Source organism: Pseudoalteromonas luteoviolacea, from assembly GCF_001750165.1.
Classification (GTDB): Bacteria; Pseudomonadota; Gammaproteobacteria; order Enterobacterales; family Alteromonadaceae; genus Pseudoalteromonas; species Pseudoalteromonas luteoviolacea_G.
The window spans coordinates 2,461,789-2,518,928 of sequence record NZ_CP015411.1 but is presented as its reverse complement, the minus strand read 5'-3'; the positions used below and the strand labels follow the sequence as shown (position 1 = coordinate 2,518,928).

The window sequence follows — 57,140 nt, the reverse complement described above, 5'->3', positions numbered from 1 at the left end:
ATTATTGTTTAAAAACTCAGCCATTGCAGGGTATTCACTTTGCAAGGTCTCGTCATCTAAATGCGCAATAAGATATCTGAGTTGTTTTAATGTATCGACTAACGGCGTCATATATTGTTGATCCAAGCGGTATGTTTGTATCAAATTATATGTATATTTATTCAGTATTGTCTAGCACAGATTGTACCTGGCTAATTCGTTGATTTTTATAGCGTGTTGATTGCCAGCAGAGTAAAGAGCCAACCGTTACTGAAACCACGCCTAACCAAAAGCTCTGTTGTAAACTTACACCTAGAATAAGCGCTGCAAATACCCCAGAGAACACGGGTGTGAAATAAGAAATCGCTGCGAGTAAAATCATATTACCGCCGATAATTGCCTTGTTCCATAGGCCATAGCCAAGCGCCATACCTCCACCCGCAAGTGCAAGTAAAAATACGCTTGAAAATGAAAACCCCGAGTTGAAACCGGCATCTAGAAAGCACCATTTAAGCCAAAGCGTACCTGCAGTAAAAATAAAGAATAATGAAATGGTATTATGTCCACCGGACATATATTTGGTTAAGTTGCAGTAGATTGCCCAAATTATTGCGCCACTAAATGCAAGTAAAAATGCCAATGGGTTACTAATTATGTTGCTTAACATTCCCTCTAACAGGCTTGAGTCACCTGAAACAACCAAACACACACCAACAAATGCTAAAACACTGCCAGGTAGCAATAATATAGAGTTAGCCTGAGTGTTTTTGCATATTACGGCCCCTAAGATGGTAAATAGAGGCCAAAGGTAGTTGACTATCAATACTTGAGCTGACTGCTCTCGAGAGTTCGCAAAGCCTAAAGATAGGGACAAACAGAGTTCATATGCAACGAAAAGAGTCCCCCCAATGACCACATAACGTTTGGGGTACGTTTTAATATTTGGTATGCCTGAGAAGGCGACCAAAAACAATGCTGAATAGGTATAAACAAGTGCTGCACCACCGATAGCACCAAAGTCTTCACTCACGATACGTACGATATGTAAAACGGCGCTCCACAATAGCACGGCTAGTACGCCAAATAGTGTAAACTTGTATCGAGATAGCAAACTTAAGAGCCCCATTAAAAATGCTTGATTATATAGGTTTTGAATTTTCCTGCACCTGTTTTAGTTATTTTTTAAGGCTCCCTATGAATAAATTATCTTACACATTGATATGCTCAGTACGAAGCATTTGGTGTGTTTTGTGGCAAATCATAAAAATAGTATTTAATGCTATTTCAGTGAGCAGATTATGAGAAATAAACTTGGACTAGGCGGAAGTTGTTACTGGTGTACTGAGGCGATATTTAGCTCTATCATCGGTGTTGAGACCGTGGAGCAAGGTTGGCTTAATAGTTTTGATGACTATAGCTCATTCTCTGAAGGTATTCTTTTAGAATATGATCCAGACACAATTACACTAAGAGATCTTATTGAAATCCATTTATTGACACACAGCTCAACGTCAAACCATTCACGCCGCGATAAATATCGCAGTGCCGTATATTGCCAGAATATAGAACAACAAAAAGAAGTGATGAATGTTATTTCAACGCTTCAAGGGGACTTCGAGCAACCTATCATTACCTTAACACTGTTGATCAACGAATTTAATTTGTCTCCTGAACATTATCAGGATTACTTTTATACTGCACCGGAAAGACCATTTTGTCAGAATATCATCGTTCCTAAGTTGGTTAAATTAATGAAAAAGTTTAAGAATAAAGTGAACTCTGAGAAGGTGAATAAAGCGATTAAATGACTGTTCATTCTTTAAAATAGAATTTGTTTTTGTCTAATATCGGGATTTCATCATAAGTACATTCTGTATAATAGAATTTATTGGCCATTTTGTTATAGCTTTTCTTACATGTTATCTTTGTGCACTAGAGTTACGCGATATGCTTAACCTGTGCTTCGTTATTACCTATCAGAGCCAGTGGCGTTATATTTTATAATTAGCTCAGCTAAATGCTGAGTGTCAGTTAACCATGGTTTTCATGGAAATGCTCTCCATGTTGGTGGTGCCAATGCCCATCATGATTATACTCAATGCGGCCTTGTTCAATTCGGCGCTTATGGCCGCAATCTAAGCTATGACCATGTTTGTGCTTTTCATGAACCTTAACTTTCGCTTCGTGAACTTCACCTGCGTGATTATGATGGTCATGACCGCTGTGATTATAATCAAAGTGATCAACATGCCACTCGGCGGCATGACCGCAATTATATCCATGCTTATGTTCATGTTTATCGTGAGATATGTGATCAGCTGCAACAGCAACACCCGTTGCCCCCATTGACAACGCTAAAATAATTTCCTTCATAGAGTTTCTTCGATTGTGAGTATCAGTTCTAAAATAGGATTGTTTTAACATTTTGGCAACCTATGTTGGCTGGTAAATGCGTTGAAAATTTATTGAGTACCAGCACGATAGGGCTATCGGGTTTTTAAATATCCCCTTGTTTGTCTGCGTATTATTGTATGCTATGTCGTTTTTGCTGTTTAACCATAATCAAGATCACAAAAGTAAGGCTTTTTCATGCATACGCATCCACTGCCAACATGCCTGCTTTGACTTGATAATCAAGTGGTAAAGAGCGATTAAAATCGAGAATTTTATTAAAAATATCGGCATCTGAAGCCCCTTCATTTTTCATTTTGTTATATATTTCTATTCGTCGCTCTGTGACTACAGCGGCTTCTTTATCGAATTCATCAGATTTACTTGCCCATTTTTTAAAAGCTGCAGGGTCAGTTAGAGGTGGTGCCTCGTTCAGGTTTACTAACATTTTATCAGGAATAAAGGACACGGCTTCTGCCATCTCTGCAGCAAATGAAGGGTCTGATTCTACTTGTTCTTTGAAAACATCCCAATTGAGTTTTCGCTCCGATGCGCTAATAGCCTGTTCTGGTTCATCCATTTTTGTTGCAGGTGACGCTGCGGCTGTTTTATTGGCTGCTTGCGTTGTTTGATACTGTGAGGCCGCACTCGTTACTTGGTATGGGTTCGAGCTCAAAATCATGACTTATCTCCTTATGCTCAGTAACGAGCATGATGCAAGCAGTAAGCCAATTTAAGTAATAGAAAATGTATATGAAATACATGTAGTAATGAATATTTCAGTCAAAAGTGGATTAATTTTGCCGTTTGGTAATGATAGAAAACAAAAAATGTTGCCGCTTAACTTAAAGAACAGGGGGCTTTAGAGACATCAGCTTGCTTAACATTGTACCTAGACTAAATTTATACAGGGTTTATTTAAGAAGGAATAAATTAATGTCTTGCTCACAATCTTACAAGCATATCAATCACACTCATGATTCAAACTGTGGCCACACAGCAATTCGTCATGGAGATCATATCGATTACCTTGTTGACGGGAAACTGCACCATCCGCATGGAGATCACTGCGATGAACATACTATCGAGGTAAATAGTACAAATCCTGATGTCTGCAATCAAGCTGTTGCAGTCACAGATCATGTACATGGGCCTAATTGTGGCCACGAAGCGATACAACATGGCGATCATATTGATTACATTGTAGATGGTCGACTTCATCATCAACATGGAGACCATTGTGACGACCATGGTCCAATTGAGCTGCTCTAATCTACAGGCCTTTTAATGTATATTAAGAGGCCCAACTTCAGAAACTTTGGCTAGCTCCTAGAAGGTTTATGTGTAAAAACGCTGTAATAGGAAAAGTGCTGACTATTCACTAAGCTAAAATATTCATCTATCTAATTCATGTATATTCGAGGAAGAGTTCATGAAGCAACAAGTACGGATTTACCCTAGCAATACTACTACTCCTACACTGAACAATTCAGATTCAAAAAAAATAAATCTCGGATTTTGTTTTTCTGGCGGCGGCTCCCGCGCACTCACTTGCGCATGGGGACAAATGTTAGGATTACACACGCTTAAACTACTCGAAAAGGCTAGGTATATTTCCTCTGTTTCTGGCGGAACTTGGGCATCGTCAATCTTTTCATTTTTACCATCACAATACACTGACGAACAGCTACTTGGTCAATACGTTGAGCCTCAAAATTTATCCGTTACAGCTAAACCAGGGAAATTTGATATCAATAAACTCGGTGAACATAGTTTTGGAAATGTGCCTGCCGACACGGGGATTGATAATTTATTGGTTACAGCTGCCACATTTATTGCCAAAAATAAAAGTAAAGATCATCAATGGCTTTGGACAGATATTATTGCTACACACATACTGTCTCATTTCGATTTAAGAGCTGAAGGTGAACATTCTTGGACATCAACAAAGTCCTTCTCTTTATCGCAACACTATGCGCAAAGTACATTTCCGTCAATGCAGCCATCACCGAGTACTTTTTTTTACTTGCGTGAAGGGCGACCATTTCTCATTATGAACAATAACATAATGCACCCAGTTAATTCAGTCGACAATACTAAGACAAATATTGTGCAATTACCGAACCAAGCGACGGCTGTTTCTGCTGGCGCAAGAGGGAAGGTTCCTAACTGTGAATCTTTAGGTGGTGGTCAGGTTGAGTCTTTTGCTTATGCATCTACTTTAGAGCAGAAAGGTGCAAACATTTCACCGGTGCAAGTCAACCTCACCCAACCGTATGCACTCGTTGATATTGTAAGTACATCTAGCTCATTTTTTGCTGACGCTCTAGCAACTATGTTTACAGCAAAAATTAATGACCCTATGAGTCTTTCGCAAATATTAGATCAAGTAATGCCTTTGTTAACTGATTCAGACAAAAAGACCTTGCTGGCTGAATTAAAAAGCAATGTTGAAAAAGACGCCGTCTCTAATCTATCAACTGCATTGGTGAATAGATTTAAAAACTTCATAAATAAAAATAAGCTCAATGAGATTGCTGATTTTATACCGAGGAATAATTACTGGCCGATTGGCGAAACTAGCCAAAACTATCCTGATACTTTATACACCGATGGCGGAACATTGGATAATACAGGGGTTATAGGGATACTGTCTCAAACAGACAATGGTCAAGCTCAGCAAGAGGCAATTAAATTAGTGATATTTGATAACACGAGTACGCCTTTAGTTAAAAAATCAAATATTATCGCAGCTGGGCAAGCAGCTCCATTATTTGGTATTGATTACGATAATACAACTGGAACTTATCAGCCATTTAATGACAGTCAAAAAGACCCCACACATCCTGCGTTTCGTGCAACCAGTTTGATACAAGTGTTCGACAATACTAAGAAGAACACAGCAACGCCTTTTGAACGGCTCGTTATAGGGTTGTACAACAGTAGTTCAGGACCAAATCGCATTAATAACTCGCAACCTGCATTTTGTCGTATGGAATTAACAACTGTAGAGAACCAATTAGCCAATATTAGTGCAGGTAGAACTGTTGAAGTTTTATATATTCAGAATGCCAAAATGCTTGATTGGCAAAATAGCCTTACTGACGAAAGTTTAAAGTCACAAATTATTGCAGGGCAGCAAGCGCAAAGTAGTTTTGATTCAAGTATGGAAGATGCTGAGTTATTTGTTGAGGCTCGTTACAGCTTATCATGGGATAGTGATAAGGCACTGGAGGATAAAACATTGTCATTGTTGAAAAATCCAGCGAAGCCTTTTGCTAACTTTCCATATTACAGTACATTTTTCAAAATTGGTTTGGAGCCGAAAGAGTCCAACGCGCTGTCACAAATGTGGGCGTGGGCAATTGCCGATGATGCTAGCTCCTTAAAAGAGCAAATTGAGGCATTCATTGAAAAGGGATAATCACCATTAATTCCATATTAAATAGGTGTACCTTCGACAGCCAACAGCAACAATTATAAGCTGGCTGTCGAAAAGATGTATACAAGCGAATCAAATTTATTTACTTGTGATGCTGGTTCTGACATTCATTATCAAGCAGTTGATTAATCTTATTTTTTAGATTAGTAAAGTGGCTGTTTCAGTAATACACTGGTATTAACTGAAACCAAGCAAGTAAATAACTATGAATCATATTGAGCATTTTAAAATAATGGCTTTGTATAATCAGCGTATGAATTGCCAGTTAGTAACTGCGGCAAAAACGCTTAACAATAGTCAACTGATAGAAGACAAAGGCGCGTTTTTTGGTTCTATACTAGGCACGTTCAATCATTTAATTATAGGTGATATGATCTGGTTGCTTAGGTTTGCGAAACACTCCAATCGTTATCAAGCACTTATACAGCTCAGCGAGTTGCCATACCCAACCAGCTTAGACGACATATTGTATGACCAATTAGAGCCGTTGATCAAAGTCAGAAAGCAATTAGACCAGGCAATTTTGGACTGGGTAAAGTATGAAGCACAAGAAGCAGATTTTCATCGCACTCTGACTTATAGCAATACAAAAAGCGAAGTCAGTGAAAGGGAGTTTAGTGAGTTGGTATCTCACATGTTTAATCATCAGACGCATCATCGAGGCCAAGTATCAACGCTATTCAGCCAGTTAGGGGTTGATATTGGCAGTACAGACTATCTGTTAGATATACCAGACGAAAAAAGTGCTGGTTAAATTATTTAGAAATGACTGATGAAAGTTCAATGATTAGCTTATTTCATTGAGGATGAGCCATTAATAACTACACTCTTATCATACCAATTAAAATTTAATAGGGAGTGCTAAGTGGAGAAAAAATCTAGCAAAGCGTTAAATACATTACGTTTGAACTTTTCTCTTGTGATTTTAATTGGTTTGGGCCTTACGCTTGCTTCTTTATTTTTTTACCACAAAGTTGAAACGCAATGGCGATACTACTCAACTAATATATATGAAGTTTACTATTTGCATGATGATTTAGTACAACACCTTGGCTATGGTGGCTTCATTCATAATTTTAAAAACTTAGTGCTAAGAAAAGATAGAGCGCGTTATGAGCCTGAGTTAAGAAAATCAATAGTTGAAATTAAGGAAATAATTTCTACATTAGAGCGCTTTGAACAATACGATAACCAATCCTTAAAAATAATAAAAAGAGTCGTAATCGAGTACGAAGATAATTTGTCACTTGCTATACAGCTAATTGACAAAGGTGTTTCAAGTGAAGAAATAGATAAGGCTGTTCAGGTAGATGATACGCGTGCGTTGGCAGCATTAGCCAAGTTTCACTTAGATAGCCGAGCCAGGATCAATAAAGAAGAAGAAGAGCTAAGCAATAACTTTGCCATAGCGCATACTGTGAACGTCATTAGTGTGATGATTTTTATCGCTGTACTGGTTATTTATTTTTTCAGGCTGAAAAATGCCTTCGAAAAAGAGCATATTCTAAAGTTAGAAGCTCAAAAAGCATCACAAGCAAAGTCAGATTTTTTGGCCAATATGAGTCACGAAGTCAGGACGCCGCTAAATGGAGTAATGGGCTCATTGCAACAACTGCATTCGGATCTAACAAGAGAAAAAGACATTGAAACTGTGTCAGTCGCACTTTACTCATGCAGAAGCTTACTCAAAATTATCAATGACATACTTGATTTTTCAAAAGTAGAAGCCAACCAATTATCGCTAGACAACGTTGAGTTTTCATTGGACAACATGATAGATAGCCTTAACTCTGATTTTACTTTGCGGGCCAAAAAGAAGTCTATTTCATTCACGATAAGTGTAAATAAAGAACTAAGAAGTAGTCTGTGGATGGGTGATCCCGTTAGAGTTAAACAAGTCTTAAATAATCTAGTGTCAAATGCGATTAAATTTACAGATAACGGGGGAGTTAACGTCGAAATTTACACAGATGACACGCAGGACTCGGCTGTGCTTGTGTTAAGAATTTGCGATTCCGGTATAGGTATGTCTAAAGAAGGTCTCAGTAATTTGTTTAATCGTTTCCAGCAAGCCGATAACTCTATCACTCGTCGGTTTGGTGGCACAGGGCTTGGTATGGCGATTACTGACAACCTTATCGAGCTTATGGGTGGTGAAATTGTCGTTAATAGCCAAGAGGGGAAAGGAACGGATGTTGTCGTCAGGCTACCTTTGAAAAAGCTAAAAGAGAGTACAAAAGAGCATGTCAACAAAGTTGTAAAAAAGGTAGTCGCACCAAATTTATCCGAAAAGCTCATCCTAGTAGCTGAGGATGATCCGATAAACATCCGCGTCATAACTGCTATGCTAGAAAAAACAAGTGCTCGATTATCCATAGCAAAAAATGGTATTGAAGCAGTCGAGGCCTTTAGGAGCAATGTACCTGACTTAGTTCTTATGGATATTCAAATGCCAAAAATGAGTGGTATTCAAGCTTGTGAATTAATACGGCTAGAAAACAGGGTCTTACCTGTAATTGCGCTGACTGCAAATGTGATGAAAAACGACATTGAGCAATATGAACAAAGCGGCTTTACTGATCATGTCGGCAAGCCAATAGACCAAACCTTGTTTTATAGAAAATTGAGTGAATATATAAAATGAACTGAGTAAAGGTGGTGTTGGAGCACGGTGGCGCCAACACGATAAAATAATGTCTAGTCTCCCAATAGGCATTTATAAACAGATGCAACTAAAGGGTTGGACTCACCAATTTTTTTTGTAAAATATATTGTCATTTGCGTAACAACAACTGCGAAGCATAGAGAAGTCACTTCTAAAATAGTTAAAGGAGAAAACAACATTAGCAGTGCGACATTGCCCCAACATAAAACACAAAACAGCCATGCAGCAATTAGTTTTTTTTCATTCGTTTGTATCGATTTCATGATTGTTGCCTCGTATTGATTAATCTTTCAGGCCACGTTGACCAGTTAATTTATTTTTAATTGCACTAACAATGGCTTTTCTTCCATCGACAACAGCGACGCCAAGCACTGCTGCGGTACACCACACTGCCAATTCTGTAGCGATGGCAGCAATGGTGACAGCGGTAATGTGCATACTTTTTCCGTCAGTGGTGAAAAGTACAGCAAACATGGCAAGCCAGCTTAATGCAACGACAAACCATACTGTGCTCAATACACGTTTTTTATTTAATTGTTGTAACTTTTTAAAAGCTTGCATTTTTTATCCTTAGATAATTGAGTAGTTTGATCTGATTAGTCGTACTAAAAAAAAATTCATTACAAACTTTTTCTACTTTTTTTCATCCGTTATACAATCAGCAACAATACATAGCCAAGGCGGCTTAAATTTATTTGAAATTTTTTGTAATAATCTCGTTTCTTTAACGACTAATAATAAAAACAACTTTGAGGCAAATCTCGTTGGTAAATATCACCAAGGACAAAGATAAAGAAGAGGTCATCGCGCAATTTTGGCCACAAATAAGCCGCGCAGCATCTGGGTATGAAAGTAGACCAGCTTTATCAGATGAACTAGCGCAAGAAATGGCACTATCAGTTTGGCGGTCTTTAGAAGGGTTCAATGACCAATGTTCACTGAATACCTATATTTACCGTGTGATCCACAATACAGCCATTGATCACATAAGGCGACATAGTAGAATTTCTGAAGATGAATTAGATGAAGCAGCACTTTGTGAATCTCCAACACCAGAAAAAAGTGCTTTACAAGCGCAAAGGCAGCAACAATTGATCATTGCAGTTAATAAGCTGCCGCTCAGCTTAAGGCAAGTTATGTTACTCAAGTTAGAGGACTTAAATAACGTAGAAATGAGCGAAGTCTTAGGGATAAGCGAGGCAAATGTCGGTGTTAGGTTACACCGAGCAAAAGAGCAATTATCGACGTTACTAGCAGGTATGAATTGATGGATAATAACGAATTTGAACAACTGTCGTCACTTTGGCAATCAACGGAAAAAAAGCCTCAGCCACATATGGATAAGTTGCTTAAACGGCATAAGCGGCAGAGTGCAATTTTAAAGTTTAATGTGTGTTTTGAAGCGGTAGCAATTTTAAGTGTCTGTTACTTATTGGCGGATGCATTTATAGATGGTAAGGAGTTGTTTAAGTTAAGCTGGATTGGGTTTGTCACTTTATGGGCAATTGTTATTTTTATTTTGACTGGTAAGAGTCGTTTAGATAGCTTGAGCCAACTTAAAAGTGAGAATATAAACACCTCACTTGAGGTTCACAAAAACTTATTACGAAATGAAGTTTATAGATGGACTCTATATGCTAAAGGAACCTGGGTGTTTATTTTAGGGTTTGGTTTATTCAATTTAGGGCGTTGTTATTCAGTTACGTGTGAAGTAAAAGATTTAACCCTTGAAGGGGGGCTGTTATTGGGACTGCTTTTTTCTATAGTGTTTTATAAGTATAAAAACGAAAAAGCCAAAGAGGTTTTACAAACATTAGAACAGTAGGGCGGTCTGGTCTAAATGGGTGAAAGCATTAATACGATGTGTGCTTTCACACTATTGATTTTATTTACAAGTCTCAGCCACTTATAATTCTTGATTAAACATGATAACTACAAAGTCATCAACAAAAAACTCTGGTAAACCAATCATATCTTATTTTAATACCTGAACCTTTTCTTACTCCACTTTAAAAAAGAGAGACTAATTTGGTAACTTGAATGAGTGCGACAAATCCACCACATATTATTAAAAGGTTTGCTCGGTTTTTTAGCTTTTCAACTTCATCTTTTGGCTTTTCAGCTAAATTTGATTTGAGTACTTTACCTTGAAAAGCCATACCGGCAGAAACTAAAAGGATTATGATTGTGATAATTAAATCAGACATTGATTCAGGGGACATATGGCATACCTATTAACGTAAATACATAACTCATTGTGCCAAATTTAACTTTTGGACTAAGCATTACTATAAAAAACGATGATACTAAAACAATGTTGATAACAAATAAAGCTTATGATTAAGCTTACGAGAACAATAAACTTTAAAATTGTATAAAAACATCACGGTTGCTGCCATTTTAAGCGAAAGCTTGGTGGTAGTGCGAATATAAGTGTTATGTTAAATTGATTTCTATTTTAATTTTACAGAGTAATTCCTCAGTATAAAATAAAGAAATAGGGGCCATGATTTTGATGACTAAAACAATAGTGAGACTACCAAAATAATCTAAAGTTAAGTTCCAAGTTTCAGACAAATTTAAGTTACAGCATCTAAGTTTAAACAATCCAATAAATAACGGCGTGTTGGATATCAAAACATAAGTAATACAGTGTACCTACAATTTCCCATTCTCTAATTATATTTCAACTGATTTGTCAGCATCGGTTTTTGTGCCTTGAACCAATGACGTCCAGATTACCAATCAATTGCTGAGTTATAAGCAATGAAGCGTAATGTACTGTAACAAAGGGTAATGAAGTGTAATACAAATGTTTCAAGATGAGTCTTAACATAAATAATACATTAAAGCTTGAGACTGTCGATATGATAAAGAATAACCACCTCTTGATATTTATACTTTTTGTAATATCACTTCAAAGCTATGCCGGTCCACTATCTGCCACAAAGCGTGTTGATGCGGATATCCATATTATGTATCTAGAGAAAAATGGAGCTTCTTTATTAAATTCTCCTTTTTATACAGGTAAAGCTAAGCAGGAAAGCAAGACGATCCAACAAATGGTTGTAAGTAGATATAACAGTCATGTATCAGAAATTAAGTTTATCAATGCGAAGGCCAGCGCTGGTCTTGGTGCCAATTGGGTATATAGCATTGCTTTGTTCAATAATTTCACTGGGTGGACGCAATTAGAAACTGACTTGAATGAGCAAGCTTACATAACAAATTACTATCAAGGTAACGAGCAATTAGCTGCTCCTAAGCTCTTAAATTCAAGAAACGAGATCATTCAAGGTAAGGCAAATGAATATTGGATAGAGTCACAATCGAATACTCAAAACTTAGTCCAATCGGATTTTAACCCAACTACAAATTTACCAGTTGCAATTCATAACAAGGTGGATTGCTTTACAATTCAATAAAACTTTAAATTAAGGAAAAACCAATGGAAAATCAAACTAACTTTACTGACTTTCTGTTTGATAGTGCGTCAGAACGCTATGAAAAAGAACATCCAAGTTACGACCATCAAGTAGCTTTTCTTAAGGCATCAACTTCGTTAGAAGAATTTTTGCTAGAAGATCATGATCAATATGTTCCTGGTGGAAACAATGTAGAAAATACGTCTTCTGATTCAAAGACGAATGTACAAAAAGGAACTGACGCAGTAGAAAAATTTCAAGCAAAATCGTCTCCATCTGAAGAGGAGATTAATGAGCTTGCTGATGCTTTCATCAAGCACCCAAGTTCTGCTGTTTCAACTTTGTTAAATGCGGCTCGTTCTGCAGCCGGTTGGAACCCTGTAAGTGGGGATACTAAAGAAAGTGCACTTGGATTTAAAAAGTACACAGACATAATCAGCAGAATTACACTTCTAACTATCTCAGAAGCGTCAAGTGAGGAGCTGAGATACGAAGAAAGTAACTATAATCAATTGATTGATATGATAACGGATACTCTTTCGGGGATTTTTGAAGGTAGTACTAAAAAAATTAAATCTTCTCTAGTAGACCTAGCAAAAGCATGCACCAGTCAGTCTAATACTGAGAATACGGCCACAGTATTTTCTCAAAACGAAGTTACAACAGAGAATAGCGGAAAGAAAGTATCTTACTCAATAGCCTATACCTTTATGAAAATGGAGTTGAGTCATCAGAGTGGTAAAAGCGCTCCGGCAGACAAGTTTAAGGAGGAAACACTTACCGTGGGGGCAAAATTCGATTTTGATGTAGATACATTTACAAATGCTCAGGCCAAAAAATTAGCTCGGCTTAAGCTTGGAGTAAGTACCTTGGAGCAGTTTGTAGAGGCCACAACGACACCCGAAGCTCCAAAACCTATAAAGTTTTGCCTTGATTCTGTCGAAGGTGAACCTGCATAAATAATAAATATGTAGATGAATTATTGAAATACAGGGAAAAGAGGTAACCCTTGAGCTTTCAAAGTTCGTAATGATAGGCGATCAAACGATCGCCTTTGCTGCGTCTTGAAGTGCCTGTGAATAGTAGATTGCCACTGGCTCCATAAATAAAGTTTTCCATCTGGGTATGCTGGAATATTATTGGTTGTATCTCTATTTCAGTTTTACATTGGTTAAGTTAATATGGAATTAGACAAGCACCATCTATTGCGTTATCTGCGACCCTGAGAGGAAAAGGAAAATATCGTCAGACGCACAGTACAGCTATGCACCAATAAAGGAAGATATGTTTGAAACTCTTTGCCTCATTTTAGGTATCTTTTCATTGTTAACTTTGATATGAAAATACTTGGAATATCGCCATGAGTGTGATTTAGAAAACTTAAACTGAGTATGGCCAAGTGGTAACTTGCACCCGCAAAGTTACCACCCAATCTCGAAACAAACCTTTAGTCCAGATTTAAACCAACTTTTAACAAGTCATCCTAAATAAAAAAGCGCCATACTGGAGCTTTTTTATTAACACTGGTAATTTGGTGATTTTATTTTACTTACCTAAGCATCATGCACGTGATAGAGTGGTTTCAATTTCACAAAAGGAGATTAAGAAAGTGAATAATAATAAAAAAGTTAAAGACCTAAAACTGGTTGTGGCAGGTACTAACAGCGGTGGCGATCGTGGTGGCCCACCTACCGAGTGCTTCCTTACAAATAAAGAACTACAGAAAGTTGCAGGTGGAGGCAATTGTCACCAAGGTGGTCCTCCTCATAACCATCAATAGACTCAAAACAGGGACTCTGGTAACTTTCACACGCAAAGTTACCGCCCAAACCCAAAACAAGCTTTTAGTCCAAACTAAGATAGTGTTTAGAAGGTGTTTAATAGCCTCTCAGATTGTTTAACCCTGTTTAATACACTTCCATAAAATTTCATTTATACGCTTAGAGCTGCTTACAAAAAGTTTATGGATATCTTTGGTAATTCCTAGTATGAATTTTACTTATCTGAGCATAATGAGCGTGATACATTAGATTCAATTTCACAAAGGGAGATTGTAGAAAGTGCATCAAAATATAGAAATTAAAGACCTAAAACTGGTTGTCGTAGTCAGTAACAGCGGTGGCAATCCTGGTAGCCCTCCAGCTAACACTCTGATAATCAAAGACCGAGAAAAAGTAGCAGGGTGAACTGGTGGGGGAGATATCAGTGGCCCGCCGCTCTCAATTAAATGAATCTATCTGTCATTAAAAAGGAAAGCAGTATGATCGAATTAATCCCTACTAAAGAATTGAAAAAAATAGTTGGTGGTGTGACTGGCGGCGGAAACCAAGGTGGTCCACCTCATTCAAACAAATAATTATATTAGCCGCTTTTAGCGGCTTTTTAATTCATATGAGAAGAGTGAAGCGACTATCCTTGGGGATCGATAATACTGCCAGCGTTGGAAGTATAGTATTTCTTGGTGGTCATCCCTTGTTTGTAGTAGTCATTTAGCAGCTTAACAAAGTATTTAACGTCTTTGCTGTTACTCAGAATTATTTTACCATCTTCGGTAATTTCAAAGCTTTCTCCTTCAAGCTTTTGAAGTATTTCGTTCATTGCTGTGATTTCAAATTTTGTCAGAGACTTGTCATTACCTTTTTGCTTTATACTCGAGAGCGTTTTTCTAATTGTTGATTTTTGAAGTAGCTCTTTTTCAACTAAGTCTAGGCCTTCAACTAAATCAAACCCCTTAATTGCTTCAACTGTTTCTTGAGCTGTTTTAGTAAACTCCTCATCAAGCCCCAATATTTGTTCAAAACCTGATTTGTGGAACACATAAAACTGTTCATCAATACATAAACAATCAATTTTATCGTCAAAGCTGATAACAGAGCCGTCAAACTCTTGTAGCTCAGCTTCACTTTTGTCAAACATTGCTGATAGCTTTTTACCAAGAGTATCAGGGGTATTCGTAGTAATTTTTCCTTTCGCCACTTTTCGGAAAGAGTAAGTGTATTTGTCGCCACTTTTAACTTTGATGCAATAGGCCCAAAGGTCATTTTTTATGTCATTCAAACAGTTAATAGTAGGAGTATTGTCGGCTCTCGCTTGCTCGGTTATTACTTTTGAGAAGGATAACGCGTTATTAAGTGCATATGAATAAACTTGAGGGAGATCATCTCCAATAACAGTATATGGTTTAACCTCAATGTCATCTTTTGAGGCTTGGGTTTTAATTTGATTGATTAGCACACTTTTAAAGTACTGGCTTATCTCTTCAGAGAGGGCGACTTTATTTAAAATAAAATCGAACTTGTCTAATACCTTGGCTGAGGCTTTCATACCAGGCTTTAGTTTTCTCGTAACAAACATTAAGCTAACTTTGACATTATCATCATTCTCTAGCTTTTCGGCATACTCTAGTAGGTCTTCAAGTTGCAGCATTATCATCCTCGATTAATTGTGCATAAAATAGCTTATGCCCTACATCTTCCATTTCTATCTTGTCGCCTTCTTCAAGAAAGTTACATTTAGTTATGATCATGCCTTTACGAGAATTGCCACTTTCATGGTCCTTGTAAGTAACTTGGTAAAGCGTATATCTCATACTGATAGTTGGATTGATTAGTATCATTCCTGAATTTACATAGATCATGAAAGTAACAATCAATAGAACAGCGATAGAAACTACATTAGTAAAAGAGGAAAGGTCTTGAAACACGAAAGGAATGAGGTAAGTGAACAAGTAGGTAATAGACTCACTATTTTTGTTTTCTATCTCCTGAACAACAGCTTCACGCCCGCCTTGAACACAACGTCTTTTAACATTTTTGAGCAACATCAGTAGCCCTAATATACCAACAATAGACACAACTCCAATAACAGCCACGGCACCAAAATATTTAAAAAAGTTACTTATAGCGACTAAGTTTATGCCACCCCAATTTAAATATTGTTTGTACTGGTATAACTGAGTGAAGCTCATGATAAAAAACAGTGGAAGATATGACACTATAAACAGTGAAAACCTAGCACCGAATTTAAGCCTATTTTGTCTCATCGTTGAAAACTCACTCTATCCATAAAATATCAAGTTTTACTCCTAGCACTTACTTAAAGCTAATCTCATATACGATTTAAATTCGTGAACGGAAAGATTGCAGGGACAAATTTAGTGTCATTAAAAGGTAACTAAAAAGTTACCAGATAAATTTACAAATGAAAACTTTCATTTATCTTATATCTTAAATAGATTAGTTTAGGTCACTGAGAGTGATTAGGAATTTAATTCTTCTCGGTAGCCTAGGTAAATTGTAGAGCATTTTACATAGGCTATAAAAAGCCGCATGACGCGGCTTCATTATCATCAAATCCTCTCGATAATCGGGAATACCATACTAATCGTGGAACCCGCTTTTGAAGATCTAATATTGAGCTTAGTTTTGTATACTTTTGCTATTTGTCTCATGTTATAAAATCCAGAGCCAAAATTTAGCTTGAGCGGGGCACCTCAGTTCAAGGTTTAGTAAGACACTATAGGTTGACAAGACAAATGATTAACTTAATAGTGTCATCCGATGCCAATGGCGCACCGATTACCGAGCATTGACCTCGGTTTGGATTATAATCCTGGTCTTGAATGGTTAGGTGAAGGTAAGGCAACAGGTCAAAAGGAAAACCAGAGTCAGGCACAAATTTAGCAATAGGGCACTTGCATCCAAAATTATTCAAATCAGTTTTAGATGTTGCACCTGATACCAAAAGTACACTTATTATTATTGTAACGCGCGTTTTGAAATTAGAAAAAAATACGCTTGAAATTAGACTGAATTAAATTATGTTAAATTCATTGAATTCAAGCTATTTCACCCATCCTAACGCTTCTTTTATTTGTGCAGTGCCAACTTTTACTGTTTTGCCATTACTATCAATTACAGTACTTTGTCCGTTAACTAAATTGATTTGACCATCATCACCCCAGTCAGCACCGTTGTGATGTAACTCTCTATATGCGTAGTTTATAAAAGCTTGGCTGTTTTCAACCGAGAACACCGGTACAATTTTACAGCCAGTCGATCCATTTACACCGCTCGTTGAAACTGGATTATGTTTAATGGAACCCCATAAGCATCCGAGCTCTGGTCTCATAGTAAAAGAGGTTAATGTTTCTGTGTGATAAATGTCATCACCATCAAGGTTGGGGCGTTTACCAATTAAATCGTGACACAACAGCGCTCCAAAATTAGAGTGTGGTGACGCCCCCATTGTCATATTGTTTACAGCAAAGCCACCTCCGTATAACTCTGTAGTATAATTCGCATTGGCAACTGAGCTTGCTTTTGTGTTATAGCATAGCAAAGCGATATTTTTGGGGTCCCAATCATCTGTTGTATTTGTATTAAAATCATAACCTTGGGAGCCAGCTGACCATGTTGTGCCATTAGAGAAGATAATTTGTATATTATTTACATTACCAATAACAGGTTTTGATAACTGTTTTCTGCTTATAGATAAATCCGAGATCCAACTTCCAATCCATCCACCTTTCAAACCTGAAAATTGCATGATGTCTGCTGGTATGCCCATCACATCAATATGTAGATATTCTCCTGCCACTGATATGTCTAACGCTGTTGATGTGTGCAAGGATGAGATATCTAGCGTATTCAGGCTTTCAATACCACGCATACTTAATACTATATCACCAACACGTGGCTGATATCCGCCGTTGCACCTACCTACTGTTTTGCTGTCATATGTTGTGCCATAATTATTAGCAAAACACGCATCATAACTTGTTGTTCGTTCGATTACTTTATCTGCAACATTATAAATAAACAAACTTTGTGCATGACCAAAAGGCTTTGTCCCATCACCTAATCCACCATCTTTTTGTGCACCATTGTAAAAAGGGTGCTCTCTGTCAATGCGAAATAACGTATAATTTGAATCGGGTGATATAATTTCTATTATCTTACTAAATGCAGTTAAACGCATTTTCTCCGCACCGTGATATTCACCTGCTTTAACACTTAAATCTGCGGCAGCAAAATCCTTCAAACTAACTCCATTAGCGGAGTAACGAATATCACGACACACGCCGCCTTGCCCGCTAGCATAGATTGCATCGTAAAAACGCCCATCAGGTCTACCACTTTTATTGCTTGCTATACTCCCAGAACCAGACAAGATTTTTTGTGTGTCAAAGCAATCAGCAGTGGTTGTCAATGAGACTCCTGTCTCGCTAAAAGTCTTACCATCAGCCGCTAAAGCCGCCCCAAATGGGTTCAATGAAATATGATAAACACCAGAATTTAGTCGATTTATCGTGCCACAGACTATGAAATAGCACTCGCTAAATGAATTCGTATTATCAAACGCAGAGTAGACGCCTCTTATCATTGGTGATTTGTCGTGAAAACTATCAAATAACTCAGCAGCATAGAGACCTACATTGTTATTTGTAAACGCCGCACCAGAATCACTATTCGAGCCTTGGGCAGTTATCATTGATTTGCTGGATCTAAACCCAATAAAGCCATTGTAATTTGCAACATCTAGGCACTCCCAATCGCCATTTCCTATCCCTGAAAACGAGCGACCGCGCACACACCACTGATAAAATTTGCTAGTAGCATCATCGAAATAGATGTTGTTTTCTGGGTCATTTGCAATTCTAATACGTTGTGATTCGCTAGCAGCTTGCCAGTTTACACCGCGACCTCGACTTGTTTCATCACCTTTAAACCAAGCAAAATAAGATGCAGGTCTCACCATATCATCTGCGGTTGCCACGCTATTAATATCAGGCGCATGACTTTGAATTAAACCATGTTTATAAACAAATGGATCTTCGTCGTTTATCTCACGCAAGAAAGACTCAAAACCCCATACATCAGCTCGGTTTGCAATCACTTTGTTTGTTTCAGTTTCACTCGCAAATGCAATTGTTTGTGATGAGTGCGTTACAGAAACACCTGTTGCTGTATCGTATGTGCGTGCTCCATGCTCTGCCTCTGCAAATTTAAAAATTGCTTGTTCGGCGTTCGCCGATGATAGATTTGCAATTTTCGTAATCACTCCAGCAATATGAATGACTGGTGCTTTTGAGTTGGATTTTCCGTGAGATATTCCATAATCAGAAGGTCCGGAAACTAAAATATTTGGGAGCGTTAAATCTGTCCACAACCCTTCATTAGTTTTGTTATAAAATGGAGGGGAGTGATAGTGACTACCAAAACTCACAAACCCACTTGCTGCATACTTTTCAAGATTTAGCTGCCGTAGTGCTTCAAACTCGACTTTCCGCATCGCCCAAGCGTGCGGATTTACGGCATCTATTTCACTTTGCATTTGTCGTAGCGTTTTGACTGTTTGTATGTTCTCATCCAAATCGTTGAACTGTACCGACCCTGTTTTAGTTTGCCAATCCAACATGGCTTTGTAGTTGTCATTGACTATTTTCGATGCGTTGTTGAGTGCTGAAACTGCTGTATTAAAGTCTCCAGATGTCGGTAAAACAACGCACGGCACTTGGCTTTGTGTCGCATTTGGCCAAGGTTTGATTAGTTCGACGAATGTGCCATGGGTTGTCACATATGCTTTGGATATTTCGACAGGGGCAAATGCCCCCAAGACTAATGCATCGCTTGTACGTATGTTTGCAACGCTCTGATTATCATTGATCTTGATGATGTTACTGCCGTTTGTTGCATTTGCATTTGTAGAGTTAAACCATGTCATTTTTTATTATCCTCGTAAGTAGATGACTGCGATTTTTTTAATTTGCGTTGATGATGTGAATGTCACTGAATGCCGAGCTTGGGCGATAGTGAAGGGGCGCTCAAAGTCTTGCTCTGCTTGACGCATCGCTTTTCCACGAATGTCACTTGAACAGAGATAGTCACCGGCTTCAATATCGCCGCCTTGGCCACACACATTGAGTACACCTTCACCGAGAGCATTGAACTCGATGATGTCGTGACTATGCTTATATTCTATAAACTTTTGAAAACCTCTAAACCCTGAAAGCCCAGCGGGTAGTTGGGTCGTTATTGGGCGACTTGATACAAATACTCCGCGAACTGAGCGTTGTGCTGCTTGATTAGATACGCCCATTTCGCATATAGCATTTGAAATATCGGACATATTGACTAAGGCGACATCACACACTAAATCGCCAGTCTCTATATTGGCACCTTTGGCAATTAGCCCATCATGAGCACCTGTAAAAGGTCCTATGGCTCCACGCTGTGCATAAACAGCATAAGGGCCTGCAGAATAAGCAGTGATGGCATTGCCAAAGGTGTTATGAGTGTTAGTGACAGATAACGTACCCGAGGAGCCGCTATTGCCATTGAATTTAAATAAGCTAGGCCAGCTTGACTGGTGGTCTGTATTCCAAGCAAACCCATTGCCTGTCATCGCGTGGGCAGTGAGGCCATCATTATTAATCTTGATTTTTCTTCCACTTGCGGTTAATTCATCAATGGTGCCTGTCGCGGCAACAAGTCCGTCAGCAATGATGGTACCTTCCACAAGCTGACTACCGTGCACATGCAGTGCGAAGCTTTCCCATCTACTTCCTGAAAAACGCTTGGTAGTCTGTACTTTTGGGTCGCTGCTTTTGTATATTGTGACAACATCGTTTATGACTGCATAACCACCTGAGCATGCGGCTCGCGCCACTGAGTCAGACCAATTTCCTGCTGTTGTAGATGTAATAAATCGCCCAGCCCCACGAGCCCCTGAAGTGCCTGAGCTACCTTTATCCCCTTTGTCTCCTTTATCGCCTGGGACGCCTTGTGCGCCCTTAAACTTTGCCCATAAATACTCAGCAGGGTTTGTAGATTCAGTCGCTGTAATTTTGTTGTTAGCGATACCTATGTATTCAGTCGATCCTCTTGGGATTTGATACATGTTCGCGCCATTGGCGCTATCGCTGTAAGCTATCCACGTATATAGGGTTTGGCCATCTTCTCCCTTGTCACCAGGCACACCATCGGTCCCATCTGCGCCTTTGATTTTCGACCAATGGTAGTCGGCAGGGTTTGTCGACTCAGTCGCCGTTGTTTTGTTGTTTGCGATCCCAATGTACTCAGTTGAATCTCTTGGTGTTTGGTACATATTTGCGCCATTGACATTGTCGCTGTACGCAACCCACGTATATAGCGTTTTACCATCTTCCCCTTTGTCGCCTGGGATGCCTTGATTGCCTTGCTCGCCTTTGATTTTTGACCAGGAGTAGTCGCTTGGGTCGTTTGATTCGATATGCGTAAATTGATTGTGGGCAAGGCCAATATAGTCTTTGCCTTCTGGGCTATCACTTAAGCCATTCCCGTGTAAATCGTCAGCATATTTAATCCAGGTATATTTAGTTTGTCCTGGCGGGCCTGGTAGCCCATCTTTCCCGTCGAGCCCGCGAATACTATCCTCCGATTCAACTACAAAATCGCCGAGTTCTAATCGACCTCGAAATACGTGAACTGGATTTTGCGGGTCACGGTTATCAATAAATGACGTAGGGATAAAGGTTTCGCCAACTTGCACACCTTGACGAATGACATCGCCGACTAAATCGAGATTTCCGATTTGCCCATCGTTTAAACCGACTACGCCAGTAGCACGACCCTGGTTGTTTATCAAAAACCCGCCACGGGCGATAAGTCGGCCATCTTGTGTTTCAAATGCTTGACGAATATCAGAAATGCTGACTTTGTCACCGCTGGCGTTTTCAATTTGTAGCTTGCGAATAAACTCAGCGAGTGGCCCGTCAACCCAACTATTGCCTGCATCAACACAGAGGGTGGCATCTGTTTCGTTCGTGATATTCCCTTGTGCATCGATGCAATAACCCACAGCAGCGCGTGTATAAATTATTGCGTTTGCTAAAGTTGACGTGTCGCCTTGCTCGATTTTGGCAACCAAGTCTTGGCGTTGCGTGGCCATCGCTGAATCAAGGTTGGAAATAAGATGAGTCGTTTCTTGAAATGCAGTCTCTGTGTTTGCAGCAAATGCCGTGAATACTTGGTCGCGTACAAGGTTTGCGTGGTCTATGTCAGCAACGGCTTCGGTTACGTCACTAAACGCAGCTTGTGTTGATTGGGTGAAAGCCGCAAAGCGTTCATCACGCAAGACACTGGCTTGGCGTTCGTTGGCAAATGCTTTAGCGACGGATGTGATAATTGCATTGTTTTGCTGATGTATGGCACCTAGCTCTAGTGTAAAACTGGCCACGCTTTCAAGTTCACTAGTAGTGGCTTTTAGTTGGTCTTGGGCCAAGGCAAGTTTGATATCTAATTGCTGCAGCTCGTTGTTTTGAAGTAATGCGTTATACGCCGTGATAACTTCATCGAGACTTTTCGCATCCGCTCCCAGTTGCAGGCCTTGCACTTGCACGATATTACGGTTTATCTCGCCTTGAATGGCATCGAGTGTGCTCGATACGTTTGCGAACTGCTCATCAACACCACCCTCTTGCGCATTAAACACCGTGATTTGGTCTTTGATGTAACCGGCAGCACCCGCGATAAAACGCTCTGCGGCATTGGCTTTTTCAAGTGTGCCATTGTCGTAAAATGACTGTAGCGCTGTAGTGACTCCGTAAGCCGCATCAAAAGTGCTAATCGCCTGGTTGACTTGGCTAGATGTTTGATAGCCTCGGCCATCGACCATCAGCGTTGCCAAGTTCATTGAGCGCTCGACGACGGGACCATCTACCCACGTGTGGCCAGCTAATTCACAGTCGGAGGCATCTTCAATATCAACTCGATTGCCATCGCTATCCACACAATACCCGGTGATGGCACGGGTAAATTCTTTGGCTTCAGCAATAGACCTTTGGCTTTCATCGCTTATTTCAGCGCGCAGTGTTTCTGTGCGCTCAGCACTTGATTGGCGCTCATTGGCAAAAGCGCTACCGAGAATATCAATACTCGCGGCACTTTGATTATGCAACGCAATCAGTTTGGTAGATTGTGAGGATAGGGCGCTTACCTCGTCTGTGACTGCAGCGAGTTTATCTTCAGCATGAGCGAGGGTGATAGACTGCTCTGCTAGCGCGTTGTCGCGCAGGAGTTGGTTGTACGCATCTAATACCTGATTTAAATCTTTGTCGGCTAAATCAAGCTGAATGCCTTGGATTTGAGTGACTGATTGCTGAACTTCTCCGGCTAACGCATCTATGTTTTGCTCGGCCGTAGCGAGCTTTTGGTTAACCCCATCCTCTTCATTTAAATAGCCAATGACTTGGCTGCGTATCGCTGAATTTGCGCCATCAATCCAAGTTTGCGCCGCATTGGCTTTGACGATGACGTCATTGTCGTTGAGCTGCTGTAGCACGGCACTGATACTGTATTGCGTGTTAAATGAATCTATGAGTGTTTGTACGTTGCTTTGAGTTTGAAAGCCTTGATTTGATACCCAAGCCGTTGTTGCATATTGGCCCATGCGACCTGTACCGGCATCTAACTCTTGTTCGATGGTGGTCGTGCGACTTGTGATGTCTGATAGGGCTAAATCGTTTGCCCCGCGCTTACCGATTTCAATAAAGTCGATATCGCAGTGGCCCAGTGAAAACTGAAGCCAAGTGATAATGCCGCTATAGCCTGCAGTACCTGTCGCGTCTACTTGAATGACCTCCCAATCATCACTTATTGGCTCGGGCAGGAACAAGGTACCGCCATTGAATTGGATATGCCCTAGCCAGGTGCTGTTTTGATGTTTACGCACGCGCACTCTAAACATGGGGTTATCGACTGTATCCAGAGAAATAGCAGGGCTATTTAACGTATTTTTACACACCAAATACCCTAACGCATGATGGCTTTCGAACCCTACAAACCCCTCAGCGCCGCTGTTAAACTGCCAGCTGTATGCAGGCGTTAAGGCTGATATAGCGCCGGCAATATGGGCGTCGACTTCGGTATGAGTTGCACGCTGTGTAATTTGGCCTGCCTGCAGCTCGATTTGCGCTGTGGCGTCAACGAGCTTTTCTTCAGTCTGTTTTATGCGACGGGACTCAAAATTGATGCGTGCGTGGACACCATCTACCAAAGAAACCGCTTCACTGAATTGCGTGTCGGTATAAGAAAACGCCCGATTCACAATGGTGCCAGACTCGGCATCGACAAATACGGCGGCATCAATTAAACGCTCATTATTAAGCGTGCGTCGTTCGTACTCATGACGAAAGTTGGTGTAACCAGCCGTGACATCAAACACGCTTTTTTGCATGTCAGTAACAGCCAACGCTGTTTCATCGAGTTTGATTTTATTCAGCGCAATTTGAGTGGGAATGCCATCGACAATCGAGCCATCTAAAACCTTGGTGACATCTTCCAAGCCCTGTATTTGCTCGATGTTTTTGGCAACAAGCGAGGGCAGGTTGTTCTCGGTTTCAGGCCTTAATCTATCAACTTGGGTGTTCAAGTCGTTGATGAGGTCTTGGGCCTCTTGGCTTAACTTCGCCAGTGGCATGTCATTAATAAACTCGGTTAAGTCTACATCCGTTGTTGAGACAGCTATCTGCACCCAGTCACTGTTACCGATGTGGTTTACTGCACGACATTGAAAGTGATACTCGGTCATCGGCTGCAAGCCAATGCGGTTGTAGATTTGCGCAAATGCCGTGTCACTTTGCTGAGGTGCTTCATTGGAGCCCAAGAACTGCCACTCAAACTGGGTGCCTATCCCAATAGCGGGTATAGTGGCGGTAAGCGTAATTTGGTTATAATCTGCGACATAAGACAGCACAGGTTCGGTTGGTGCTGAAACAGTAAACTGAATGGCAACAGATGGGGAGCGCTGGCCGAATATGTTTTTCGCAAATACTTTAGCGGTGTATGTACCAAGAGCGAGTTTGGGAATAACAATTTGCGTGTAGGTCACAGACTCTTTATACACGCGCGTATCATTATCACTATAAAACTCCACATCAAACTCATGCACTGCCAGCGGAGCGGGGTGGGTCCATTTCACAATGCCATTGCCATCTCCATCAACCTCAACACGTGCTTGCTCAATTGGGGAAGGTTTGCCAATGACGTAATCGCTATTTGGCGTTAGATCAGACGCACCAGGCACTAAATCATCAGCCCATAAAAGCGGGCTGTCTTCCACACACGTCAGCGTTATTCCCCCATCAAGCCGAAAGCGCCTTGCGACAACACGATAGACTTTTTTATTGATGCGCTCGTTGGGTAAATCCACATATACCGTACGACCCACTGCGGCGCGCAAAGCTTTGTGTTTGAGGGGGAGTTCGATTGAGCCGAGGCGGGTTTGCTCAAGGTGAATGGTTGCCAAGCGCTGTGCCGCTGTCGCACTGCGCACAAAAGGCAATGAAATCGTGGTCTCTAATGGTTGATTGTCTTTTTCGATATAACCCTCAGCACGCACAGGCGGTGCATCGGTGCGCTCATAATGCTGATTAGGGTCGGTAAAAGTAGCACGGACAATATTGGCTCTATCACGTAGGTCCGCATGCCACTTGATTTTAACGTTGCCCATCACATCCGATTGGCCAATCGTATACGTGGGGTTGCCATACCAGGCACCAACGCGCACAAACCATTGGCCCATTTGCCTAAAGATTTTTCCTGCAAAGCAGCGCTCTAATTGTCCAAGTACTTCTATGGGCTTACTGGTAAAGCGAAAAGTCCCGTTGCACGTGTAGCGCGGCTCATACCTATCAACGCCATCGTTGTCTTGATAGACGGCGTTTTCATCACAGACATTGGCTGCCGCTACCCACCAATTAAGCGGAATGCGATGATAGGGCACTTCATGAGCCCCATAAAAACGAATGTAGTGCAGGGCGCACAGCACGGCATTTTGCGTCCATGCCCATGTGCTCTTATCATCGGGGTCTTGCTCACTATCACGGGGGTCCCAAATACGCGAACCGCGAATTAAAAATTCGCAATCGGAAATGCCATCGGGGAACACCTCGCGGTTGTTCTCAAGCTCAATGAATACATGTGCCTGACCATAACCCACATGTTTACTGGTCCAACCCGCCATTTTAGACACAGCTTTATTGTTGGCGGATGTGTGATTGCCATCAGACAATGCATAGTCCCAACTCTCGGCTGGGTAGTCCGATAACGGCTTATTGGCAATATACACGTCTTCTAACGCATCGATGGGCGCACCGTTAATTAACACAATCAACTGCACCCACTTTTTTTCATCGCGCTCGACTGTGGCTTGGTGCGCAATCACACCCCCAACGCGGTCACGCCCAAAGGTAATACGGCGCGGCTGGTCAATGCCTTTTTGCAGCCCTTTTGCCAGCGTTGCATAGTCTTCTTCGGGTATCTCTGGGCTCATACTGTCCCAGAGTGCCCCAACGGTTTCATCCCAGACTTTCTCAACGAGACCAAAGGGATCTGCTATATCTTTGACAACATCGACAACTTTACCCATTGCGCACCTCACCCGTAGACTTAGGCAACTCCTGAGAAAAGCAAAAACTGACCGCGCTCATTTCCAGTGCGCTTAAACCGATATTAGTAACGCAATAGACATAGCCAAGACCAACGATGCCACCTATCAATTCACCCTCATATTCAACCAACGCAATATCACCGCGCTGCGCATAGGATGTTTCAATGGGCTTTAAATGGTGTTTAAACACACTTTCAATACTATTAAATCCTAAGCGAGTTAAACGTCGTTTTGCGCCAATGGCGGTGCTGTAGTGACCCCGAAAGCCTTGCGCAACATCGACACCATTTCGGGCAAGGAGCCAATCGGCCACAAACAAGCAGCAATCGAATTTGCCCCATGCAAACGGGGTGTTTTCGCATGAATCTAGATAGCGTTGGAGTATAATTGGGCGGTAACTAGGGCAGTGCATGGCCATCCCTCCCACCAATTGGATAACCAGGTTGTGTGTCTGGGAGTAAAGTCCCTGTGGCTTCAGCATGCTCATTAAAAAACATGTCGTCTGGATATAACGCGGTTTGCGTCGCATGGTTCCAGCGTTGATGCAAACGCGATTGCTTCCAACGCTCAGACTCGCCAGCCACTGACAAGCTCACTTTACTGACTTGGCCGCGCTCTACATCACACGCCACGATATAGCCGCTTTCTAATAGTTGAGACTGATTAACACGATAATGTGTGTCGACCGTGGCAAGATAGATTTCAACGCCCACACCAATGGGGTCATTCTCGGCGACTTCAGCTAACACAGTTTCATTTTGGGTGTGCAACGTTAAGCGAATGCGCGCCGCATCGTTTTTATCATTTGCGGGGATTTCACCTATACGCCCAAGCATCCCTAAACCATGCCAGGTGTAACCTAAGAATCGGCGCTGGCCCACACCGGTATGTAATAACACATCGCCACTTTTAAACGCCAAGCGCACAAAGTAGCGGGGGCGGCAATTGGCAAGCTCGGCCACCAAAGCAGAATTTAATGCCTCCATTAGAACGCCTCCCGACCTTTGATTTTCCATGAGGTCACAAAGCCATTTTTAACCTTGGCTTCAGCCAACCCTTGCTTGTTATTCAAAAGGCGAAACACGCCAGCAGGGCGCTTAAAATACACAGGGGTATTGCTCGCTGGGATTTGGCGCATAGGCGATTCAAACTCAAGCTCACACTCGCCGTGGCTATCAACCACCACATCCGAAGTAAGAATCTTAAGCTCGGCGTTTTCACCCGTACCTATCTGAATGCGATTGCCGGCTTTGGCATACTCTGAATTGACAGGCAAACCAGCCACTTTAAGCAAATTACCGTCTTGATATGACGCAGTAACCCGGGCAAAACTGTCCAAGTCATCTTGTAAAAACCGATAATCAAAACACAAAAACTTGCCAACGGCACCACGACACCTGGCCAAGAACGCATCCAACGCCAAGGCATCAGACTCAGACACATTGGCAAGCTCAATCTCAAACTCCCAGTATGCGCCCTCAAGGTCATACACCTCAGAGGCATTATTGGTTTTACTCACGTGCAAATGACTATTGGGAACCAGCCGAAAAACACAGCTTTTTGGGGGCTTAGGTAGGGGAAGGTGCTCCATATTTTTTATCGCTCTTTGTTTTACTGTGTGAGCGAGTTTAAAAAATTAGGAGCGGGAAATTAGGTGTAAAATGTTTTACTATAAGCTGAGTAGTTCGCAGAAGTAGATTTATAAGGATAATGAAGTGCGATTTAGTTTTTTGATTTTGTATATTTTTACACTATTGATAGCTTGTTCAGACAACAGCAATTTCATGGGGTTTGATTTTGAAAAAGCGAAGGCAGTTGAGTCGGAGTGGAAGTCAAAAATAGATGAACAAATTCAAAAGTCTAGTGATGTAAACGAGTTAAGTGACTGGTTCAAACAGGAAGGCGTCGAGATGAGATTTGACCTGTCCGTATTTCACATTGCCCAACTCGATACAATTCCTAGTATAACTGACCCCAAATGTTATATCTCCGTATCTTTTAGTATTGACGAATTGAACGAGCAAGCCATTGTGGGCTATAGAGTTTATTCAATGGGAGTTTGTCGAGATCAGACCTGAAGATCTGAAGAGAGCGAATAAACCATAGTCAGGACTACTTTAAACACAGCTGTTTGGGGGCTTAGGTAGGGAAGGTGCTCCATGTTTTTTATCGCTCTTTGCTTTATTGTGTGAGTAAACATTAAAAAGAGAGCAGGTAAGAAGGCAACCTTCCATTACCTAAATCTATACTAATGGCTGTAGCCCCCTGAACTACATGCATAAATATTCATTGACAAAACATTTACTCTAGTAAAATATTTACCCTCATATTAGCTTTAAAGTAAATTGAAGGAGTATCAAGTAAACATGTCTATATTTGAGCTGTTCTCTAAAAGGCGCGAGAAGTTAACAAGCAAGACGCAAGACGTATATCAATATAGTAAAATACCAAACAATTTCCGTGTCCAAGTTATTCATATTGTCAGAGATACTATTGGTATTGAAGATCAGTACAATCACGTAAGCAGTAAAATATACCTAGAAATACATCAAACACTATGTAAAGAGTATGGGGTGTTCGCACTTAGAAGAGATGCGCGAACTAATTTCGAAGCAATATTTGATTTTTTTTTAGAGACAAATAAAACAGAGCAATGCCTCGATATTATTGACTTGGTATTCAATGTTATAGATCACGGTATTAGAAACAATTCTTGGGAATTCTCTCGCACCAGAGGAGTAACTCAAACACCAGATGCGGCAATAGAAGAACTAAATTATAGGTTTAAAGAGGCTTCGATAGGGTATCAGTTTATTTCTGGAGAGCTTATCCGAATTGATTCTCAATACATTCATTCTGAAACAGTAAAACCAGTCCTTCAATTGCTAGGAAAAGAAAAGTGCTACTCAGGGGCAAACCACGAATTTTTATCCGCACACGAGCACTATAGAAATAAGAAATACAAAGAATGCCTTAATGATTGTCTTAAATCTTTCGAAAGCCTAATGAAAGCAATTCATGATAAACATGGCTGGCAGTACAATAAAAATGATACATCCAAAAAACTAATTAATAGCTGCTTCAACAATGGATTAGTTCCTGAATATCTCCAAAACCAATTTTCTTCGGTTAGAACGTTACTCGAAAGCGGTGTTCCTACTTTGAGAAACAAAGAAGGGGGACACGGTCAGGGAGTAGTAGTTAAAAACGTTCCTGAGCACTTCGCAAGTTATACTTTACATCTAACAGCGACTACTTTGCTATTTTTATTGACCTGCGAAGAGAATCACACCTAAGCTCCCATTAATGTAAATATTTAAAGAGTTATTACTTAATATCAAAAGATGTTATTTAGCAGCAGACTAGTGGAATTAAATTCAGGAAAATAAGGTAATCATGGAATTTTCAGGTACGATTGAATCATTTGAACACTTTAGGAACATTGTAAAAGGAATTACTCCTGACGAGCGTTACTTTTTTAGAGGGGAATCTAAAGATTATTTTTCTTTGGTTCCTAAAGTTGGCCGACTCTCTAGTTCAAAATTTGTTAAAGGCTACTTCGATGAAAAGAGCATCTTTGATAGATTTAAAAATCAAGCTGTAGGGTTCCTTCAATCAACTCCAAATACCGAATGGGAATGGTTAGCCTTAGCTCAACACCATGGTTTGCCAACTAGGTTGCTAGATTGGTCAACGAATCCTTTGGTTGCACTTTACTTTGCTGTGGGGGAACCAATTTCCGAACTAGATATTCGTAAAGAAAACTTAGTAAAAGAGGACTATTCAGGTGATGCAGCGTTTTATTTCTTAACCATAAAGTCCGCCTTTGTTGATGTGAACAAAGTAAAAAAACCGTTAGAGCATGAGCACGTTAACATCTATAAACCACCTCATGTATCAGGTAGGATACGAGCGCAATCGGGAGTTTTTACCATTCAACCTGATCCCAGACAACCATTGAATGATAGATTGAAAAATAAAGCCATAAAAAAATATCGTATCCCTTATGCAATAAGGGAAGCTTTGCGCAAGGAACTGAGACTTTTCGGAATTCATCATGCGTCAATATTTCCTGATTTGGATGGACTGTCAAAGTATTTGCAGAACGTAATGTCTGAACATTCATAAGCATAACTTTTATGTACATTACAACTATCGATGATCCTATTCCGAAATAACTAAAAAGTTAATGAAATCGCCCTAAACACAGCCCCGCGAGAGTTTATACTTTCAACAAATACAGCCTCAATCTGCCGAGTCAAGTTTGCACCAATGACATTGCCTTGCTCGGCATTGGCCGCACCTTCTACGGTGATCTGATTTGTAATATTGAACACCACATTTTGACCTGCAGTTTGGCGATTGCCAGCGTTGTAATGCCGCGCCATGTGGCTGATTTCGACGTTTTGCTTTGGAGAGAGGACACGTTCACCACGCTGCAGGATGTAAGTACTTTCGTTTGGTACGTAGTCTAAACCACCGTGTGCGATACCAGCAGGTTGCTGTGCCTTTATCATGCGGACTTGCTGTAAACCCATTGCGACGGCGGCCGCAGCTGCAGCGGCACCAAGTGCAGGGCCAACGACAGGAATAGGGGCTAATGCTGCATATGCGCCAGTTGCTGACTCATAGGTTTTAATCATCGCTTGAGTGATTGAAAACGCTTTATACAGCTTAAACGCGGTTTTACTTTGGCCTGCCATGGCCTTAAAGCCAGCAGCGCCTAAGCCAACAACGGCAGATGTTTTCTCGCGGGCGTTTTTAGTCTCCCAGTTCGCAAACTCCATTAAGTGTTTTTGCATAGGTCCCGTTTTTTGTGTACGGGCTTGCATTAGCCGTTCTTGATGGGCGTATTCATCGGCTTCGCGCTGGCTGTGAAATCCTCTCGCTGCGTTCAGTTCTTGCTGTCGCTCTAGGTTTCGAATTTGATTGTCGGCGTTGTACTTGATTTCGCCGACTTCATCATTTGAAGCAAGACCTAACATGCCACGCCGTTTTGCGTCGATACGGGCTTGTTGTTTTGCTTCTTCTACTGCCAGCTGGTTGTTGTAACTGGCAAGTGCTTCACGGTTTGCATAGCCTTTGATTTGTGCAATGCGGTCTTCTAGCTCTGCACGTAAATCGTTTTTACGCTTTTCTTCTGCTTGGTTTTGGATACGTGTTTTTTCTGCTTCATGCTTGTCTGTTAATGCTTGCTGGTCCGCGTGAAGCTTGGCGTCTAGCTGCTTCAAAATTGCATCGTATTTGGCTTTATTGCCATGGTCATTTTCACGGGCTTGTATGACCATGGCTTTGCGTTTTTCATAGCTGGCTTTTAGCCTGGCTTCTTCTCCTAGTAGCGAAAGCTGAAGCTGCTGAATGTTTTGGGGCAGGGCGTTAGTGGCTTGTTTGGTGTTTTCCGCTATTTGCTTCCAATCTATTGCTTTGAGGTTTTGCTGCAGGTTTGCTGCTTGTGCAGCGGTTTTCATGGACTCGCTACGCAGTTTTGCTTGCTCGTTGATGTAGCGCTCAATGCCAGCAATTTGGTTTTGGTATGTAAATTTAGCGCGGTCACTGCTAGCGTTATTCATTTGTTGGCGCAGCTGCTTAATACGTTTATACGCGTTTTGAATGTTGTTTGTGTAGTTGATTGTTTGCTTTGACGCAGAGGCGATTTGCGCTTTAGCACTGACGTTGTTAACCGAATCGAACGCATCGCCCAAATCGTACAAGTGTGTTTCTAATCTTTTTGAGCTAGTAGATGCTTTGTCACCTTGGCTCGCAAAATAGGCGATAGCCAAACCTGCAGTAACAGCTAATCCAACTGGGCCACCTAATAGCCCCATTGCACCGCTTAATGCGCGACTAGATAAAGCTGCGCGTTTAGACACGACAGAATAAGTGGCTGTTGCTGCATTGAGGTTGGTTTGTGCAAGTGTCGCTCGTTGATTAGCCAGGGCCAGTTGATGAATGGCCTTTGTTCTAAGCGCTGTATTGCTAGCCATTGCCAGTTGGCGCTGAGCGGCAGCTTGCTCTTGTATTGCACGTCTTTGTTCCTCTGCTGCTAAACGTTGATTATATGCAGCTAATTGTAAGTCTGCTTGCAGTGCCTTATGCTTTGCCATCGTCGTCGTGGTAAATGCCGCTGTCGCTTTAGCTGCACCGCCTGCCAGTTTGCCTCCGAGTACAATTGCTAATGCCGTTGCCGAGGTTGTTAGTCCTTCAACTAGGTCTTGGTTTTCACGCAGTTCTCGCATTCCTGCCGTGACAGCATCGGCTACGCCAGTCACCGCAAAATTGACTGGCTTTTCATACTCACGAATTAAACGCTGATACTCGTTGCTCATCTCAGCAAAGGATGCGTTTATTTTGCCCTCGGTAGCCTCAGCCGCACCCGCATACTCGTTTAAAGCCTTTATTAAATAGCGTTTAAACATTTGGCTTGTAATACGGCCATCATTCACCATTCGACGCAATTGACCGTTTACTAAACCTGACGCTTTTTCTAATTGTTGTAATAGCCCAGGCATAGGCTCGACTATTTGATTAAACTCTTCAGCTCGAATTACATTACTGCCTAGGCCTTGTTCAAGGCCATACAGTGATTGAGATACTTGGGCATTGGCTGCACCGATTTTAGCCGCTGCATTTGCGTATCCTTCGAGTATTTGAATACCTTCTGACTTAGATATTAAAGGCTCTAAATTAAGCATTTTTGTATATGAGTCAGATAACAATACGTAGCTTGTATTAAGTCTATCAGCAGCTTCAAACAGATAGCTTTGTACTTGTTGGTATTCGCGGGTAGAATCGGTCAACCCTTGCAGCCGAGTATCTAATTGCTGCGCTGCGCCTGTATCACGGATAAAAATTGCAGCTGTGCCTATAGATGCAACGCTTGCCAGTGTCATTCCCAATTGCTCATAGCCACTTTGTAGCACACCCAGCTGTTTACCCATTGCAGACTGTTGCTGCATAACCTTTGACTGACTTGCACCCAAACGTTGATTCGCAGCTACTTGATTTTGAATGGCATGAGGCAGGCGGTTTAAGTCCTGTATGTTCTTGTTAGTGCCGGATGTTACCGCTTTACCGTCGTATCGTAAGCGTAAGGCCAAATTCAGTTGGTTTTTCATCAGTCTGCCTCAAGAGCTTTATTATTGTTCGTTCTAGATATTGGAGCTTGTCAAAATCAGTGGGGGTGAGGGCAATATCCGCATAGCGCCAAGCAATTTCAGCCCTGGCATAATCAAGAGCCAATTCAATGCCATCCTTACAGTATTGCCACTGCGTATTGGCAGTAGAAAGCGCTTTAACCGCTACCCAATTTTGTGGGAGTACGTATAAATCTGCTTTGCTTTTTACTGGTTCAACCGGCGCACCAAAATGGGCTAAGTCATCATCAAGTGCTTTAGATTGTGTGGCCAAGTCACCCACAAACCACTTGGCCACGTCGATTAGTTTTTTTCCTGCACTCGATATTGCGCATTGATGCATTCGGCTGATAAACGCCCAGCGATACCACCAAAGCCCAGCATTTCGTGAAGCACGTCTTTTGAGAACGGGATGCTTTTACCTTCATCAACAAAGTCGTCCCAACCAACAAGTAACTGTTCAACAATGACTTTATCTGTGGTGTTGCGTGGGTCGGTGAGCTTTTCAATGTCGCCTTCTGGCACCAACTTAATGTGTGCGTTGAACTTAAACTCCACGCCGCCATATTCAAAATGAAGTGGGGCATGAATGGTGGCGTCTTTTAATTGCTCTAATTTTTTTAGTTTCATAAGGATCACTCAAATACAAAGGTTAATTCGTCATAGCCACTGTCACTGGGGACTAACTTTCCGTCCAGTTCGTAGCCTGTGAGCTCGCTCTCTAAGCTGGCATATTTTGGTGTGGGCATTTGAAAGCGACCTAATAACGTCACTTTGTTACCTGCGCCTTGGCCGTGGTTAAACTCAAAGGTTTGTATACTGCCAGCCAGCTCAAACGGATTGAAAATGGATAATGAATCACTGGTGACAGTGATGTTTGCGGTAGACTCATGGCCTGTGATCATGATTTCTTCGTGATTGATTGCCCGGTCAAACACCACATTGTTACCCACATCAACGGTGAGTTTGTGCAATGTGCGCGCAAGGCCATTTAATTTAAACGCGCTTTTGTTGCTCACACCTAACGTGCTTGGCTTTTTCCATCGAGACCAATCAACTGGTGGCGGGCCGCTTGATTGTACCGGCGCACTGAATAGGCCTTTAAACTGCCAGTTAATCATGGGCTGACCTTTTTCAAGATTGATACTGAACGTACCTAACATCTCGGTGAGTACGTGCGTATTTTGGCCAAAGCGCATTAAACACGAGGCTTTGGTGGCTGCGCCTTTGGTGAAGGTGACTGCATTGGCACTCGATACTTGTACCATGCCACATGCTAATAAAAGCGGTGCAATCGCCGGGGCCGCGCCTGCGCTGCCACTCATTGCCAGCGGTGTTTTAAAATTCAGCGTTACATGCTCACCGTACATAATCTCTAGGCTTGAGCCAGAATGAGCGCGCTCAACTTCGTCTTTTTCGGTTTCGGCTTCAATGTTGAACTCAACTTCACTGGCATATATCGCATGGTTGCCAGTGAGGGTCGTTCCCAATGAATCCGCCATTATTAAACGGTCTTTAAATCGCCAGCTCATGATGCTGCTCCTGGTTTAATGGTGTCGCCCTCAAGTACAAATGCACCGGCAACATTGCTACGGTTACCATTTTGTTTAAGTGCCTTTTGTACTTGCTGGGCTATTTCACATGGGCTGTGTTTCTTAGGGGTTGGTTTATCGTCTTTCATGTTGGCTCCTTGGTGTTGATGGTTATGTGCCCGGAGACAGAAAACTGGCACTGATAAATGAGGTTTTTTGTCTGTTGGTTTAGCTCCACCATGCGGCCCCGATGCAGCTTAATGGGCTCATAGGGCGTAACGGTTAGGCCAGCAAGCGCCGCTTTTACGCGCTCTCTCAGCTGTTCAATTTGTGTGTCGGTTTGCCTGTTGGCTATATGACAGGGGACAACAATCATGACTGCAAACAACTCATTCACCGCGTATTCGTCTTGGCCCGTAATGCTATTTGTTGATTGGTAATCTTCATCGAGTGGCAAAACGTACAACAAAGGCGTATGCACGGGTTTACTACGCGCCTGATTAAAGTCAGGGGCAAAGCCGACTTTGGCAATTCGTGCTTTAGTCAACGCGCTTTCAATGTGGTTTAAATCGAAATTAAACATGCTTTAAACTCCATCTAAACTAGCCAACCAGTGAGCGTTTCAACGATGACGCCAGCTTGATATTGCTCAATGCCAATTATCTGGCGAGCAGGGAGCGTAACCGTATGGCCACGACCTGTTTTACCGCCGAAATGGTGAATAGCCGCGTATTCTTCACCCAAACCATGCACTAATTCATCGCCTTCAACGTTATGCGTTACTGAGCCTGCTAAGTTACGTTGGTCAGTCAGCGTTAAACCTGTACGTTCTTTGGCTGCTTCTGATTGCTCCCACCGACTTCCATCTGGGGCGAGTTCGTTTAAAAATCGAGTTGTGACATCCATATCTAGAAAGGCCCCGACATCGTCTAGAATATCTTCAGGCACAGCGCTTTTATGTCGAAGTAACTGTAACTTCTCTAACGCATCGCCCGAGATATCAATGAATACGCCCGCCATGGTTTAGTACCTAGCCCAATCAAAATTACTGCTTGGGGTTTTAGTTTGAATAGGGCCAGACGCCACAGGCGAGGGTGCTTTAATTTGAATGGTGCCCGCCTCAATTTTGCTAAGCTCCTGCATGGCGTTTTTACGTCTGGTCATTAAACCTTCGTCGGCGTCGTTGTTGCACAGTTCGTAGCGCATTAAGTCTGCTGCAATGCCAAGCAGGGGTGAAGCATCCACTTCCGCTTGTGTGAGCTCAAGCTTGGCCACGTAACCAGCAATCGTGTTGTTTACATTGGTCGAGGCAGTTTCAAACCAATTAAATACGGTGGTTTGAATGTCTGTTTCAGGTGTGACTAACAGCGCGGTTTTAATATCGTTGTCTGTGATATCTTGCGCATCAAACCCAATCGAAAAACGACCATTTGCATAATCAACCAATCGATTTACGCCCAAGGTATTTACTGTGTGTTGCGTATTTACAAACATAGGTCTTTCCTTATTTATAAAGGGGCCGAAGCCCCATAGGGAGTTAATGGCTAAATCGTTATGCTGTGGTCAATACATCGGTGAGCAACAAACCACACCCTTTGGCTATGATTTGCTCTTCGACTGATTCACCCACAATGACTTTGGTACCGCCACGTAGCCCGGCAGACACAGGTTTGTTACCTGACTCTCGGTTCTTGTAACGCGCCGTCAGACCAAAGGTCATACGTTTGTTTTCGAAGCTGGCTAGCGGGTCATGATAAGTAAATGCAAGGTTGTCGCCCCAAGCCCGTTCAAAGACAGGTGTTTTACCTTTTTTGGCGATGTTCAATCGCGCCTGGCCAATGTTGATATGCTCTATCTCTAGCGACTCTTTTATATAAGCCCAAGGTACAAGCCCTTCGTCTCCAGTTGTCCCGTTATAGCCTTTAAGCAGCTTTTTATTAGTCCTAAGGGCCGTAGCAACTTTAAATGACATGGTCATGCTATTGGGTCGCATTAATGGTTCGTCGAGCAAACTTAGGAGCCAACGCAAAATATCAAGGTTTGGGTCATCCAGTTTTTTTAAGCTCCCGGTGCCCAGCTTTTTGTGAATACCGAAGTTGGTTGGATCTGAAAATTTTTGAGCTACCCGTACTTCACGGCCAAGTAATACTAGGTCCGTAATGTTTTCAGTAGCGACATTGAGCGGGCTGTGATTAGCGGGCGCATTCGTAATATCGTCGTTTGGTACAACGTCAGATAAGCCATAATCGGTCACAGAGCCTGTTTGCTCTTCATAGCCAAACTCAACTTGGTTTGGTTCTGACTTACGGCCAATTTTAGTATCTGGCACTGTGAACTTGTCAGCTAAATTGTACTCACCCCATTTGTACTCTCGTCTATTCACTGACGCATAGGGGAGTAATCTATCTGCGATTAATTGACGGTTGTTATACGCAATTGCTATCGCCGTTTGCTGTACGTCGGGGGTAAATGGCATTCCATCACTCATGGCGATGCTCCTTATTTAATGATCACAAATGGGGCGATATGAATATCAACAATGGTGCCCGCGTCGCCTTTTTCGAGCACCTTGCCAGCTACGTGGATTTCGGTATCGTCTGCCAGAGCGGTTGGGTCTAAGGGTATTGCGCGGCCTTCACTATCACTCACTGCGTATTCACCCCCTGCAAAGTCGCCACCTAGTTCTATGGGTGCAAGCTGTGTCATGACCACATCAACACGCAGCTTTTTGTCTGTGCCTTGCTCAGTGACCCCAAGAATAGGGCTGTTAATACCTGTGGCTTTGGTTGCCATAAAGTCACCAATATCAGCCGCAACAAAGCGGTTTGCTGGCAATGGGGCGCCAGATTCAAAGTTTCTGATTAATCCTGGTATGGCCATTAGTTTGTCTCCTGCGTAACGTGACCCATGGCTGTACTCAGGCTGATTGTTATACCCTTGTTAGCTTGCTCACTTTGGAACTCCAAAGCCTTTGTAGCCAACGCATCAGCCGAGTTATCAATCTCGGTTTCTTCGTCGTCTTGTCGGCTAAAGTCTTTGGTAAGTCCGGCTTGCTCCGGTAAAGAGAGCAGTAGACCTTTAAAGTATTCCGCTGGTTGCGCAGTAGCAGTTTGATCACCATCACTCGCAGCGAACTCAAACGTGCTTGTTGCACCAGTTTCAAGGTGTGCCATGAATTCTGCAAGCCCCTCTGTTTTGGTGATACGCGGGGCACTGCCACCATTGACCTTGGTATCAATAAACGTTTGCGCATCAAACTTACGTTGGTTGAATTCATGCTGGGCGTTCTTTGCATTCGCCGCGTCCAGTTGCGCCTGCAATGCTTTCTCGGCTTCGGTGGGGTCGTTTTTTGTTTTGTCACTCACTTCTATTTCCTCGGGGTTATGGGAAGGGGCGCTAAAGGCGTGATTGCCGTAGCGCTGTTTGTCTTGTTCGTGTTCAGCGATGATGGTTTTGCGGGTAAGCCAGTCGGCTTCCCAATTGGGGATGAGGCGGTTTGCAGTTTCTACGCCATGTTGCTCAATAACCCACTCACGCAAATTACCCATAAAGTCGGTAACTAAACGCGCCGTTTGCATTGCAACATCTTCAACGCGCTCGCTTGCTTCACTGGCAGTAAACTCAAATACTGCGCCTTTTGACTCTTCATTAAATTGCCAAGGCAAGCCAGCAACAGCAGGGGCTTTACCACCCAAATAGCCAACGTGACCTAAAAAATAGTTACCTGGTTCACCTTCTAAACGTACGCTGCGATTTGGGTAACGCTTTGCTTCGACTGCTTCCGCAAACTCAGCGGCCACGTCTTCGGCTTTGGCAAACAACTTACCGTCTTCGACTTTTAAGTCGCTGACCCAACCCCAAGCAGGGTCGTTAGTTTTTGGGTGGCCAATAACCAAAGGGCTGGTCTTAGGAATAAAGTTTGTGACCACAGAGTCTAAATCTGCGCCAGTAAACTCCTGTGTATTGCCATTTGAGTCGGTGTGGGTGCCAGCGGTAAAAATCTCGTACCAGTCAAACTCAGTGTTTTCCATTGTGGGTGCTCATCGTTGAATCAATGAGCTCAGAATAGCGGGGGAGAAATATAAAATTAGGCGTAAAAGGTTTTACATATGAGGAGATTAAAGCTTCCAACTTGTGTAACTATTATGCTGAGCACAAACAAGAATTCAATACGTGATATGAAAACTATAAATGGACTAACCTCAAAAAAGTAAATCTTCAGCAGCCATTTCTCTACCATATTTGTATTAATACAGGTCAAGCAAAGTTTAATTATATTGGTAAGGCGTCTAAGAAATCTCGATTGAATGAATACTGCAGAAATGTTGCCAAAATCTTAGATGGAAAAGCAAGATGAGCAAAGACAAAGCGAAATGGTGAGCCGCAATCACTTAGCAATCTGCGCTATCGATACGTGCACCTAGTGTTAGCTCTAGCACACAAACAAAATTGGGATATAAAACATTACCCAATTGAGAATGTAGAAAAGGACAATCTAAACGAAAGGGAGCAACAAGTGATCAAGGAACTCAATACAACCTGCAAACACTTTGGTCTTAACGAAAAACAGACTAGGGAAATCGAAGAACTGGATGCGCTATCGAAAGAACTCCTTCAAGGTCTAAAGTAATTGTTTAGGTAACTTTTACCAGTGAAGTTACCTCTTAAATTGGAAACATGGCCTTGAGATAAGTTTAAACCATGTTTAAAACCGCTTTAAAAACGCCTCAGTTTGTTTAAACTGCTTTAAGTCAATGATTCCCTGTGCAGATGCACAAATATTCGCTCTTGTGACATACAGAGCCATTTAATTGTTTAAGGGAATTTCGTGTTTTAAAATCTCTTAACAGCTTGAAGCAAAGTAACAAGCTCGTAAGATAATAATAAATGTTTTCTAAGCTAGCTTGAGCTGGAATTGGGCTTATTTAATAGTTTCTCTCGTAAAGCTCTTTTACGCTTTATTTGCAAATAGCGACTTCTTGACTCAGCCTCAAAGTCTGAAAGTTTACTTCTAGTCACTAAAGCTATAAAAAGAGAATATACGGCTATTCCGAACATAGCCCCGACAACAGAAAGAGCGTATTTTGAAGCCACTGCATTAACACTTGCGAGATGTAATCCAAAAGCGGCTAGCAGTGCAAAAGCGAGTAATAAAAAGATATATAGCATCAAACGGTTACGAATACTTATAACTTTCAAATTGAGTCTTTGATGCTCTTCTCGAGTCAAAAACTCCTCTTTTCTTACATCTTCGACAGAATTCCTGACCATAATCAACGGAGCAATCATAATAGTAAAAACAGAAGAAAAAATAAGAGGTAGTTTTCCACTAGCGTCGTCAGGTATTAAAGTCGCCCCCCAAAAAAAGCACAAAGCAAAAAGGCCACTGGGTAACAGCAACTGCATAAGTGCTACTAGTGCGTGACCGATTGTTGACATATTGCTTTACTCTTCCGCTTTTAGTACCGACGCTATATCTTCTCCTACATCAGAGTTATCAATAATCGTCAATAACCAATCTCTTAATTTTTGGTATAGCCCACTATCGTCAACTTTACCATTTATAAATGTAACTTGTATTTTCTTAGTAAGTCTTACGTCCTGACCTACAAGTTCTCCGCCTTCCTGCAACCCGATCCTTACATCTTCCTCTTCCATGTGCCTTGTCGCTTCCGCAACGTCATGTACCAGCTTTTGTCCTGTTTTAGTGGTAGTTCTATTAAATTTAAACACCATTTCTAATTTTAAGTTCGATTTATCATAGGATTCATCGAAATCGAGGTTTGGTGCATAACCTTCCTGTTTTAAAAAGTTTAGAAATTTTGCAGCCAGCCCCCTTGGCTCATATACAACCCTGGTATTTTGGTTAACTACTTCTGTAAAATTTTCATGCTTAGTTGAGTTGACTTTAGGCGTAAAGGTAACAGCAGATCCTATTTTAACAGACTTAGGAGGGAATTGTTTGACCTTATTTATCGCCTTTTCCGAAGGTTTATCGGAAAGGATCACCATTGAATTACTGAGGCAACCAGTCAATGAGTTTAAAAACCACGCTAAGTGCTCTTCCAAGTCTCTGGAGTCTATTCCTTTTCCACTTAGCATTACTAAATGGTTATCAAGAACCGCGAAATACAATAAAGATTCTAAAAACTCACTGTTGTCCCGTTCTTTTAGAGCGTCTTTTTTTATATCTTTAGCTGTAATTGGAGTCAACGAAAATGCTTCTGCTTCTTCATCCATCGCAATCATTAATTGGCTTTTATCTTGCTCAAATTTGACCAACTGACACATAAATAATTCTTGATTGTGCTTAGATCTATGGTTTATAAACCTAAAGCTATTCCCATCTTCTGATAAAGGCTCTCTCCTTGCGATAGCTTTGTAGTAATCAGACGTTTCGTCCAATAACTTTTCCTCCAACATTTCCTGCAAGGTTAAATGGTGATCAGAACTAAATTTGACTCTCTTATATCGTACAACTCGCTGTTTCTTCTCAGTAGCCATAAGCAACCCCAATGAATTAGTTTATCTAATACTAAACCAAAAAAAACACAATGTTAACACTAGTTAACATTTTTAATAGGTGATGTAAAAAGCAATCTAGTTAAGAATTTTTCTGCCTATTCAGCGTACTTTCCAACACAATACACCATATAGATTGGACAGCACTTTGATTTATGTTAATTTCTGTGTTGCTTATAGCTTTTGAACTAAATACACCTAAAAAAGGCAGTTTGTAATATGGATGAACCCAAGAGAATTAAAAAATTGAGGGCTCGATTAATAAAGGAACTCCCATTTTTTCCAAATGACAGAGTTACTCGAGATGAATTAGAAAATCAATCATTGGAAAACATTCTATTACACTACCTACATTGGAAAACGAGAATAGTTCCACAACGAGAGAGAAAAGTTCAAATCTCCCCTCATGTAACAGGAGATAAACGCTGGAGCACATTAAAGGGAAGTATCAACGCTTTTCTTGAAAAAGTTAGAAACGGAGAGGATTTATACCCTTTTCATTCATTAAGAGCACACAAATACGGATATACACCAGCGCAAAGGATTAGAAACGGCGACGCTGCGATTTGGGAAGATAAAGACCTATTGTTAAATTCTCAAGGGTTCCACCATTTCCATTTGAATATGAATATTCAATCAACAGGGCTATCTGAACGGACTGATGATGTTTTATTTGCATTTGTATCTAGAGCCAAGTTTCATGCGATTGGGATATTCAATCATGACGTTTTTGAACCTGATGACGGTAGCGGACACATAACCCCTGAAAGAAAAAGGATGCTACAAATACATGACCAATATATGTCTCAACGTCTACCGCCCGGAACAGCATATATTACAAATCCAATATCGATGTCGGGTCACCCGTCGCACTTGGTAAGGCTATCCATCTTTTATGCTGATAAAGTATGTGAAATAGATACAAAACTAGACGACCGTTTATATATAAATAGCCTATACAAGAACGCAAAGATTCCCCCCCAAAAAGCGTATAACTTTGAATGGGATATACACGGGTTAGATCTAGTAGCCTATGATAAGAAGGCAGATACACGTTTCGTAATAGTACAAGGTTTCTTATAATCCTCACGGTAACCCTTAAACTAAGTATAAGGGTATTATTATAAAAAGCTTTTACCTATCCCTTGCCCATCCATACTTTAGCGGGTAGGGAGAAGAATAATCATGTGTTGAAAAGCCACTACCTAATGCAATAGGAGTTGCTGAAATAACCATTTTATTGCCTTCTCTAAAAATATCCCTAACCATAATCAAAGCTGCGACTCTTGAGTTTCCTACAAAATGTCCTATGTAAGCAGATGTACCATAGATGTGAAAGGAGTTAACTAACATCCTTAATTCTATGTTTTTTGCTCTAGCGTATGCATGTCTATTTTCAACCCCCTCAATTAAGCTCCCTCGCTGGAACATAAAGCCTCTAAAGCAGAAGCATATTGAGCCAGGCGAAATTAAGTTGTTAATTTGAGTCTTGGTCCAAATTGCGCCAAGCTCTATAGGTCTTACACTCATTATAATTTTGTCAACAGCTTTAAGAAACAGGCTATGTATTCTTCTCGCGTTATCCCATCTATAGTGGTCATATATGGTATAAACTGCTTTTTTAGGGTTTACGTCATGCTCAAACTTCAGATTACCATGTGCATCTATCAGATTTTCTTCGATTAATTCACGAAGCAGCTCAGGTTCAAATTTTAACCCGTAACCCCTCATTAGATCAGGTAATCGCTGGTGATTAACAAAAGTCCACATAGCATTGGAAAGGTTTCCTTGGTTTTCTGGGAGCATCGCTATTGAAGACTTCTCTGAGATTTCATTTTCCCACATACTTTTAAATTTCAACAACCTAGAAGGCGTCAAGTTCTTTGATAATTGATGAGTCGTATGTGCTCTGTCGTGACAATTGCTACACAAAGCTACCAAGTTACCCTCTATGTTATTAGAAGGGTTTTGGTCAATATGGTGTATTTGAACTGAGGTCTCATCCGTTTTGCATACACAACATTTGAAGCCGCACTTGTAAAGTACAGTATTTTCTAGTTGTATCGGGATTTTTTTCCTTGTTTTACCATTTGTACTGTCGCTAGCCAAAATTACATCCTTTCCCTAATCTCTCTCTCAATATCTTCCTTACTCATTCTATCTCTCTCAATAAGCGGGAAAACAATTTGAATCTTAGTACCTTTACGCGATGAATTAAGCTTAAACTTGGTTTTGTATGACTTGGCTACATCATTCATTTTGTAAAGACCTTCGCCAAAGTGGAAGCGAGAACGCAGAGGAATGCCAATGCCGTCGTCTTCAATATGCACATGAATTTTAGATCTAAGCTTGTGCACGAATACGTTAACCTCGGAACCTTCGGAGTGGTGCACAGCGTTATGAAGGCCATGATAAACAACAGCGTAAATGTCACGCTCTAATTGGGGATCTAGCTTTACGTTGCCTATCACCGTTTCAAAGTTAACTTTAATTTTCGCCTGCAAGCTAGATTGCACTTGCAGCAAATCTAAACCAGCAAGCAACCTTTGCTCGCCAAGGTAAGGGCCATTGTTAACTATGGGGGTTATTAACTCAGATACTTTGTCGAACTTAACCAGTCCTTCAGTAAACATTGTGTCATCACCAGAGCTGACTAACACTTTACCTTGTTCAACAAGCATAGCGATTTGACCTAAGTTACTACTTTGGCGCTTACGTTCATTTTGTCTAAAGACTCTGCGGAATGACTGAACCCAAAAATAAGTAAAGCATGCAACTGCTGATACCAATAGCACTGCTATGAATAAGTATACAACTAGCGCTGTAGGGGAGTTATACCAATGAGAGCGAACCTCGAACGAATACATTGCGGGTTCACTGGCAACATTGCCTACAATTTGCCTGAACTCTACTGAATAGTGATCTGGGTATAAATTGTTTAACTGTATCATCGGGCTATGTAAAGGTATCCAGCTACCTTCATTTAGACGATACTCATATTTAACGCCTTCATTGTGGCGATATTGAAGATTAGTAATCGCTATATTTACCCAGCCTTTTTGATCTATCTCTAACGCGTCTTTATTAAATACAAAGCCATCATTTGTGCTGATATAGCTTACTACTGGAGGCGCTATTGATTGCTCCTTAAAATTTGTCATTTCAATAAGCGCGCTATCACTTACTGCAATCACTACTTTATCGGCAACTCGCACGCTACCAATCATAAACGAATGGTCTTGTGTCTCCCTGATTAGCCTGGATGAATCTTGTTCTTTAGCAATTGTGTGAATGCCGTTGTTGGTCAGTAAATAGAGTGCGTCCCGTACTTCTACAATTTCTTTAATATATTCAGGTGAAGGGACTCTAACCCAATTACCGTCTACCTTTTTTAATAGGCCCTCTCCGTAAGTTGCCATATACAACACACCGTCTAGGATTGCGACATCAGCAACTTTAGAAGTACCTTGGTACTCTCTGGAAACTGATCTTGGAGAGTCGATCCGGTCAAGACCAGCAGCAGTACTAACAAATAACTCGCCACTAATCTCTGTTACACCAAGAACTTCATGGCTTGATAGCATGGAGTTGTTATTAAATTCTTCATACTGCAATTTGGAATTAAACTTAACCACTGCGTCTTCATCTGTCGCCAAATACAAAGATTCAGCAATAACGGACGAATTAATTACATACCCATCATAAAGCTTTTCTACAATACGTTTTTCAGTCTCAACGGCATATGCGCCGATATCGGTTGAAACAATCACTTTTCCAGCAAAGTGGGAGAAAGCTGTCACTTCAAAATCACGGCCTTCTGCGATTTTTGAATTCAGCCACTCAACAGGTTCACCATTTACAAATACACCTCTTGTGGTGCCTATCCACCACTGTTTGTCTACTCGTTCAATAATATTGTACTTGGACCCTAAGCCTAAATTCGTCACACGAGTATTGCCCTCAACGATTCCAAATTCATTAATGTTTAGGCCCCACAGCTGCTTTTTATTATCCGCGAATAAGGATAAGTATGTCTTACGAGTAGAGCTAACGTTGGCTCTAGCGACTTCTAAGGTAGACAAAGACACCTCATTAACTTCATCACCATCTGTGAAATAAACAACATAAGGGGCAACGTAAGTTAAGTTTTCAGCGCGTTCAACATTGTGGTTAGTAATACTTCGGTCTTGTAATTGGGAGTAATATTTGAGGTGATCATCTGCAAAGAATATTGCACCGTGTGGTGTAACTTCTAGATCGCCATTTTTAATTTCTTGGTCGATTACTTTATAAGAGCGTCCGTTGTGGATTTGATACAAGCCTTTTTCAGTTAACCCATAAACATTGTTGTATCTGGATTCTAAGTCTATCAGCTTTTCTTTACCCGATATTCTCGCCCCATACTGGCCTGTTGCTAGGTCGTACTCAAGTACTTGGTAATCTTCTTGCGTGAATAAGGCGTCGTGAGTAACTTCAATGTTGTGAGCATCCGTCTCTGCAAAAAGGTTTGCTTCATATGTATTCAAATTCAGAGACCAAATTTGCCCCGATGAATACAAAATATAAGCAATATTTGAATCGCTAATCTCTAAGTCACGTGCTGAACCAGCTGGCAGTTCGCTCACTTCATTTAGCTTTACAATGTGCTCGCCATCATACTTCAAAACACCTTCGTGTGAAGAGAAATACATATAATCATTCTGATCTTGAGCCACACCGTTAAGGTGCTCAAAGTTAAGCGCCTGACAGGTTCCGCTCTGTAATATCAAAGCAGAGGCAATTATCCTTGACTTCAACATAGCGAAGAATTCCTTCTTGCAAATAGGGGAGTCATTCCCCTTAAATAAATTTATTTAACGGCGTTTGGGTTATGGTCTCTGACGCCGCAACCAGCTAATACAACTGGTATTTTGGGCTCTGTTTCTAACGTTTGGCTCGCCATTTTTGTTTCACTTATACTAACACGTGATAACAAATTGTTAAGTTTATTTGTCTTTTTTGCCTTCCAATTGAAGTCTTGCTCTCGTGGAGCGAGGATAAACAGGTAAGTTGGTTTACGAGGGTCTGTGGCATTTTGCTTCGTTTGCCAAGTATCGATTACTGCTTGGCCAGCGGCTTCACCGTATAGGTGGGTGTATGCTGCGGCGATTAACTTAGCGCCTGAATCACTCATTACCATAACAGCGGTATTTTGATAGTCGCTACCACAATCAAACGACACATCCACATTAAGTGTGCTGCCATCTGGTAATAACAAATCAGTATTCATGTTTTGTACACGCGCTCTGTCTGGTAGTGGTTCTAAAGCGAGAGAAGGGGCTGACAGCAATCCAAAAGTAAGCATTGCTGTGGCAAGTTTTGTTTTAATCATAATTTATCCTTTAAAAAGCCATAAAGAGCGCTCCTTCCGCAATGGTTTTAACCATGACTTCGTTAAAGTTATGCTCAAATGTTTTTTCAATTAACATTGGCGTTAACTTTTTACGGATCAGAAGTTCGCGCTCTGCATCCAAATTTTTCGAGTAAAGCAAATCATCTATTATCTGTTCAACAAGGGCGATTGCAGCTAACGCATCTTCAGCACTGTTTCTGCTTGCGTCTTCACTCTTTGTTGGTTTTTCTTCCGTAGAGCTATTATCAGATGTTTGGTCTACGTCAATTCCAAACACCTCATCCAAGGAAATTTTCTTTTGCTTACAGGTGGCTACGATAGAAGTATAAGGTAATGTCCCTTTTTTCTTGGACATTGATATTCCACTATGGGAAAGGCCCAATTCCATTGCAAGAGCTCTATCGCTATTCACACCTAACTTATCACGCAGTATATCGATTACTTTGTCGATATCTGACTCTGTAATACTATCGCCTAACATATTTGACAGTCAACACCTAATTTGTTTTCTAAAATATAATTTGCTTCACTATTGACACCTAAATTATTAGGCACTAGTTTAATAAAACACCTAGTGACAAATATATTAGGCAAAACAAATCTACTATTAAGGTAAATCTATCATGACAAAGAAAAAAATGACATTTGATGCCATCAGGAAAGAACTTTTTAATAAGGATATACAGTTTGCTGACATAGCAATAGCCGCCAAAGTTACGCCTGGTCACGTGTCCAATGTAGCGAGAGGCAGTGCAAAATCTTTCCATATAGCAAAAGCAATAGCTTTATCTTTGGGAAAGTCCTTGGATCAAGTTTTTGGTGAGGACTACGCCCAAACCAAAAAACGAGGACCAAGAACGCGTACCCAAAGGCGTAATCAAATCATTGAAGCAATCCAATCGGGCCAGCCTGTGCCTGACCCAAGCATGAATACATAGAACCGCTAAGTCTAGGTTAATTTAAGGAGATTTTTACCATGTCAACAAACCATGAATCGATGAACATTTTAGAATGTGAGATCCCACCTGATTGTGAGGTATTGCACCGCTTTAGCCAATGTGTGAATGCATGTATGCGTCGGTGCGGATTCACACGTAATGGCTTAGCCCAACGCATGAATGCTGCGCTAAAAGTAGATGTTGTAGAAGTAGACGAGGGCAAACTTAATAAATGGTTTGCTCCTAGCCAACCTACATCTATGCCAATTCAATACTTACCCGCTCTGTGTTGGGCCATTAAAAGTGTTGAACCTGCCAACATATTGCTTATGCCGCTTATGTACAGCGCCTCAGACGAACGCGCAAAAAAACTTCAAGAAGCCTCAGAATGTGAAGTTCAAATGCGAGAGCTGCAAGATAAGCGCGAATCCATTCTCGAATCAGTCAAAATCAATACCTAATTTCGGAGCTTAAACCATGCCTATCAAAGACCAAGATCTGTCTAAAATTCGGAGTTTATATGCGTAATCAAGAACTGACTGAACTGGTAAATGAAGAATCTCAAGACGAGATTAATCATCAGATTTCTCAGATTGAGTCACCGCTAAACATTGTGATGCCAAGCACTATTGAAGAATGTATGGATAGAGTTGTTCATTTAGCAAATCGTCAGTTCTGCGATGCAGCCGAGATGGGCTTTATATTGCTTCAAGTAAAAGCAGAGACAGAGCATGGAATGTTTTACTCACTTTTAAATGAGCGAAAGATCCACAAGCGAACAGCCCAAAGAGCTATGGCAGTCTCAAAAATGCTTCAAGCATTGCCAAAGCGTAAATGCGACACCGTGTCGCTTTTAAATTTCAGTCAAAAGCAACTCACTGAGCTCACAAAAGTTCCAATCGAAACGCTAAAAGAACTAGACGACGAAGACTATGAAGTTTTAGCTGAAACTTCTAGCAACGCTATAAAACAGCAAGTCGCGGATTTGATGAAAGAGCGTGATGAACTGCAAGTAACTGCGGCGCGGGCCCTTAATGACTTAGAGCATGAAAAGTTACGTAAAGTACCGCAAGTACGTTTTGATATGCATGTGTTTATTAGTGAGATACGCAAAGATGCCATTTGTAATACCGAGCTATTAAACGAGGCGCTTGTTAGCACCATCACGCAAATTAGTCAGTTGTGTGACAACCGCCAATTAGATTTAGACTCGCGCGTGAGTGCTGCGCAAGTACTGCATCACACCTGGGCGGCTATCTATAGCCAAATTGGCACTGCGCTAGAGCGTTTAAGCAGCGAGTTTGCTGGGCACATTGAAGGCATAGAGCACCTACCGAAGTTTACCAAAGCCGAGTGGCAATACGTTGAAACAGAACGTAACCGTCTGCTCGAACAATTCTTAGTAGAAAAGCAAAGCAAGGAGAACAAGTAATGCATCCTGCTGTGATTAGATTTAACAACTTACCGACGGTTGTTAGCCAGTCTGTATGGTCAGAGGCCAGCGACAAAGCGCGCAAAACTGCCCAAAATCGTACGGCACTGGTAAAACATTGGCTTGCTAGTGGCTTAGGTGTAGACAAAGCAAGAACTGCACTTATTGAGTCATTAAATAATGGGCTGGTAACGCCTGCCATACACCAAGCTGTGACTGACCTTGGCAAAGTACCAACGCGCGCAACTGCCTTTAATTGGGTTAATGCTTATAGACAGCAAGGCGTTGAAGGCTTACTTCCACAACATAGAGGCCGAATAGCCGCGCAGCCTAAATGGGCAGCCAAAGCGTTAGAGCTTTACCACTGTATTAACTCGCCCAGTTTCGCATTGGTTGCTGAAGACTTAAAAAAGCAAGGGCATGATGCCACCGCTGGACAAGTTAGGCGTTTTATAAACTCTATGCCTCACGAACTAGGCCCGCAAAGCCCTTACCGTATGGGCGCAAAGCTTTACCGTGAAAAACACAAAGACTTCATTATTCGCTCCACTGAGCATATTGCCCCTGGTTTTATTTACAACGGTGATGGACACCAAGTTGATGTGTATGTGTCGCACCCCAAAACAGGCAAAGCATGGCGCTTTGAGCTAACCGCGTTTCAAGATGTCGCAAGCAGATGCATTGTTGGGTGGGAGATTAGCGAGTCTGAAAATGCCATAGCAACCATGACGGCATTAACTCGTTCGATTAAAAACCATCAGCATATTCCTAGCATGTTGTATGTCGATAACGGCAGTGGTTATAAATCAAAAATGATGTCTGATGAATGCTGTGGTGTGTATGCGCAATTTGATATTGAGGTCATTTTTGCCATACCAGGCAATGCCCGCGCTAAATGGATTGAACGCTTTTTTAAACATATGGAAGAGCACGTGGGTAAACGCTTTGAAAGCTACTGCGGCCCAGACCATAACGAGCGCGAAAAGCTTAAACTGCTTAACGACGTGAAAAAAGGCAAGCGCGAGCTGCCTTCTTTAGAGCAATGGATAACTGAGTTTAAGGCATTTTTAGAGCACTACCACAACAGCCCACACCCTGAGATTAAAGGCAAAACCCGCAAGCAAGTATGGGAAGAGGGCCTTATCCAAGAGCAACCTGCAATCACTGACTTTGTGGTCCTACCCAGAGCCAAAGTGAAAGTGGCCCGTGGCCAAATCAGACTACATAAGCGTGTTTATACCGCTGACTACCTCTTTCAATTTAATGGTAAAGAGTTGGTTGCTGGCTACGATTTGCACGACGACACCTATCTTGTGCTGTATGAGCAATCAGGCGAATTCATTATGAACTGCCGCATTAAGAACAAGGTTGAGGCACTGCCAACAAGCCGTATTGAAGAAACTGACCTTAAGCGGCTTCAAGGTCAAGAAAAGCGCATTCAAAACCAGCTTTCTGAAAAGCGTGCAAGAGTAGACAAAAAACGTGTGATTGACGTGGACGCGGTTGAAGAACTGGCTGCAGACATCAAAGCCATTCCAGAAATTGAACCTGAAGTATTAGACATGGACCTCTCAGATTTTGAGGTTGACCACGTGACCCAAGTTAAAAACGAATACCAAATAGATTTAGGAGACATTCATGAATAAGTTCAGCAGCCATTACAACGAAGAGCAGCAAATTCAAGTAAAGCTCATTAACGAAGAAATTGAATTTTATGCCCTAGGGCCAGAAGACTACTGCCTAGGTTACGACTTAAACCAGGTTAACTCAGTACTGGGTGGTGAATCACCAATAAACCCTAAAAAGCTATTGGATGTATTGTGGGCGCACTTTTTTGGTGACTTTGACCCTAAAGAGTTTAGCAGTGTGAGTGGCTTTGCGGACTGTTATAACGCGAATGATAAAGTACTTGTAGCACGTATTAAAAAGCGCATGACCGATGAAGACATTGCAAACCAAGGGGTAAACAGTACTTATATAGCCAAGAAGATTAATAAGTCTCCGTCGACGGTTAGTCAGTTGCTCTCTGGTAAATATGCAGCTAGCCCAACTAAGTACTTGCATGACATTTATGCCATTGTCGCACCCGCAGGTACAGATGCTGCAGACGACAACGCAAGTGATGACAGACCTATAATTACTATTCGATACGGCGAAGTACCTTTTGTGCCAACCAGCGTTGCTAAGGTGATTGCACTTGCTTGTGAACATGCAAGAGCGAGGAGACGCTTTTCTGTAGTTGCTGGTCAAGCTGGCATTGGCAAAAGCAGGGGGCTTGAGCGTTACTGTGAAGAAAACCCATTAGCGATATTGATTATTGGCAGTGAACAAACGACCAGTAAACAAGTGATTGAGTCACTGTGTACCACCTTAGGTCTCCCTAAAAAACCGAGTGTTGCTAAAAACATCGAGAACATAGTTAGAACCATAGAAAACACTGAGCGCATAATTTTGCTAGATGAGGCGGACAAATGTAAGCCCAGTGCATTGGACCCACTCAGAACTATATCAGATGCGGCTAAAGTAGGCGTGTGTTTGATAGGCAATATTCAGCTGGTCGATAAGCTTCAAACCAACGAACGTTACGAGTTGATTTCATCCCGCGTGTGCTTTTGGCCAAAACCGATTGGTGAGGTGCCAATTGAGGACATCAGAAATCTATTCAATGAACTTACCCAAGGCACTGTACCACTTGAGTCCGATGACGACCAATGGTGGCAATGGCTACATAAAAGGGTAGAGGGAAATTCAAGGCTCTTAGTCGAAAACCTACTCCCTCATATCCTGAGCCACAGCCGGAAAAACCCAAACAAGAAGCTAGACAAGCTCTTGGTGAACTCAATCTTCGCCAATGTACTGAATCAACAAGCTGTATAAAGCAACGAGCCTAGCTGCAACTGGGCTCATTAATTAAGGAAAACACGATGTTAAGAGTAAAGATATATCACCATACCTTTGGCGGTCATTTTGTATTAAACGACACGCTAACCGACCAACACATGCTGAGCGTTTTAGCCACGCAAGACCCTAGCGGGACCATTCTTGATGGCGTAAACGGCAATGTGCCAGCAGCATTTTGTATCTTCCTAGGACAGAGGTTATACGAGTGCAAGCAAATAGCCAAGGTTAATTTAGGGGTAAGTTTTACCAAGGAATTTACCAACCGTTTTGGGCACATAGCCACTTTATGCATTGATGACACTAAGCCTTGGGACTTCGAGTTAGAAGAGTTTGCTGTATTCCCGAATCACCATGTATCTCAAGTGGAGCGTGCAGCATGAACCCGATGATTAAAGCAATTAAAGCAGCGCAGCGCGCAGCTGGCATTGATCAGGTATGCCATGTGAAAAACGTTAAGCAGATAAGCGGCGGTCTCACAAATAGCTGTACTGGCCTTACTAAGAACCAACAAAAGGCATTATTACGGCGCTATCGGGTTCTGGCTGAAATGCCAAAGCAACTCAGGCTAATTTATAGCCTTTGGGGCCAACTGGCCCGTGCGGGAAAAGTAAAGCAAGACTCAAAGCAAGCATGTGAAACATTCTGTGAAAAGTACTGCAATGGACAGCGCTTGCATGAAGCTGAGAGCCATTGGTCCGCCATTATAGAAATCCTGAAACAATGGCTACATCGTGGAGGGCCAAATCATGCCTAGAGGAGAACCCATCGTCGTTGCATCAAATGAGTTCAGCATTGAGTCGCTCCTAGAGGAATTAGATGATGGCTGAACATGAGATTGATCTGAGCTTGTTACCACATGGTGTGCGTAAGTTTGTCGAAGTTCTTGGGGTTGATAGGGCTGTTTCTTTATTAAAACAGCATCAACTAAGGATGATGTATATCCCACTAAACCCAAGACCAGAACATGAATTTTGCCAGGTCTTTGGTACTGAGCTAGCCATGCACTTAAGTGAAAATCATGGTGCAAAAAGTTATCAGATCCCCAAGGTAGATAAAGTGCTTTTACAGTTTAGAAACCAGGAGATCATTAAAGCGCATGAGCAAGGAGTGCCAGTTCAAGAATTGGCTGAACAGTATGGGTTAACAAGGCAATGTATTTGGTTAATTCTCAGCGGCACAACACTCAGCACTGGCGACCCATTTGCTTTAGAGGCGCAGCTGGATCTTTTAGGCGATAAGCACAGGCAAATAGATTTACCGCTTTAGGAGTAACAATGCACAAAAACAATTTTGTGTTACTCACTGCGCAGCAGCTATCTGGTAAATGCATACCTTCCAAGGTGCAATGTCAGATAGCGCTGCAGATAACCGAAAATTACATAGCAGGTAGAAAGGGCCTAAAGCTACCGCTAAATAACCTCGAAGCTGATTTAGCTGAGGCGAAAAACGAAATAGGAAATTGATATGTTAATACAAATGAAAGAAGAAAACGGAAAACTCGAAATCAACGATACATTGGTGCATGGCAAGGAGATTGAAATCCGAGGCAATGAACTTATTGTTGACGGTAAACAGCTTAAAATAGATACCGATAAAGAAATCTCTATTCATATTCATGGTAATGTTGAAAATTTGGGGGTGTTACACGGCTGTGTAGAAGTTCACAATGCCACCACGGTAATATGCCGCTCTGGTGATGTGATATGTGGTGATGTCGTAGGCTCCGTAACTAATACCTTTGGCAACATAGAATGTGGTGAAGTTGAAGGAAGCGTGTCGACCATTGTAGGGGATGTAAATCATGGCAAAATTGTTCCAGGCTTATTCTGAGGTGGTGTATGGAGCGAAATAGCGGCGACTTCTTTGTAATGCTCACAACGCAAACAGGTGGTTATACACCCTTGGTTAACAGTGAAAATGAGCCTGACATAGCAAGATTTGAAACTAAAGAAGCGGCAGAGGCAGGCGCACAAAATTCAGTTTTAGGCAGCGCGTTCGGCTTCGAAGTATTTGAAATTGGCTGCGGCCTTTAAAGGTGAGGCTTATCAATGACTCAAACGCCAAGTATAAAGAAAAAGCTAGAGGCATTAGGAGCAAAGCCATCTAAGTTAAGTAAACTTGCATGTCCTAATTGTGGCTCTAGCTTAGACTGCGTTTATTCCATTAAATACTATGCATTTAAAGTGCAATGTGAATCATGCGACTTTTGCGAGACAAACCAAAGCTATGATGGTGCACTTGCGAGCGTGAGTATATTTACGTTGGTAGATGATGAGGAGAATACTGAACATACTTTGCTTGATTCACTATAGATTTAAACCCCCTTTAAACATCATTTAAACGGTCATTATTGCAGTAGACCGTTTTTTGCTTTAGCCTAATATATTCACATCGCTTCAAATCACCGCAAAACATTTTACACCTAAATTCCCGCACTTAATTTGCCAGACTAACCATGTAACTCACGACATGGAAATGGCATGGAAAAACTAAAAAAACAACTAATCGGCCATGAAGGATACGAACATACAGTGTATGTTTGCTCTGGTGGCTATCGATCGATAGGTGTTGGCAGGAACCTTGAGCAAAGAGGCCTGACTGACGACGAAATCAATTACTTGCTTAACAACGATATCGCTTATTTTACTGCCCAAGTCGAAAAGCACATTGATACCTCAAAATGTAACCCCGCCCGCAAAGCTGTTCTGATAAACATGGCCTTTAATCTTGGCATTCATGGCTTGTTAGCTTTTAAAAAAACCATTGCTGCCATAGAGCGCGGTGATTGGGACAAAGCTGTAATTGAAATGTTCGATAGCCGCTGGGCCGTGCAAGTTGGAGAACGAGCAGATCAGTTAGCCGAGCAGATGAAAACGGGGGAATGGTATGACGCCTGAACAAGAGAATCAGTTGTTTCAGTCTATAGGTCAGATTCAAGCGACCCAAACAGCGATTTTAAAAGAAGTAACAGACATCAAAACTGACCTGACAAAACGCGTGGACAGACTTGAATCAAGAGTAGAGACGGTCGAGAGCCATGTTACTAACAATCGGGTAAAGATTGCTTCAATCGGTGGCGGTGCGGGATTGGTCGTTGCAATAGCAGCTGAAGTGTTAAAACTGGGTGGAGGCGCTTGATGGCACACCCAGAAGACAAAAAGAATGCGGTTAGACACAGCTATGTAAATGAGCTTTTGGCCTTATCAGTTGCTGCTATTAAACACACAGTCGCAGACAGCACTGCGAGGCGCTGGAAAAGCGAAGCCAAAGCCGCTGGTGATGACTGGGACCTAGCACGAGCATCCGCACGCAAAGCAACTGGTCCTGCAGGAGAGTTTACCCAAGACTTTATTGAAGAGTTTACCATTCAAACCAATGCGACCTTTGAGCTTATCAAACAAAATGAAGAGCTATCAATTGATGGCCGTATCAAAGCGTTAAATCAACTTAGCGATATGTACACAAAAATCATGAAGCTAAGCGGCGGTAATAAGTCGATTGAAAAACGTGCTGTTGCAGCGGATGTCATGAAAAAGCTAGCGAGTTTTGTATCCAAATACCACCCCGATTATGCACCACAATTGGTTGAGATCCTAACCGCTTTTGGCCCTCAATTAAGTAGTATGTTGGATGACTAATGGCCGATATCAGTAACAAAGAATTCTTAGAAGAATTAGAGCAAATAACGTCAGCGCTAAGAATTGATATCGAAGCCAAGCAACGTGATATTGACCCAAGCCCCGAGGCCATTTTAGAGCGAAGACAACGTGTATTAGGCGGTGACTTTGAGTTCTTTGTTTATACCTATTTTCCACATCATATGTGGCTTGATGAAGGCCAAAAGCCAAGTGAATTCCAACAGTACTTTATGGATTGGTTTCCAAAAGCCATCGACCTCGACAACTACTGGAAGCATTGGTTTGTTGCCCCGCGTGGTGAAGGAAAATCAACTCTAGCTGTAAAAATCGCGCCGGTATATATCGCGGTTTTAGCGCTACTACAGGATGAAGCCGTATGCGAAGAACTGGGCCTGACCAAGCCCAATATTTACATCGACTTTGTTATTCTGTTTGGCGCTGAGGCAAAGATGCCTGCCAAAACATTAGAGGTGGTAAAAACAGAGTTGTTGAGCAATGGCAACCTAATGTTGGACTTTCCCGAAGTCTGCGCAAAGTCACCGCTATGGAAAATAGGTGAGTTTGCGACACCTCAAGGCGTGCGCTTTGAAAGCCGTGGTTCGGAACAATCAGTACGGGGCGCATTCCACGGCGCAAGCCGCCCTAAGTTACTTTTGTCTGATGACATCATCACCGATAAAGAGGCCAAATCAGCAACTGAAAGGGACAACCGCTGGGCATTTTTAGAAGCTGCGGTGCAATACCTAGGCCCGCCAGGTAAAGGGGTTAAATTCCTTGGCGTAAACACCGTATTAAACAATGACGACCCAATATCCAGAGCTGAGCACGCCGCAGGTCATATCGTGCATCGCTTTAAAGCTATTTCACAGCTACCTGAAAACATGGAACTTTGGGAGCAATGCCGTGAGCTCATGCTTTACAAAGACAAAGAGTTTGAGAAGCAAGCCGCAGGTAAAGGGAGAGCAGTCGCCCTTGAGGATAAACCCAGCTTTAAGTTTTGGATTAAGAACAAAAAGCGCATGTCTAAAGGCGCAAAAACCAGTTGGCCAAGCGTGCGTTCTCTCTATGATTTGATGGCGATGCGAGCATCGAATAAACGTGAGTTTAATCGAGAGATGCAAGGTATTGCCAAGTCTGACGAAGAGCAGATCTTTTATCGCTTTGAGACTTGGGTTAACCGCTTAAATCTATGGACGCCATATGGTGCATGTGACCCAAGTATGGGTAAAACAGCCAGCGCCGACCCAAGTGCTTTACTCGTTGGTTTTTGGGCCAAAGAACTGGGGCAATTACACCTAGAATATGAAAGCCGAAAAGTTC

The 57,140-nt window shown here is 41.7% G+C and carries 62 protein-coding genes (2 of these 62 only partly in view); 31 read left to right on the top strand and 31 right to left on the bottom strand.

Translation table 11 applies throughout. From position 1 onward, the window contains the following. Positions 1-111 carry the start of a tyrosine-type recombinase/integrase gene (locus S4054249_RS10695; RefSeq protein WP_046355486.1) on the bottom strand. 1,098 nt of this gene lie to the left of the window's left edge, so only the first 111 of its 1,209 coding nucleotides appear in the window; it begins with the start codon at positions 109-111; its stop codon lies off the left edge, out of view. Positions 112-157: 46 nt separating this feature from the next. Further along, complete coding sequence (yddG, locus tag S4054249_RS10690; RefSeq protein ID WP_235611249.1) at positions 158-1,048, bottom strand: aromatic amino acid DMT transporter YddG; 891 nt, start codon at positions 1,046-1,048, stop codon at positions 158-160. A gap of 229 nt (positions 1,049-1,277) precedes the next feature. Here yddG and S4054249_RS10685 point away from each other — a divergent pair, with 229 nt between their 5' ends. After that, on the top strand, positions 1,278-1,787 hold the full coding sequence (locus S4054249_RS10685) for a peptide-methionine (S)-S-oxide reductase (RefSeq protein WP_046355484.1): 510 nt from the start codon (positions 1,278-1,280) through the stop codon (positions 1,785-1,787). Positions 1,788-2,010: 223 nt separating this feature from the next. On the opposite strand, the gene S4054249_RS10680 is transcribed toward S4054249_RS10685, so the two are convergent. Next, the gene (locus tag S4054249_RS10680; protein ID WP_046355483.1) at positions 2,011-2,352 is read right to left on the bottom strand and encodes a hypothetical protein; all 342 of its coding nucleotides are present in this window, start codon (positions 2,350-2,352) and stop codon (positions 2,011-2,013) included. A 214-nt stretch (positions 2,353-2,566) separates the two neighbouring features. Continuing rightward, the gene (locus S4054249_RS10675; protein WP_046355482.1) at positions 2,567-3,052 is read right to left on the bottom strand and encodes a hypothetical protein; all 486 of its coding nucleotides are present in this window, start codon (positions 3,050-3,052) and stop codon (positions 2,567-2,569) included. Between the two features lie 254 nt (positions 3,053-3,306). Between S4054249_RS10675 and S4054249_RS10670 the strand changes: the two genes are divergently transcribed. The 4 genes from S4054249_RS10670 to S4054249_RS10655 all read left to right on the top strand — a co-directional run bounded on the left by S4054249_RS10670 (position 3,307) and on the right by S4054249_RS10655 (position 8,456). Further along, entirely contained in the window at positions 3,307-3,642 is a 336-nt protein-coding gene (locus S4054249_RS10670) for a hypothetical protein (protein WP_046355481.1), read from the top strand. Positions 3,643-3,802: 160 nt separating this feature from the next. Further along, complete coding sequence (locus tag S4054249_RS10665; protein ID WP_063881424.1) at positions 3,803-5,794, top strand: hypothetical protein; 1,992 nt, start codon at positions 3,803-3,805, stop codon at positions 5,792-5,794. A 250-nt stretch (positions 5,795-6,044) separates the two neighbouring features. Then, positions 6,045-6,566 (top strand): DinB family protein, encoded by a 522-nt coding sequence (locus S4054249_RS10660; RefSeq protein WP_235611248.1) that lies wholly within the window; start codon positions 6,045-6,047, stop codon positions 6,564-6,566. Positions 6,567-6,677: 111 nt separating this feature from the next. After that, the gene (locus tag S4054249_RS10655; RefSeq protein ID WP_052960926.1) at positions 6,678-8,456 is read left to right on the top strand and encodes an ATP-binding protein; all 1,779 of its coding nucleotides are present in this window, start codon (positions 6,678-6,680) and stop codon (positions 8,454-8,456) included. Between the two features lie 53 nt (positions 8,457-8,509). On the opposite strand, the gene S4054249_RS10650 is transcribed toward S4054249_RS10655, so the two are convergent. After that, entirely contained in the window at positions 8,510-8,740 is a 231-nt protein-coding gene (locus tag S4054249_RS10650) for a hypothetical protein (protein ID WP_046355478.1), read from the bottom strand. Positions 8,741-8,759: 19 nt separating this feature from the next. Then, complete coding sequence (locus tag S4054249_RS10645; protein WP_046355477.1) at positions 8,760-9,038, bottom strand: hypothetical protein; 279 nt, start codon at positions 9,036-9,038, stop codon at positions 8,760-8,762. A 203-nt stretch (positions 9,039-9,241) separates the two neighbouring features. Here S4054249_RS10645 and S4054249_RS10640 point away from each other — a divergent pair, with 203 nt between their 5' ends. Together S4054249_RS10640 and S4054249_RS10635 are read left to right on the top strand one after the other, a co-directional pair. Further along, positions 9,242-9,745 carry an RNA polymerase sigma factor gene (locus S4054249_RS10640; protein ID WP_046355476.1) on the top strand — a complete coding sequence of 168 codons (504 nt, stop codon included), beginning with the start codon at positions 9,242-9,244 and terminating at the stop codon, positions 9,743-9,745. Further along, on the top strand, positions 9,745-10,302 hold the full coding sequence (locus S4054249_RS10635; protein WP_046355475.1) for a hypothetical protein: 558 nt from the start codon (positions 9,745-9,747) through the stop codon (positions 10,300-10,302). The genes S4054249_RS10640 and S4054249_RS10635 overlap by 1 nt, the downstream gene beginning before the upstream one ends. A 184-nt stretch (positions 10,303-10,486) precedes the next feature. Here the strand turns inward: S4054249_RS10635 and S4054249_RS10630 are convergent, their stop codons facing one another. Next, a complete protein-coding gene (locus tag S4054249_RS10630) occupies positions 10,487-10,684 on the bottom strand; it encodes a hypothetical protein (protein ID WP_155401367.1) in 198 nt (65 codons plus the stop codon). 660 nt (positions 10,685-11,344) lie between these two features. On the opposite strand from S4054249_RS10630, the gene S4054249_RS10625 reads away from it, so the two are divergent. The 4 genes from S4054249_RS10625 to S4054249_RS27160 all read left to right on the top strand — a co-directional run bounded on the left by S4054249_RS10625 (position 11,345) and on the right by S4054249_RS27160 (position 14,088). After that, positions 11,345-11,902 carry a hypothetical protein gene (locus S4054249_RS10625; protein WP_155401366.1) on the top strand — a complete coding sequence of 186 codons (558 nt, stop codon included), beginning with the start codon at positions 11,345-11,347 and terminating at the stop codon, positions 11,900-11,902. 23 nt (positions 11,903-11,925) lie between these two features. Further along, positions 11,926-12,861, top strand: a complete 936-nt coding sequence (locus S4054249_RS10620) for a hypothetical protein (RefSeq protein ID WP_046355472.1) — start codon at positions 11,926-11,928, stop codon at positions 12,859-12,861. Between the two features lie 650 nt (positions 12,862-13,511). Next, the gene (locus S4054249_RS26560; RefSeq protein ID WP_155401365.1) at positions 13,512-13,682 is read left to right on the top strand and encodes a hypothetical protein; all 171 of its coding nucleotides are present in this window, start codon (positions 13,512-13,514) and stop codon (positions 13,680-13,682) included. 280 nt (positions 13,683-13,962) lie between these two features. Beyond that, positions 13,963-14,088, top strand: a complete 126-nt coding sequence (locus tag S4054249_RS27160) for a hypothetical protein (protein WP_256370525.1) — start codon at positions 13,963-13,965, stop codon at positions 14,086-14,088. Between the two features lie 223 nt (positions 14,089-14,311). Here S4054249_RS27160 and S4054249_RS10615 read toward each other — a convergent pair whose 3' ends face one another. The 7 genes from S4054249_RS10615 to S4054249_RS10585 all read right to left on the bottom strand — a co-directional run bounded on the left by S4054249_RS10615 (position 14,312) and on the right by S4054249_RS10585 (position 27,851). Then, positions 14,312-15,328 (bottom strand): Kiwa anti-phage protein KwaB-like domain-containing protein, encoded by a 1,017-nt coding sequence (locus tag S4054249_RS10615; protein WP_046355470.1) that lies wholly within the window; start codon positions 15,326-15,328, stop codon positions 14,312-14,314. After that, complete coding sequence (locus tag S4054249_RS10610; RefSeq protein ID WP_196764525.1) at positions 15,315-15,869, bottom strand: hypothetical protein; 555 nt, start codon at positions 15,867-15,869, stop codon at positions 15,315-15,317. The genes S4054249_RS10615 and S4054249_RS10610 overlap by 14 nt, the downstream gene beginning before the upstream one ends. Before the next feature lie 875 nt (positions 15,870-16,744). Further along, a complete protein-coding gene (locus S4054249_RS10605) occupies positions 16,745-19,627 on the bottom strand; it encodes a hypothetical protein (protein ID WP_046355468.1) in 2,883 nt (960 codons plus the stop codon). A gap of 6 nt (positions 19,628-19,633) precedes the next feature. Further along, positions 19,634-26,311 (bottom strand): phage tail protein, encoded by a 6,678-nt coding sequence (locus S4054249_RS10600; RefSeq protein ID WP_046355467.1) that lies wholly within the window; start codon positions 26,309-26,311, stop codon positions 19,634-19,636. Continuing rightward, positions 26,304-26,744: a DUF6950 family protein gene (locus S4054249_RS10595; RefSeq protein ID WP_046355596.1), complete on the bottom strand. Its 441-nt coding sequence runs from the start codon at positions 26,742-26,744 to the stop codon at positions 26,304-26,306. Before S4054249_RS10595 ends, S4054249_RS10600 begins: the two co-directional genes overlap by 8 nt. Next, positions 26,731-27,318: a hypothetical protein gene (locus tag S4054249_RS10590; protein ID WP_046355466.1), complete on the bottom strand. Its 588-nt coding sequence runs from the start codon at positions 27,316-27,318 to the stop codon at positions 26,731-26,733. The genes S4054249_RS10595 and S4054249_RS10590 overlap by 14 nt, the downstream gene beginning before the upstream one ends. Beyond that, positions 27,318-27,851 (bottom strand): hypothetical protein, encoded by a 534-nt coding sequence (locus tag S4054249_RS10585; protein WP_230851845.1) that lies wholly within the window; start codon positions 27,849-27,851, stop codon positions 27,318-27,320. Before S4054249_RS10585 ends, S4054249_RS10590 begins: the two co-directional genes overlap by 1 nt. 196 nt (positions 27,852-28,047) lie before the next feature. Between S4054249_RS10585 and S4054249_RS10580 the strand changes: the two genes are divergently transcribed. The 3 genes from S4054249_RS10580 to S4054249_RS10570 all read left to right on the top strand — a co-directional run bounded on the left by S4054249_RS10580 (position 28,048) and on the right by S4054249_RS10570 (position 30,460). Further along, positions 28,048-28,410, top strand: coding sequence for a hypothetical protein (locus tag S4054249_RS10580; protein ID WP_046355464.1), 363 nt, complete (start codon positions 28,048-28,050; stop codon positions 28,408-28,410). 288 nt (positions 28,411-28,698) lie between these two features. After that, positions 28,699-29,628 carry an STM4504/CBY_0614 family protein gene (locus tag S4054249_RS10575; RefSeq protein ID WP_046355463.1) on the top strand — a complete coding sequence of 310 codons (930 nt, stop codon included), beginning with the start codon at positions 28,699-28,701 and terminating at the stop codon, positions 29,626-29,628. Between the two features lie 100 nt (positions 29,629-29,728). Then, on the top strand, positions 29,729-30,460 hold the full coding sequence (locus S4054249_RS10570; protein ID WP_046355462.1) for an FRG domain-containing protein: 732 nt from the start codon (positions 29,729-29,731) through the stop codon (positions 30,458-30,460). A gap of 50 nt (positions 30,461-30,510) precedes the next feature. On the opposite strand, the gene S4054249_RS10565 is transcribed toward S4054249_RS10570, so the two are convergent. From S4054249_RS10565 to S4054249_RS10505, 13 genes are all read right to left on the bottom strand, one after another. Further along, entirely contained in the window at positions 30,511-33,447 is a 2,937-nt protein-coding gene (locus tag S4054249_RS10565) for a tape measure protein (RefSeq protein ID WP_046355461.1), read from the bottom strand. Continuing rightward, a complete protein-coding gene (locus S4054249_RS10560; RefSeq protein ID WP_230851844.1) occupies positions 33,401-33,763 on the bottom strand; it encodes a DUF1799 domain-containing protein in 363 nt (120 codons plus the stop codon). The genes S4054249_RS10565 and S4054249_RS10560 overlap by 47 nt, the downstream gene beginning before the upstream one ends. A 5-nt stretch (positions 33,764-33,768) precedes the next feature. After that, entirely contained in the window at positions 33,769-34,095 is a 327-nt protein-coding gene (locus S4054249_RS10555) for a hypothetical protein (RefSeq protein WP_046355460.1), read from the bottom strand. Between the two features lie 5 nt (positions 34,096-34,100). Continuing rightward, a complete protein-coding gene (locus S4054249_RS10550; RefSeq protein WP_230851843.1) occupies positions 34,101-34,997 on the bottom strand; it encodes a hypothetical protein in 897 nt (298 codons plus the stop codon). Then, positions 34,994-35,146, bottom strand: a complete 153-nt coding sequence (locus S4054249_RS26555) for a hypothetical protein (protein ID WP_155401364.1) — start codon at positions 35,144-35,146, stop codon at positions 34,994-34,996. The genes S4054249_RS10550 and S4054249_RS26555 overlap by 4 nt, the downstream gene beginning before the upstream one ends. Then, positions 35,143-35,580 carry a phage tail terminator protein gene (locus tag S4054249_RS10545; protein WP_046355458.1) on the bottom strand — a complete coding sequence of 146 codons (438 nt, stop codon included), beginning with the start codon at positions 35,578-35,580 and terminating at the stop codon, positions 35,143-35,145. Before S4054249_RS10545 ends, S4054249_RS26555 begins: the two co-directional genes overlap by 4 nt. 14 nt (positions 35,581-35,594) lie before the next feature. After that, positions 35,595-36,017, bottom strand: coding sequence for a phage virion morphogenesis protein (locus S4054249_RS10540; protein ID WP_046355457.1), 423 nt, complete (start codon positions 36,015-36,017; stop codon positions 35,595-35,597). A 3-nt stretch (positions 36,018-36,020) separates the two neighbouring features. Beyond that, positions 36,021-36,491 carry a phage protein Gp36 family protein gene (locus tag S4054249_RS10535; protein ID WP_046355456.1) on the bottom strand — a complete coding sequence of 157 codons (471 nt, stop codon included), beginning with the start codon at positions 36,489-36,491 and terminating at the stop codon, positions 36,021-36,023. A gap of 58 nt (positions 36,492-36,549) precedes the next feature. Beyond that, the gene (locus tag S4054249_RS10530; RefSeq protein WP_046355455.1) at positions 36,550-37,485 is read right to left on the bottom strand and encodes a hypothetical protein; all 936 of its coding nucleotides are present in this window, start codon (positions 37,483-37,485) and stop codon (positions 36,550-36,552) included. A gap of 11 nt (positions 37,486-37,496) precedes the next feature. Beyond that, the gene (locus tag S4054249_RS10525; RefSeq protein WP_046355454.1) at positions 37,497-37,877 is read right to left on the bottom strand and encodes a hypothetical protein; all 381 of its coding nucleotides are present in this window, start codon (positions 37,875-37,877) and stop codon (positions 37,497-37,499) included. After that, the gene (locus S4054249_RS10520) at positions 37,877-39,028 is read right to left on the bottom strand and encodes a hypothetical protein (protein WP_046355453.1); all 1,152 of its coding nucleotides are present in this window, start codon (positions 39,026-39,028) and stop codon (positions 37,877-37,879) included. The genes S4054249_RS10525 and S4054249_RS10520 overlap by 1 nt, the downstream gene beginning before the upstream one ends. An 868-nt stretch (positions 39,029-39,896) precedes the next feature. After that, positions 39,897-40,436, bottom strand: a complete 540-nt coding sequence (locus S4054249_RS10510; protein ID WP_046355451.1) for a hypothetical protein — start codon at positions 40,434-40,436, stop codon at positions 39,897-39,899. 6 nt (positions 40,437-40,442) lie between these two features. Next, entirely contained in the window at positions 40,443-41,501 is a 1,059-nt protein-coding gene (locus S4054249_RS10505) for a hypothetical protein (RefSeq protein ID WP_046355450.1), read from the bottom strand. Between the two features lie 237 nt (positions 41,502-41,738). On the opposite strand from S4054249_RS10505, the gene S4054249_RS10500 reads away from it, so the two are divergent. After that, positions 41,739-42,602 carry a hypothetical protein gene (locus tag S4054249_RS10500; RefSeq protein WP_046355449.1) on the top strand — a complete coding sequence of 288 codons (864 nt, stop codon included), beginning with the start codon at positions 41,739-41,741 and terminating at the stop codon, positions 42,600-42,602. 51 nt (positions 42,603-42,653) lie between these two features. On the opposite strand, the gene S4054249_RS10495 is transcribed toward S4054249_RS10500, so the two are convergent. The 4 genes from S4054249_RS10495 to S4054249_RS10480 are packed head-to-tail and all read right to left on the bottom strand — an operon-like array spanning position 42,654 to position 47,392. Next, complete coding sequence (locus S4054249_RS10495; RefSeq protein ID WP_046355448.1) at positions 42,654-43,628, bottom strand: HNH endonuclease; 975 nt, start codon at positions 43,626-43,628, stop codon at positions 42,654-42,656. Between the two features lie 2 nt (positions 43,629-43,630). Then, entirely contained in the window at positions 43,631-46,318 is a 2,688-nt protein-coding gene (locus tag S4054249_RS10490; protein WP_046355447.1) for an ATP-binding protein, read from the bottom strand. A 50-nt stretch (positions 46,319-46,368) separates the two neighbouring features. After that, positions 46,369-46,890 carry a hypothetical protein gene (locus S4054249_RS10485; protein ID WP_046355446.1) on the bottom strand — a complete coding sequence of 174 codons (522 nt, stop codon included), beginning with the start codon at positions 46,888-46,890 and terminating at the stop codon, positions 46,369-46,371. Positions 46,891-46,900: 10 nt separating this feature from the next. Continuing rightward, a complete protein-coding gene (locus S4054249_RS10480; protein WP_046355445.1) occupies positions 46,901-47,392 on the bottom strand; it encodes a helix-turn-helix domain-containing protein in 492 nt (163 codons plus the stop codon). Between the two features lie 142 nt (positions 47,393-47,534). On the opposite strand from S4054249_RS10480, the gene S4054249_RS10475 reads away from it, so the two are divergent. The 16 genes from S4054249_RS10475 to S4054249_RS10400 form a co-directional block, all read left to right on the top strand. Further along, positions 47,535-47,849 (top strand): hypothetical protein, encoded by a 315-nt coding sequence (locus tag S4054249_RS10475; protein WP_046355444.1) that lies wholly within the window; start codon positions 47,535-47,537, stop codon positions 47,847-47,849. Positions 47,850-47,887: 38 nt separating this feature from the next. After that, a complete protein-coding gene (locus S4054249_RS10470; RefSeq protein WP_046355443.1) occupies positions 47,888-48,310 on the top strand; it encodes a hypothetical protein in 423 nt (140 codons plus the stop codon). 59 nt (positions 48,311-48,369) lie between these two features. Continuing rightward, complete coding sequence (locus tag S4054249_RS10465) at positions 48,370-49,281, top strand: hypothetical protein (RefSeq protein WP_046355442.1); 912 nt, start codon at positions 48,370-48,372, stop codon at positions 49,279-49,281. Beyond that, the gene (locus S4054249_RS10460) at positions 49,281-50,927 is read left to right on the top strand and encodes a Mu transposase C-terminal domain-containing protein (RefSeq protein WP_046355441.1); all 1,647 of its coding nucleotides are present in this window, start codon (positions 49,281-49,283) and stop codon (positions 50,925-50,927) included. The genes S4054249_RS10465 and S4054249_RS10460 overlap by 1 nt, the downstream gene beginning before the upstream one ends. Beyond that, on the top strand, positions 50,920-52,158 hold the full coding sequence (locus S4054249_RS10455; RefSeq protein WP_046355440.1) for an AAA family ATPase: 1,239 nt from the start codon (positions 50,920-50,922) through the stop codon (positions 52,156-52,158). The genes S4054249_RS10460 and S4054249_RS10455 overlap by 8 nt, the downstream gene beginning before the upstream one ends. Before the next feature lie 47 nt (positions 52,159-52,205). After that, positions 52,206-52,562, top strand: a complete 357-nt coding sequence (locus S4054249_RS10450; RefSeq protein WP_046355439.1) for a hypothetical protein — start codon at positions 52,206-52,208, stop codon at positions 52,560-52,562. After that, entirely contained in the window at positions 52,559-52,936 is a 378-nt protein-coding gene (locus tag S4054249_RS10445; RefSeq protein WP_046355438.1) for a phage protein GemA/Gp16 family protein, read from the top strand. Before S4054249_RS10450 ends, S4054249_RS10445 begins: the two co-directional genes overlap by 4 nt. A gap of 62 nt (positions 52,937-52,998) precedes the next feature. After that, entirely contained in the window at positions 52,999-53,448 is a 450-nt protein-coding gene (locus tag S4054249_RS10440) for a Mor transcription activator family protein (RefSeq protein WP_080928320.1), read from the top strand. 8 nt (positions 53,449-53,456) lie between these two features. Further along, a complete protein-coding gene (locus tag S4054249_RS10435; RefSeq protein ID WP_046355436.1) occupies positions 53,457-53,645 on the top strand; it encodes a hypothetical protein in 189 nt (62 codons plus the stop codon). A 1-nt stretch (position 53,646) separates the two neighbouring features. Then, positions 53,647-54,012 carry a hypothetical protein gene (locus S4054249_RS10430; protein ID WP_052960924.1) on the top strand — a complete coding sequence of 122 codons (366 nt, stop codon included), beginning with the start codon at positions 53,647-53,649 and terminating at the stop codon, positions 54,010-54,012. Between the two features lie 8 nt (positions 54,013-54,020). Next, positions 54,021-54,215: a hypothetical protein gene (locus S4054249_RS10425; protein ID WP_046355435.1), complete on the top strand. Its 195-nt coding sequence runs from the start codon at positions 54,021-54,023 to the stop codon at positions 54,213-54,215. A gap of 15 nt (positions 54,216-54,230) precedes the next feature. After that, positions 54,231-54,494 carry a hypothetical protein gene (locus S4054249_RS10420; protein WP_046355434.1) on the top strand — a complete coding sequence of 88 codons (264 nt, stop codon included), beginning with the start codon at positions 54,231-54,233 and terminating at the stop codon, positions 54,492-54,494. 168 nt (positions 54,495-54,662) lie between these two features. Beyond that, positions 54,663-55,079, top strand: a complete 417-nt coding sequence (locus S4054249_RS10415) for a glycoside hydrolase family protein (protein WP_046355433.1) — start codon at positions 54,663-54,665, stop codon at positions 55,077-55,079. Then, positions 55,069-55,320, top strand: a complete 252-nt coding sequence (locus S4054249_RS10410; protein WP_046355432.1) for a hypothetical protein — start codon at positions 55,069-55,071, stop codon at positions 55,318-55,320. The genes S4054249_RS10415 and S4054249_RS10410 overlap by 11 nt, the downstream gene beginning before the upstream one ends. After that, a complete protein-coding gene (locus S4054249_RS10405) occupies positions 55,320-55,820 on the top strand; it encodes a DUF1804 family protein (RefSeq protein ID WP_046355431.1) in 501 nt (166 codons plus the stop codon). The genes S4054249_RS10410 and S4054249_RS10405 overlap by 1 nt, the downstream gene beginning before the upstream one ends. Continuing rightward, positions 55,820-57,140, top strand: partial view of a hypothetical protein gene (locus S4054249_RS10400; protein WP_046355430.1) — the 5' portion only. The gene runs 422 nt beyond the window's last position; the window shows 1,321 of its 1,743 coding nt (coding positions 1-1,321); its start codon is at positions 55,820-55,822; its stop codon lies beyond the right edge, outside the window. Before S4054249_RS10405 ends, S4054249_RS10400 begins: the two co-directional genes overlap by 1 nt.

Excerpts from the sequence above, each read along its gene's own strand:
- S4054249_RS10685 (WP_046355484.1), top strand. The coding sequence starts at position 1,278 with ATGAGAAATAAACTTGGACTAGGCGGAAGTTGTTACTGGTGTACTGAG.
- S4054249_RS10680 (WP_046355483.1), bottom strand. The coding sequence starts at position 2,352 with ATGAAGGAAATTATTTTAGCGTTGTCAATGGGGGCAACGGGTGTTGCT.
- S4054249_RS10675 (WP_046355482.1), bottom strand. The coding sequence starts at position 3,052 with ATGATTTTGAGCTCGAACCCATACCAAGTAACGAGTGCGGCCTCACAG.
- S4054249_RS10670 (WP_046355481.1), top strand. The coding sequence starts at position 3,307 with ATGTCTTGCTCACAATCTTACAAGCATATCAATCACACTCATGATTCA.
- S4054249_RS10665 (WP_063881424.1), top strand. The coding sequence starts at position 3,803 with ATGAAGCAACAAGTACGGATTTACCCTAGCAATACTACTACTCCTACA.
- S4054249_RS10660 (WP_235611248.1), top strand. The coding sequence starts at position 6,045 with ATGGCTTTGTATAATCAGCGTATGAATTGCCAGTTAGTAACTGCGGCA.
- S4054249_RS10650 (WP_046355478.1), bottom strand. The coding sequence starts at position 8,740 with ATGAAATCGATACAAACGAATGAAAAAAAACTAATTGCTGCATGGCTG.
- S4054249_RS10645 (WP_046355477.1), bottom strand. The coding sequence starts at position 9,038 with ATGCAAGCTTTTAAAAAGTTACAACAATTAAATAAAAAACGTGTATTG.
- S4054249_RS10635 (WP_046355475.1), top strand. The coding sequence starts at position 9,745 with ATGGATAATAACGAATTTGAACAACTGTCGTCACTTTGGCAATCAACG.
- S4054249_RS10630 (WP_155401367.1), bottom strand. The coding sequence starts at position 10,684 with ATGTCTGATTTAATTATCACAATCATAATCCTTTTAGTTTCTGCCGGT.
- S4054249_RS10625 (WP_155401366.1), top strand. The coding sequence starts at position 11,345 with ATGATAAAGAATAACCACCTCTTGATATTTATACTTTTTGTAATATCA.
- S4054249_RS10620 (WP_046355472.1), top strand. The coding sequence starts at position 11,926 with ATGGAAAATCAAACTAACTTTACTGACTTTCTGTTTGATAGTGCGTCA.
- S4054249_RS10615 (WP_046355470.1), bottom strand. The coding sequence starts at position 15,328 with ATGCTGCAACTTGAAGACCTACTAGAGTATGCCGAAAAGCTAGAGAAT.
- S4054249_RS10610 (WP_196764525.1), bottom strand. The coding sequence starts at position 15,869 with ATGAGCTTCACTCAGTTATACCAGTACAAACAATATTTAAATTGGGGT.
- S4054249_RS10605 (WP_046355468.1), bottom strand. The coding sequence starts at position 19,627 with ATGACATGGTTTAACTCTACAAATGCAAATGCAACAAACGGCAGTAAC.
- S4054249_RS10600 (WP_046355467.1), bottom strand. The coding sequence starts at position 26,311 with ATGGGTAAAGTTGTCGATGTTGTCAAAGATATAGCAGATCCCTTTGGT.
- S4054249_RS10595 (WP_046355596.1), bottom strand. The coding sequence starts at position 26,744 with ATGCACTGCCCTAGTTACCGCCCAATTATACTCCAACGCTATCTAGAT.
- S4054249_RS10590 (WP_046355466.1), bottom strand. The coding sequence starts at position 27,318 with ATGGAGGCATTAAATTCTGCTTTGGTGGCCGAGCTTGCCAATTGCCGC.
- S4054249_RS10575 (WP_046355463.1), top strand. The coding sequence starts at position 28,699 with ATGTCTATATTTGAGCTGTTCTCTAAAAGGCGCGAGAAGTTAACAAGC.
- S4054249_RS10570 (WP_046355462.1), top strand. The coding sequence starts at position 29,729 with ATGGAATTTTCAGGTACGATTGAATCATTTGAACACTTTAGGAACATT.
- S4054249_RS10565 (WP_046355461.1), bottom strand. The coding sequence starts at position 33,447 with ATGAAAAACCAACTGAATTTGGCCTTACGCTTACGATACGACGGTAAA.
- S4054249_RS10555 (WP_046355460.1), bottom strand. The coding sequence starts at position 34,095 with ATGAAACTAAAAAAATTAGAGCAATTAAAAGACGCCACCATTCATGCC.
- S4054249_RS10550 (WP_230851843.1), bottom strand. The coding sequence starts at position 34,997 with ATGAGCTGGCGATTTAAAGACCGTTTAATAATGGCGGATTCATTGGGA.
- S4054249_RS26555 (WP_155401364.1), bottom strand. The coding sequence starts at position 35,146 with ATGAAAGACGATAAACCAACCCCTAAGAAACACAGCCCATGTGAAATA.
- S4054249_RS10545 (WP_046355458.1), bottom strand. The coding sequence starts at position 35,580 with ATGTTTAATTTCGATTTAAACCACATTGAAAGCGCGTTGACTAAAGCA.
- S4054249_RS10540 (WP_046355457.1), bottom strand. The coding sequence starts at position 36,017 with ATGGCGGGCGTATTCATTGATATCTCGGGCGATGCGTTAGAGAAGTTA.
- S4054249_RS10535 (WP_046355456.1), bottom strand. The coding sequence starts at position 36,491 with ATGTTTGTAAATACGCAACACACAGTAAATACCTTGGGCGTAAATCGA.
- S4054249_RS10530 (WP_046355455.1), bottom strand. The coding sequence starts at position 37,485 with ATGAGTGATGGAATGCCATTTACCCCCGACGTACAGCAAACGGCGATA.
- S4054249_RS10525 (WP_046355454.1), bottom strand. The coding sequence starts at position 37,877 with ATGGCCATACCAGGATTAATCAGAAACTTTGAATCTGGCGCCCCATTG.
- S4054249_RS10520 (WP_046355453.1), bottom strand. The coding sequence starts at position 39,028 with ATGGAAAACACTGAGTTTGACTGGTACGAGATTTTTACCGCTGGCACC.
- S4054249_RS10510 (WP_046355451.1), bottom strand. The coding sequence starts at position 40,436 with ATGTCAACAATCGGTCACGCACTAGTAGCACTTATGCAGTTGCTGTTA.
- S4054249_RS10505 (WP_046355450.1), bottom strand. The coding sequence starts at position 41,501 with ATGGCTACTGAGAAGAAACAGCGAGTTGTACGATATAAGAGAGTCAAA.
- S4054249_RS10500 (WP_046355449.1), top strand. The coding sequence starts at position 41,739 with ATGGATGAACCCAAGAGAATTAAAAAATTGAGGGCTCGATTAATAAAG.
- S4054249_RS10490 (WP_046355447.1), bottom strand. The coding sequence starts at position 46,318 with ATGTTGAAGTCAAGGATAATTGCCTCTGCTTTGATATTACAGAGCGGA.
- S4054249_RS10485 (WP_046355446.1), bottom strand. The coding sequence starts at position 46,890 with ATGATTAAAACAAAACTTGCCACAGCAATGCTTACTTTTGGATTGCTG.
- S4054249_RS10480 (WP_046355445.1), bottom strand. The coding sequence starts at position 47,392 with ATGTTAGGCGATAGTATTACAGAGTCAGATATCGACAAAGTAATCGAT.
- S4054249_RS10475 (WP_046355444.1), top strand. The coding sequence starts at position 47,535 with ATGACAAAGAAAAAAATGACATTTGATGCCATCAGGAAAGAACTTTTT.
- S4054249_RS10470 (WP_046355443.1), top strand. The coding sequence starts at position 47,888 with ATGTCAACAAACCATGAATCGATGAACATTTTAGAATGTGAGATCCCA.
- S4054249_RS10465 (WP_046355442.1), top strand. The coding sequence starts at position 48,370 with ATGCGTAATCAAGAACTGACTGAACTGGTAAATGAAGAATCTCAAGAC.
- S4054249_RS10460 (WP_046355441.1), top strand. The coding sequence starts at position 49,281 with ATGCATCCTGCTGTGATTAGATTTAACAACTTACCGACGGTTGTTAGC.
- S4054249_RS10455 (WP_046355440.1), top strand. The coding sequence starts at position 50,920 with ATGAATAAGTTCAGCAGCCATTACAACGAAGAGCAGCAAATTCAAGTA.
- S4054249_RS10450 (WP_046355439.1), top strand. The coding sequence starts at position 52,206 with ATGTTAAGAGTAAAGATATATCACCATACCTTTGGCGGTCATTTTGTA.
- S4054249_RS10445 (WP_046355438.1), top strand. The coding sequence starts at position 52,559 with ATGAACCCGATGATTAAAGCAATTAAAGCAGCGCAGCGCGCAGCTGGC.
- S4054249_RS10440 (WP_080928320.1), top strand. The coding sequence starts at position 52,999 with ATGATGGCTGAACATGAGATTGATCTGAGCTTGTTACCACATGGTGTG.
- S4054249_RS10435 (WP_046355436.1), top strand. The coding sequence starts at position 53,457 with ATGCACAAAAACAATTTTGTGTTACTCACTGCGCAGCAGCTATCTGGT.
- S4054249_RS10430 (WP_052960924.1), top strand. The coding sequence starts at position 53,647 with ATGTTAATACAAATGAAAGAAGAAAACGGAAAACTCGAAATCAACGAT.
- S4054249_RS10425 (WP_046355435.1), top strand. The coding sequence starts at position 54,021 with ATGGAGCGAAATAGCGGCGACTTCTTTGTAATGCTCACAACGCAAACA.
- S4054249_RS10420 (WP_046355434.1), top strand. The coding sequence starts at position 54,231 with ATGACTCAAACGCCAAGTATAAAGAAAAAGCTAGAGGCATTAGGAGCA.
- S4054249_RS10415 (WP_046355433.1), top strand. The coding sequence starts at position 54,663 with ATGGAAAAACTAAAAAAACAACTAATCGGCCATGAAGGATACGAACAT.
- S4054249_RS10410 (WP_046355432.1), top strand. The coding sequence starts at position 55,069 with ATGACGCCTGAACAAGAGAATCAGTTGTTTCAGTCTATAGGTCAGATT.
- S4054249_RS10405 (WP_046355431.1), top strand. The coding sequence starts at position 55,320 with ATGGCACACCCAGAAGACAAAAAGAATGCGGTTAGACACAGCTATGTA.